41 protein-coding genes, 1 other RNA gene and 2 pseudogenes are annotated in these 53,774 nt (G+C 66.8%); 16 read left to right on the top strand and 28 right to left on the bottom strand.

Annotated features, from left to right (window positions below):
• A pseudogene (locus IMZ29_RS23365) lies at positions 1-77 on the top strand (ACT domain-containing protein); the annotation flags it as partial.
• Positions 78-403: 326 nt separating this feature from the next.
• Here IMZ29_RS23365 and mnmC2 read toward each other — a convergent pair.
• The 3 genes and pseudogenes from mnmC2 to IMZ29_RS16205 form a co-directional block, all read right to left on the bottom strand.
• A pseudogene (gene mnmC2, locus IMZ29_RS22860) lies at positions 404-1,072 on the bottom strand (tRNA (5-methylaminomethyl-2-thiouridine)(34)-methyltransferase MnmC2); the annotation flags it as partial.
• Between the two features lie 2 nt (positions 1,073-1,074).
• Positions 1,075-2,538, bottom strand: a complete 1,464-nt coding sequence (gene mgtE, locus IMZ29_RS16210; protein ID WP_216186017.1) for a magnesium transporter — start codon at positions 2,536-2,538, stop codon at positions 1,075-1,077.
• Positions 2,539-2,700: 162 nt separating this feature from the next.
• A complete protein-coding gene (locus tag IMZ29_RS16205; protein WP_216186015.1) occupies positions 2,701-3,612 on the bottom strand; it encodes a LysR family transcriptional regulator in 912 nt (303 codons plus the stop codon).
• 116 nt (positions 3,613-3,728) lie between these two features.
• Between IMZ29_RS16205 and IMZ29_RS16200 the strand changes: the two genes are divergently transcribed.
• Positions 3,729-4,772 (top strand): YeiH family protein, encoded by a 1,044-nt coding sequence (locus tag IMZ29_RS16200; RefSeq protein ID WP_216186013.1) that lies wholly within the window; start codon positions 3,729-3,731, stop codon positions 4,770-4,772.
• Between the two features lie 18 nt (positions 4,773-4,790).
• Here the strand turns inward: IMZ29_RS16200 and IMZ29_RS16195 are convergent, their stop codons facing one another.
• Positions 4,791-5,999, bottom strand: coding sequence for a M20 aminoacylase family protein (locus IMZ29_RS16195; protein WP_216186011.1), 1,209 nt, complete (start codon positions 5,997-5,999; stop codon positions 4,791-4,793).
• 224 nt (positions 6,000-6,223) lie between these two features.
• On the opposite strand from IMZ29_RS16195, the gene IMZ29_RS16190 reads away from it, so the two are divergent.
• Positions 6,224-7,921: a long-chain-fatty-acid--CoA ligase gene (locus IMZ29_RS16190; protein ID WP_216186009.1), complete on the top strand. Its 1,698-nt coding sequence runs from the start codon at positions 6,224-6,226 to the stop codon at positions 7,919-7,921.
• A gap of 89 nt (positions 7,922-8,010) precedes the next feature.
• On the opposite strand, the gene IMZ29_RS16185 is transcribed toward IMZ29_RS16190, so the two are convergent.
• Positions 8,011-8,871 carry an inositol monophosphatase family protein gene (locus IMZ29_RS16185; protein WP_216186007.1) on the bottom strand — a complete coding sequence of 287 codons (861 nt, stop codon included), beginning with the start codon at positions 8,869-8,871 and terminating at the stop codon, positions 8,011-8,013.
• A gap of 303 nt (positions 8,872-9,174) precedes the next feature.
• Here IMZ29_RS16185 and siaA point away from each other — a divergent pair, with 303 nt between their 5' ends.
• From siaA to siaD, 4 genes are read left to right on the top strand one after another with little or no spacing between them, the layout of a single operon-like run.
• Positions 9,175-11,172 (top strand): biofilm regulation protein phosphatase SiaA, encoded by a 1,998-nt coding sequence (gene siaA, locus IMZ29_RS16180; RefSeq protein ID WP_216186005.1) that lies wholly within the window; start codon positions 9,175-9,177, stop codon positions 11,170-11,172.
• Positions 11,169-11,711, top strand: coding sequence for a biofilm regulation protein kinase SiaB (gene siaB, locus IMZ29_RS16175; protein ID WP_216186003.1), 543 nt, complete (start codon positions 11,169-11,171; stop codon positions 11,709-11,711). The genes siaA and siaB overlap by 4 nt, the downstream gene beginning before the upstream one ends.
• Positions 11,712-11,729: 18 nt before the next feature.
• Entirely contained in the window at positions 11,730-12,107 is a 378-nt protein-coding gene (siaC, locus tag IMZ29_RS16170) for a biofilm regulation phosphoprotein SiaC (RefSeq protein WP_216186001.1), read from the top strand.
• Entirely contained in the window at positions 12,104-12,886 is a 783-nt protein-coding gene (siaD, locus tag IMZ29_RS16165; protein ID WP_216185999.1) for a biofilm regulation diguanylate cyclase SiaD, read from the top strand. Before siaC ends, siaD begins: the two co-directional genes overlap by 4 nt.
• 126 nt (positions 12,887-13,012) lie before the next feature.
• Here siaD and secA read toward each other — a convergent pair whose 3' ends face one another.
• The gene (gene secA / locus IMZ29_RS16160; RefSeq protein WP_216185997.1) at positions 13,013-15,745 is read right to left on the bottom strand and encodes a preprotein translocase subunit SecA; all 2,733 of its coding nucleotides are present in this window, start codon (positions 15,743-15,745) and stop codon (positions 13,013-13,015) included.
• A gap of 84 nt (positions 15,746-15,829) precedes the next feature.
• Positions 15,830-16,870, bottom strand: coding sequence for a M23 family metallopeptidase (locus IMZ29_RS23360; RefSeq protein WP_216185995.1), 1,041 nt, complete (start codon positions 16,868-16,870; stop codon positions 15,830-15,832).
• Between the two features lie 268 nt (positions 16,871-17,138).
• Between IMZ29_RS23360 and IMZ29_RS16150 the strand changes: the two genes are divergently transcribed.
• The gene (locus tag IMZ29_RS16150; RefSeq protein ID WP_216185993.1) at positions 17,139-17,525 is read left to right on the top strand and encodes a DciA family protein; all 387 of its coding nucleotides are present in this window, start codon (positions 17,139-17,141) and stop codon (positions 17,523-17,525) included.
• Between the two features lie 14 nt (positions 17,526-17,539).
• On the opposite strand, the gene lpxC is transcribed toward IMZ29_RS16150, so the two are convergent.
• The 3 genes from lpxC to rnpB all read right to left on the bottom strand — a co-directional run bounded on the left by lpxC (position 17,540) and on the right by rnpB (position 19,509).
• Positions 17,540-18,463 (bottom strand): UDP-3-O-acyl-N-acetylglucosamine deacetylase, encoded by a 924-nt coding sequence (gene lpxC, locus IMZ29_RS16145; RefSeq protein WP_216185991.1) that lies wholly within the window; start codon positions 18,461-18,463, stop codon positions 17,540-17,542.
• Positions 18,464-18,657: 194 nt separating this feature from the next.
• Entirely contained in the window at positions 18,658-19,035 is a 378-nt protein-coding gene (gene gcvH / locus IMZ29_RS16140; RefSeq protein ID WP_216185989.1) for a glycine cleavage system protein GcvH, read from the bottom strand.
• A 48-nt stretch (positions 19,036-19,083) separates the two neighbouring features.
• Positions 19,084-19,509, bottom strand: an RNA gene (gene rnpB, locus IMZ29_RS16135) — RNase P RNA component class A.
• Positions 19,510-19,584: 75 nt separating this feature from the next.
• Between rnpB and IMZ29_RS16130 the strand changes: the two genes are divergently transcribed.
• From IMZ29_RS16130 to IMZ29_RS16120, 3 genes are all read left to right on the top strand, one after another.
• Complete coding sequence (locus IMZ29_RS16130) at positions 19,585-20,718, top strand: PQQ-dependent sugar dehydrogenase (protein ID WP_216185987.1); 1,134 nt, start codon at positions 19,585-19,587, stop codon at positions 20,716-20,718.
• Positions 20,719-20,817: 99 nt separating this feature from the next.
• On the top strand, positions 20,818-21,252 hold the full coding sequence (locus tag IMZ29_RS16125) for an SRPBCC family protein (RefSeq protein ID WP_216185985.1): 435 nt from the start codon (positions 20,818-20,820) through the stop codon (positions 21,250-21,252).
• Positions 21,249-21,401, top strand: coding sequence for a hypothetical protein (locus IMZ29_RS16120; protein ID WP_216185983.1), 153 nt, complete (start codon positions 21,249-21,251; stop codon positions 21,399-21,401). The genes IMZ29_RS16125 and IMZ29_RS16120 overlap by 4 nt, the downstream gene beginning before the upstream one ends.
• Before the next feature lie 108 nt (positions 21,402-21,509).
• Here the strand turns inward: IMZ29_RS16120 and IMZ29_RS16115 are convergent, their stop codons facing one another.
• The 6 genes from IMZ29_RS16115 to IMZ29_RS16090 all read right to left on the bottom strand — a co-directional run bounded on the left by IMZ29_RS16115 (position 21,510) and on the right by IMZ29_RS16090 (position 30,003).
• Positions 21,510-22,847, bottom strand: a complete 1,338-nt coding sequence (locus IMZ29_RS16115; protein WP_216186022.1) for an MFS transporter — start codon at positions 22,845-22,847, stop codon at positions 21,510-21,512.
• Positions 22,848-23,130: 283 nt separating this feature from the next.
• Positions 23,131-23,895 (bottom strand): enoyl-CoA hydratase-related protein, encoded by a 765-nt coding sequence (locus IMZ29_RS16110; protein WP_216185981.1) that lies wholly within the window; start codon positions 23,893-23,895, stop codon positions 23,131-23,133.
• 14 nt (positions 23,896-23,909) lie between these two features.
• Complete coding sequence (locus IMZ29_RS16105; protein ID WP_216185980.1) at positions 23,910-25,109, bottom strand: acetyl-CoA C-acyltransferase; 1,200 nt, start codon at positions 25,107-25,109, stop codon at positions 23,910-23,912.
• 17 nt (positions 25,110-25,126) lie between these two features.
• On the bottom strand, positions 25,127-27,535 hold the full coding sequence (locus IMZ29_RS16100) for a 3-hydroxyacyl-CoA dehydrogenase/enoyl-CoA hydratase family protein (RefSeq protein WP_216185978.1): 2,409 nt from the start codon (positions 27,533-27,535) through the stop codon (positions 25,127-25,129).
• A 16-nt stretch (positions 27,536-27,551) separates the two neighbouring features.
• Positions 27,552-29,336: an acyl-CoA dehydrogenase C-terminal domain-containing protein gene (locus IMZ29_RS16095; protein WP_216185977.1), complete on the bottom strand. Its 1,785-nt coding sequence runs from the start codon at positions 29,334-29,336 to the stop codon at positions 27,552-27,554.
• Between the two features lie 46 nt (positions 29,337-29,382).
• Positions 29,383-30,003 (bottom strand): TetR/AcrR family transcriptional regulator, encoded by a 621-nt coding sequence (locus IMZ29_RS16090; RefSeq protein WP_216185975.1) that lies wholly within the window; start codon positions 30,001-30,003, stop codon positions 29,383-29,385.
• Between the two features lie 213 nt (positions 30,004-30,216).
• Between IMZ29_RS16090 and IMZ29_RS16085 the strand changes: the two genes are divergently transcribed.
• Positions 30,217-31,167, top strand: coding sequence for an alpha/beta hydrolase (locus IMZ29_RS16085; protein WP_216185973.1), 951 nt, complete (start codon positions 30,217-30,219; stop codon positions 31,165-31,167).
• A gap of 78 nt (positions 31,168-31,245) precedes the next feature.
• Here the strand turns inward: IMZ29_RS16085 and IMZ29_RS16080 are convergent, their stop codons facing one another.
• The 4 genes from IMZ29_RS16080 to IMZ29_RS16065 all read right to left on the bottom strand — a co-directional run bounded on the left by IMZ29_RS16080 (position 31,246) and on the right by IMZ29_RS16065 (position 35,561).
• Complete coding sequence (locus tag IMZ29_RS16080; protein WP_253207186.1) at positions 31,246-32,106, bottom strand: proteasome-type protease; 861 nt, start codon at positions 32,104-32,106, stop codon at positions 31,246-31,248.
• Positions 32,107-32,238: 132 nt separating this feature from the next.
• Positions 32,239-33,150 (bottom strand): transglutaminase family protein, encoded by a 912-nt coding sequence (locus IMZ29_RS16075; RefSeq protein WP_216185971.1) that lies wholly within the window; start codon positions 33,148-33,150, stop codon positions 32,239-32,241.
• A gap of 11 nt (positions 33,151-33,161) precedes the next feature.
• Positions 33,162-34,115: an alpha-E domain-containing protein gene (locus tag IMZ29_RS16070; RefSeq protein ID WP_216185969.1), complete on the bottom strand. Its 954-nt coding sequence runs from the start codon at positions 34,113-34,115 to the stop codon at positions 33,162-33,164.
• An 18-nt stretch (positions 34,116-34,133) separates the two neighbouring features.
• Entirely contained in the window at positions 34,134-35,561 is a 1,428-nt protein-coding gene (locus tag IMZ29_RS16065; RefSeq protein WP_216185967.1) for a circularly permuted type 2 ATP-grasp protein, read from the bottom strand.
• Between the two features lie 271 nt (positions 35,562-35,832).
• Between IMZ29_RS16065 and IMZ29_RS16060 the strand changes: the two genes are divergently transcribed.
• Complete coding sequence (locus tag IMZ29_RS16060) at positions 35,833-37,890, top strand: TonB-dependent receptor (protein WP_216185965.1); 2,058 nt, start codon at positions 35,833-35,835, stop codon at positions 37,888-37,890.
• A 113-nt stretch (positions 37,891-38,003) separates the two neighbouring features.
• On the opposite strand, the gene IMZ29_RS16055 is transcribed toward IMZ29_RS16060, so the two are convergent.
• The 4 genes from IMZ29_RS16055 to IMZ29_RS16040 form a co-directional block, all read right to left on the bottom strand.
• Positions 38,004-39,083, bottom strand: coding sequence for a DUF4214 domain-containing protein (locus IMZ29_RS16055; protein ID WP_216185963.1), 1,080 nt, complete (start codon positions 39,081-39,083; stop codon positions 38,004-38,006).
• Positions 39,084-39,472: 389 nt separating this feature from the next.
• Positions 39,473-42,709, bottom strand: a complete 3,237-nt coding sequence (gene carB / locus IMZ29_RS16050) for a carbamoyl-phosphate synthase large subunit (protein ID WP_216185961.1) — start codon at positions 42,707-42,709, stop codon at positions 39,473-39,475.
• Positions 42,710-42,827: 118 nt separating this feature from the next.
• Positions 42,828-43,982, bottom strand: coding sequence for a glutamine-hydrolyzing carbamoyl-phosphate synthase small subunit (carA, locus tag IMZ29_RS16045; protein ID WP_216185959.1), 1,155 nt, complete (start codon positions 43,980-43,982; stop codon positions 42,828-42,830).
• 61 nt (positions 43,983-44,043) lie between these two features.
• On the bottom strand, positions 44,044-45,228 hold the full coding sequence (locus IMZ29_RS16040; RefSeq protein WP_216185957.1) for an MFS transporter: 1,185 nt from the start codon (positions 45,226-45,228) through the stop codon (positions 44,044-44,046).
• 268 nt (positions 45,229-45,496) lie between these two features.
• Here IMZ29_RS16040 and IMZ29_RS16035 point away from each other — a divergent pair, with 268 nt between their 5' ends.
• Positions 45,497-47,062 (top strand): integrase, encoded by a 1,566-nt coding sequence (locus IMZ29_RS16035; RefSeq protein WP_216185955.1) that lies wholly within the window; start codon positions 45,497-45,499, stop codon positions 47,060-47,062.
• A 40-nt stretch (positions 47,063-47,102) separates the two neighbouring features.
• Here IMZ29_RS16035 and IMZ29_RS16030 read toward each other — a convergent pair whose 3' ends face one another.
• From IMZ29_RS16030 to IMZ29_RS16015, 4 genes are all read right to left on the bottom strand, one after another.
• Complete coding sequence (locus IMZ29_RS16030) at positions 47,103-48,755, bottom strand: ABC transporter permease (protein WP_216185953.1); 1,653 nt, start codon at positions 48,753-48,755, stop codon at positions 47,103-47,105.
• Between the two features lie 6 nt (positions 48,756-48,761).
• A complete protein-coding gene (locus IMZ29_RS16025; RefSeq protein WP_216185951.1) occupies positions 48,762-49,733 on the bottom strand; it encodes an extracellular solute-binding protein in 972 nt (323 codons plus the stop codon).
• A 79-nt stretch (positions 49,734-49,812) separates the two neighbouring features.
• Positions 49,813-50,886 carry an ABC transporter ATP-binding protein gene (locus tag IMZ29_RS16020; protein WP_253207185.1) on the bottom strand — a complete coding sequence of 358 codons (1,074 nt, stop codon included), beginning with the start codon at positions 50,884-50,886 and terminating at the stop codon, positions 49,813-49,815.
• A complete protein-coding gene (locus IMZ29_RS16015; protein ID WP_216185949.1) occupies positions 50,886-51,977 on the bottom strand; it encodes a porin in 1,092 nt (363 codons plus the stop codon). The genes IMZ29_RS16020 and IMZ29_RS16015 overlap by 1 nt, the downstream gene beginning before the upstream one ends.
• A gap of 207 nt (positions 51,978-52,184) precedes the next feature.
• Here IMZ29_RS16015 and tal point away from each other — a divergent pair, with 207 nt between their 5' ends.
• Together tal and IMZ29_RS16005 are read left to right on the top strand one after the other, a co-directional pair.
• On the top strand, positions 52,185-53,132 hold the full coding sequence (gene tal, locus IMZ29_RS16010; RefSeq protein ID WP_216185947.1) for a transaldolase: 948 nt from the start codon (positions 52,185-52,187) through the stop codon (positions 53,130-53,132).
• A gap of 14 nt (positions 53,133-53,146) precedes the next feature.
• A complete protein-coding gene (locus tag IMZ29_RS16005; protein ID WP_216185945.1) occupies positions 53,147-53,659 on the top strand; it encodes a TspO/MBR family protein in 513 nt (170 codons plus the stop codon).
• Positions 53,660-53,774 lie beyond the last annotated feature (115 nt).

Here is a 53,774-nt window from a genome sequence, read left to right as displayed (position 1 = left end):
GCCTGATGTTCCAGACGCTGTCGCAGGAAGGCATCAACATCCAGATGATCAGCACGAGCGAGATCAAGACCTCCGTGGGCGCCCAGCGCCGGGCGGCAGCGAGCGCGCCGGCGCGTGCGAGTCGGGAGCGCACGCTGTCTTCGCGATCCACCTGCGGCGTGAGCGCCGCGGCCACATGGCCTGCCTCGTGCGGCGCCGCGCACGCCAGCACCCGCACCGACCAGCCAGCCTGGGCCAGCGCGTCCGCGGCGCCTGCGCCCGCGACGCCTGCACCGATCACGAGCGCGGTGCCCGGTCTGCGCGCGTGCGCGAGGACTGCCCTTCCCAGCGCGCCGCCTTCTGCATGTCGCCCGACGGTCATGTCCCGCTTGCCAGCGAAGCCCGGCACCTTGCGCACCGCAAAGCCGGCCTCGGTCAACGCCCGGCGCACTGCCCCTGCACTGGTCCAGGTGGCGGCCGTGGCACCCGGTGCGGCGTGCGCCGCCAGGGCCTGCATGAGCGCCGGGCTCCACATCTGCGGATTGCGCGCCGGCGAGAAGCCGTCCAGGAAATAGGCGTTCACGGCGGCCTGCCACTGCGGCACCATCGTCTGCGCCTGGCCCAGGCACAGGGTGAGCGACACGGCCCCACCCTCGAACACCAGCCGGTGCTGGCCCGGCAGGGGCAACGGCCAGGCGGCGATCAAGGCGTCAGCCAGCCCCTGCAAGGCGGGCGGCACGATGGCACCGAGCCAGCGCGTCAGATCGTCCTGCGTGAAGGGATAGGCCTCGACCGACAGCACATGCAGCCGGGCGCAGCGCGCCGAGTCCTCGCGCCAGGCCTGCCAGAGCGCGAGGAAGTTCAGGCCCAGCCCGAATCCCGTCTCGGCCACGGTGAAGGCATCGCGGCCGCGCCAGCGCTCAGGCAGGCCATTGCCCTGCAGGAACACGTGCTGCGCCTGCGCCAGTGCACCGATGTGGGCATGGTAGACATCGCCGAACCGCGGGCTGAACGGCACGCCCCCATGCGTGGCGGGGACAGCATCCGCGGCGGCGAGTACCGGCCCCTCGGGCGTGGGGGATGCCTCGCGCATGACTACAGTAGGAAGATGGTGGCCAGGCCGAGGAAGATGAAGAACCCCAGCGAATCCGTGGCGAAGGTGAGCAGCACCGAAGAGCCAATGGCAGGATCGCGACCGAAGCGATCCCGCAGCAGCGGCACGAGCATGCCGATGGAGGCCCCCACCAGCATGTTGGCGATCATCGCCCCCATCATCACCAGGCCCAGCGAGAGCGAGCCGGAAACGAAGTAGGCGATGGTGGCCGCCGTGAGGCTGCCCAGGATGGCCGTGAACGAGGTGACCAGGATCTCACGCTTGATAAGGCGGCGCACATTGTTCGGATTGATGCGGCCCGTGGCGAGCGCGCGGATCACCATGGTCATCGTCTGATTGCCGGAGTTGCCACCGATCCCGGCGACGATCGACATGAGGAACGCCAGGATCACGATGTGACTCACCGTGTCCTCGAAACGCGAGGCCACGAAGGAGGCGATCCCCGCGGTGCACAGGTTCACGAGCAGCCAGGGGGCGCGGTTGCGCACGGACTGGCGCACGGGAGCGAACAAGTCCTCTTCCTGCAGACCGGCCTTGGACAGGGCCTGCTCCTCGGAGGCCTCGCGGATCACGTCGAGCACTTCGTTGACGGTCACGCGGCCGATCAGTCGACCCTGGGTGTCCACCACCGGGGCGGACACGAGGTCGTAGCGCTCGAACGCGCGGGCCGCATCGTCGGCTTCGTCGTGCGGCTGCAGGGTGAGCATGTCGGAATCCATCACGTCCGACACGGCCGTCTCGGGCTCGCTTACCAGGATGCGCGTCACATAGAGCGTGCCCTGCAGCCGCTCATTGCGGTCCACGACGAAGATCTGGTCGGTGTGATCGGCGAGCTCGGGCAGACGGCGCAGGTAGCGCAGCACGACTTCGAGCGTCACGTCATGGCGCACGCGCACCATGTCGAAATCCATGATGGCGCCCACGGTGCCGTCCGGATAGCTCATGGCCGCGGACAGGCGCGCGCGCTCCTGCTCGGTCAGCCCCTGCTGGACTTCGGCCACCACGTCGGGCGGCAGATCGGGGGCGAGATCGGCGAGCTCGTCGGCATCGAGATTCTCGGCCGCGGCAAGGAGATCGTCGCGGTCCATGACCTCGACCAGCGATTCGCGCACGCGATCGCCCACCTCGAGCAGCACCTGCGCATCGTGCTCGGCCTTGACGAGATTCCAGACGTGCTGGCGCTCGTCGCGCGGGAGCGACTCGAGAATGAAGGCGATATCCGCCGGATGCAGGCCCTGCAGCAGATTCTGCAACTGCGCATCGTGCGTGCGCTGCAGCACGCTCTCGACCAGATCCGCGCGCTGATCGCCCTCTTCCTGGCGATGCACGAGCTCCTGCACCACCTGCTGGCGATGCAGCAGGCGTTGCACTTCGGAGAGCGCGATCTCCGCGTCTTCCGGATCCAGGCGACGGCCGGGCTTGAAGTTGACCGGCAAGCCGCTCATGCCATGCCTCCCGGGCGAGCCGTCCCGGCACAGGCCGCGCAGGCATGACTGTGCTGGTCGCTCATGGCGACGTCACGCGACGAAAGGCGCTGGCGGATCGGGGACATGGACTCTCCGGAATGAAGCGGTGCGTCGGGAAAACCCCGGGGGATCGCGGTCGGGCTAGGATTGTAGTCGCCCTGGGAGCCGGCAAGCGGCCAGAAATGCCAGCGCGGGCCCGCCAAGTGCATCGGCGTGGGGCACCAGCGCATGGATGTGTCGCGGCAGGCCGCGCTTGCCCAGGCGAAGGGCACGCAGCGCCGGCTCCCCACGCGGCACCGCCATCGCGGAGACGAACCCGACGCCCAGCCCCGCTCGCACCGCCTCGCGCACCCCCTCCACGCCGGCCAGTTCCAGTGATACCTGCATCGGCAGGCCGGCGCGGACGAATGCCTGACTCACCTGGTGGCGCACGCCGGAGCCGGCCTCGCGCATGACCAGCGGATGGGCGCTCAAGGCTCGCAAAGAGACCACTGGCAGGGCGTCGCCCCCGGGGGGGTGGGGCGCGAGCGGATGATCCTCACGCACGAGCGCCACGATTTCGTCGTCGGCCCAGGCATGCACCGCCAGATCGGTGGGCAACTCGGCCGGCACGTCGCCCTCGATGAACGCGACATCGAACCGAGCCAGGTCACGCACGATGGCCTCGGTGTTGCCGCTGGTGAGGGTGACGGCCACGCCAGGGTGTTCGCGGCGGAACGCGGCCACCACGTACGGCAGCAGGTAGCTCGCGGGCGTCGTGCTGGCGCCGATGGCGAGCGCGCCGCCCTGCATCCCGGCCAACGCCACGCGCAACGCCGTGGCGCGCTGAAAACTTTGCCGTAGCTGGCGGGCAACGCCGGCGAGTTGTTCGCCCGCTGCCGTCAGGCGGATGCCTCGACCCTCTCGCCGATACAGGGGCTGCCCGAAGGATTCCTGCAACAGACGCAACTGTCCCGACACTGCGGGCTGCGTGAGGTGCAGCCGCTCGGCCGCACGACCAATGGCCCCGGTTTCAGCGACCACGGCGAAGGTGAGGAGTTGCTCAGGGGTCATGGCAGCAAGGCTCGGCAACGGACGGATTCATCAGCTTGACCGATGTATTTCATCGCGAATGACGATTATAAATATATAACTCAAAGGCATAAGATGAGCGGACTTCCGGAGTCGTGATGGCTGCTCTCACCCACCCTCTTCCTCTCTCGGCCAAGCGCGCTCGCCTGGACGGCATCCTGCTGGTCACCCTGATGGCACTGGCAGCGTCCCAGATTGCCCGACTGCCCGGCGTGGCATCGCTCGGCCTGAGCCCCTTGGTCGTGGCCGTGGTGATCGGCATGCTCTACGGCAACCTGATGCCTGGCACCCAGCCTGCCGGTTGGTCTGAGGGCGTGGCGCTCGCGGCCCGGCGCCTGCTGCGCATCGCCATTGCGCTGTATGGCCTGCGCATCAGTGCCCAGGAACTCAGTCTGGTCGGCTGGCCAGGCCTGGCACTGGCCGCCACGATGATTGTCTCGACGCTGGGGCTGGGATTGATCGTGGCGCGCGTGATGCGCCTGGATCGCGAAACCGCATGGCTCACGGCAGCGGGCAGTGCCATCTGTGGCGCGGCGGCCGTACTGGCGGTGGAGGCCACCCAACGCAGCGCGGCCGAAAAGAGCACGACCGCCGTGGCGACGGTCGTCGTCTTCGGTACGCTCTCGATGGCCCTGTACCCGCTGCTCTTTCACGGGGGCTTCCTCGGCCTGGATGCCACGGCCATGGGCATCTACATCGGCGCGACGGTGCACGAAGTGGCGCAAGTGGTGGCTGCGGCCAGCGCCATCGACCCCGCCACCATCGACACGGCTACGCTGGTGAAGATGACGCGCGTGGCGCTGCTCGTGCCGGTACTGTTGGTGGTGAGCGTGGCGGCACGACGTGCCGGCGCTTCGACCGGTGCCGGCCACCGCCCGCGCATGCCGGTTCCGTTCTTCGTGTTGGCCTTCGCAGCGCTGGTGGCATTGAACTCGCTCGGCTGGGTGCCGGCGATCATCGCGGAGGGCAGCCAGCCCGTTGCCACATTCGCCATGACCATGGCCATGGTGGCGCTCGGCATGGAGACCCGCGTGGCGCGCATGCGCCAGGCCGGGCCCCGGGTGTTCGCGCTAGCGGGCGTGCTGTTCGTGTGGCTGATGGTGGGCGGCTACGGCCTTACACGCGCGATGCTGAGCTTCTGACCGGGCACCTGCGACAGATTACTTGCGCACACCCCCTGCCTTCGACCACGCCTGCACCAGCCGCACCCAGTAGCTCGAGCCTAACGGGATCATCTCGTCGTTGAAGTCGTAGCTGCCGTTGTGCAGCATGCACGGGCCCATGCCGTGGCCCTCGGCACGATGCGCGCCGTCGCCCGCGCCGGCCCAGATGTAGCAGCCCGGCACCTTCTCGAGCATGAAGGCGAAATCCTCTGCGCCCATGGACGGCACGACGTCGGCGTCCACGGCGTCCGAGCCGACCATCTCGCGCAACACCTCGGCCGCGAAGGCCGACTCGGGGGCATGGTTGATGGTGGGCGGGTAGTTGCGATGGAAGCTGAACTCGCACTGCACGTCGAACGCGGCCGCCGTGTGCTCGGCGATCTCGCGCATGCGCCGCTCGATGAGATCCAGCGGCGCGGTGGCGAAGGTGCGCACCGTGCCGCGCAGCACGGCCTCGTTGGGGATGACGTTGTCGGCACTGCCCGCATGGATCTGCGTGATGCTGAGCACGGCGGTATCCGCCGGATTCTTGTTGCGCGTGACGATGCTCTGCAGCGACTGCGCGAGCTGCACGGCGGCGATCACCGGATCCGCGCCCAGATGCGGCATGGCCGCGTGCGCGCCGCGCCCGCGCAGCACAATGGCGAACTCATTGCTTGAGCCCATGATGGCGCCAGGGGTGAGCCCGAACGTGCCCATGGGCAGGCCGGGCCAGTTGTGCATGCCGAACACGGCGGCCATCGGGAACTTCTCGAAGAGACCCTCCTGGATCATGCGGGCAGCGCCGCCACCGCCCTCTTCCGCCGGCTGGAAGATCACGTAGACGATGCCTTTGAAATCACGGTGCTGGGCAAGATAACGCGCCGCACCCAAGAGCATGGTGGTGTGGCCGTCGTGGCCGCAGGCGTGCATGCGCCCCGGATTCTGGCTCGCGTGCGCGAACGTGTTGGCCTCCTGCATGGGCAGCGCGTCCATGTCGGCGCGCAGGCCGATCGCAGGGCCCTCGCCCGCGTCGCCCTGGATGATGCCGACCACGCCGGTGCCCGCCAGACCGCGATGGATGGGGATGCCCCACGATTCGAGATTGCGCGCCACCACGTCGGACGTGCGCTGCTCTTCGAAGCCCAGTTCGGGATGCGCGTGCAGATCGCGCCGGATGGCCGTGAGCTCTGGGTGCCAGGCCAATAGAGGTTCGACGAGTTGCATGACAGGCTCCTGAGCGCGCGGGGGCCCGGCGATGCGCCGCCCCCTGTGTCGCTATCTTATCGTCATCTTCGCGACTGCGCGGGGCGCATAGTCGGGAACCGCACGCAAATCGCGGCATCTCAGGGTTTACGGCGGTACCCGGCGCAGACCTGCCTCCGCTATGATCGGCCGGACACCCGGCAGCCGCCTCGGCGCCCCATTTCCAGAGAACCGGAGATCCCCTTATGCAGCGTCCCTGGCTTGCCCAGTACCCCGAAGGCGTCCCCGCCGAGATTCCGGCCGACCGCCCGGGCTCTCTCGTCGAGCTCATCAATGACGCCTTCGCCCGCTATGCGGATCGTACGGCCTACGTCTGCCTGGGCAAGTCCATGACGTTCGCCCAGACCGCGAAGCTGTCGTCAGCGGTGGCCGTGTGGCTGCAGGGGCTCGGGCTGCCGCGCGGGGCGCGCGTGGCCATCATGATGCCCAACGTGCTGCAATACATGGTCTGCGCCACGGCCATCCTGCGCGCGGGCTACGTGGTGGTCAACGTGAATCCCCTCTACACGCCGCGCGAGCTCACACATCAGCTCGTCGACAGCGGCGCACAGGCCATCTTCATCCTGGAGAACTTCGCCACCACGCTGCAGAAGGTGCTGCCGCAGACCCAGGTCGAGCACATCGTCGTCACGAGCATGGGCGATCTGCTCGGTGGCCTGAAGGGTGCCGTGGTGAACCTGGTGGTGCGCCATGTGAAGAAGATGGTGCCGCCCTACAGCCTGCCCAAGGCGATCCCGTTCAAGCAGGTGCTGCAGGCCGGCGCAGGCAAGACGCCCACGTTGCCGGACACCCGGCCCGACGACACGGCCTTCCTCCAGTACACGGGCGGCACGACCGGGCTGGCCAAGGGGGCGATCCTCACGCACGACAACATCATCTCCAACATCCTGCAGAACGCCCTGTGGTCCGTGCCCTTGTTCGGCCAGGCGGGCACCGGCGCACAGCTCACCACCGTGAGCGCCCTGCCGCTGTATCACATCTTCGCGCTCACGGGCTGCGGCATGTACGGCATCTACGCCGGGATGCGCAACCTGCTGATCCCGAATCCGCGTGACATCCCGGCGTTCATCAAGGCCCTGCGCGAGACGCCCGTCAACATCTTCCCAGCGGTCAACACGCTCTTCAACGCCCTGGTCAACCACCCGGAGTTCAGCAAGGTCGACATGTCCGGCCTCAAGCTCTCGCTGGGCGGCGGCATGGCCATCCAGAAGGCCGTGGCAGAAAAGTGGAAGGCCGCCACGGGCTGCCACGTGCTCGAGGCGTACGGGCTGTCCGAGACGTCGCCGGGTGCCACCATCAATCCGGTCACCAGCACCGAGTACAACGGCACGATCGGTCTGCCCATCCCCTCTACCGAGGTAGCGATCCTGGGCGAGGACGATCAGCCCGTGCCCATCGGCCAGCCGGGCGAGATCGCGATCCGGGGGCCGCAGGTGATGCCGGGCTACTGGAACATGCCGGACGAGACTGCCAAGGTCATGACGCCCGACGGCTTCTTCAAGACCGGCGATATCGGCATCATGGACGAGCAGGGTTACACGCGCATCGTGGACCGCAAGAAGGACATGATCCTGGTGTCGGGCTTCAACGTGTACCCCAACGAGATCGAAGGCCTGGTCGCCCAGCACCCCGGCGTGCTGGAAGTCGCCGCCGTGGGCGTGCCGGACGAGCACTCCGGCGAAGTGGTCAAGCTCTTCGTCGTGAAGAAGGATCCAAACCTGACCGAGGCCGAGCTCAAGCAGTACTGCCACGACAACCTGACGGGCTACAAGCGACCGCGCCACATCGAATTCCGCGACGAGCTGCCCAAGACCAACGTCGGCAAGATCCTGCGCCGCGCGTTGCGCGACGAGCCGGCCAAGGAGCAACGCAAGGCCGCGTGACGACGGCGAGCGATCGCCATCACCCCTGCGCCCATCGCGCAGGGATACCGACTCGGGGCTGCGTCAGCAGCCCCGAGGCGTTTGCGGGATCAACGCATGAGGTGCGGCGTGAACCGGTCCATCATCGCCTGCGCGACGGGCTTCGAGCCCGACACGACGTTGCCCGAGATCGGCCACGGCTCACGGCCTCGCAGGTCGGTCGCCACGCCACCGGCCTCGCGCACCAGCACGACGCCTGCGGCCACGTCCCACGGCGCCAGGCCCATCTCCCAGTAGCCGTCGTAGCGGCCGCACGCCGTCCAGGCGAGGTCCAGCGCGGCCGAGCCCAGGCGGCGCACGCCGCGGGTGTTCTGCATCGCTTCGCTGAACATCGGCATGTACTCGTCCACGAACGAGAAGTCCCGGAACGGAAAACCCGTGGCCAGCACGGCATTCTCGAGCTCGGTGGTGCGCGAAGCGCGGATGCGGTGGCCGTTGAGCCAGGCGCCACCACCGGCAACGGCGGTGAATAGCTCTTCGCGATTCGGGTCGTAGACCACGCCCAGCACCGGCGTGTCTTCCTGCAGCACCTCGCCTGGCGGCAACAGCGTACCCGCCTTAGCGACGAGGGCGATGGAGACGGCGTAATGGGGGATGGCATGCAGGAAGTTCGTCGTGCCGTCCAGCGGATCGATGTACCAGCTCGCCACGCCCGAGGGGGCACCACCGGATTCCTCGGCCACGATGCCCAACCCCGGCGTGCGCTCGCGCAGCAACTCGACGATGCACGCTTCGGCCTCGCGATCGGCCTGGGAGACCAGATCGTTGCGCGCCTTCACGTCGATCACGAGCTCACTGCGGTTGCGGGCGTACGACTGCAGGATGCCGGCAGCCGAATGGGCGGCCGTGACTGCGGCATCGAGCGCTTCGGCCAGCGTGACCGGCAGCGTGGGAGAGGACGAGGAAGACATGGCAGACACCTACAAAGACAACAAACTGATACCAGGACCCAGTGTATCCCCCTTGCATGGCACCACTGTGGCGCTTGAGCCACGCCTCGGCCGAGAGGCACCGCCGAAGAGCGACAAACTGAAACACCGTGAGAGCTCTGCAGCATTTGTGTTTTATTTTGTGTCCGTTGCTTCTACACTATAGGGGCGGCATCCTGGCCCGCGGCGCCATCAGGGCGCCAGTTTCGTCTCACCAATCGCCCCCCGTATCGGCCGCGCCAGGCATGTCGGCATGGATCGGCCGCGAAGGATTCCGCTTTCCGCATGGCCCACCTGAGTCTTCGCGCCAAGTCATTGGTGGCCCTCGCCTTTGCCTGCCTCATCGTGCTGGTGCCCGCTCTCGTGCTGGGCATGAAGGGAGTCGAGCGAGTCCGCCTCTACTTCGGTCAGGCCTACGCGGAGAACCTCACGCAGCTCAACCGGCAGCGCATGCTTGCCCCGATCGCGCTCGATCTCGCGCTATCGCGCCGGCTCGCCGGCTCCCAGGTGACCCGCGCCTGGCTGCGCGACGAGTCGGATCCCGCTGCGCGCGAGCTCTTCTTCGCCGAGGCCGATGGCTATCGGCGTGACCTGCACGACGAGGCCTATTTCGCGATCAGCGCGCGCAGCGGCAATTACTACTTCAACGATGCCGCACAGCCGTTGTCGTCGGCGCCGCGCTATCAGCTCTCGCCCACCGATCCCGGCGATGCCTGGTTCTACGACACGCTGCGCACCGCAGGCGAGTACAACATCAACGTCAATCCCGACCTGAAGCTCAAGATCACGCGCGTATGGATCAACGTACTGGTGCGCGACGGTGACGAGGTGCTGGGCGTGGCGGGGGCGAGCATCGACCTGAATCGCTTTCTCGACCGGCTGCGGGAAGACGTGCAGCCGGGCGTCACCCCACTGCTCTTTGACGCCAGCGGCGCGATCCAGGCCCATCCGGACAGCGCCCGCATCGCGTACAACTCGGGCACGCGCAGTGGCGCGGACACGCAGACGATTTTCGACCTGGCGGGCAGCGCGGCCGATGCCGAGGCGCTCAAGGCCGCCGTTGCGCAGGCACGCGCCACCCCGGCTGCCACGCAGGTCGTGCAACTCGACCTGGACGGCGCCCGGCAGGTGCTGGCGTTGGCCTACATTCCGGAGCTCGACTGGTATGCCGCCACCGGCGTGGACACCCGCGCCTCGCACGTGGTGGACAGCCGCTGGCTGATTCCTGCCGCCGGCCTCCTGGTGGCCATTCTTGCCGCCTTGATGCTGTGCGCCGCGCTCGGGGTGGAGCGCCTCGTGCTGCGTCCGATCCGGCGGCTGCAGCAATCGGCCCGCGCCATTGCCAACGGGAATTACGACGCGCCCCTACCCGTGGGCGGTGACGACGAGATCGGCGACCTCTCGCGGGCCTTCGGGGAGATGACGGCCCAGGTGCGCTCGCACACCCAGGAGCTCGAGCAACGCGTGCAGGCACGCACGATCGAGCTGCAGGCCGCCAATGAGGCCATGGCCGCCGCGCAGAAGCGGCTCGGCGACTCGATCGACTACGCGAGCCTCATCCAGCGAGCCATCCTGCCGGATCGCCAGCTCACCCAGACGCTGGGTGAACAGCATTTCGTCATCTGGCGCCCGCGCGACGTCGTGGGCGGCGACTTCTACGTCTACCGTGCCGAAGGCGACAACTGCCTGCTCGGCCTCATGGACTGCGCCGGCCACGGGGTGCCGGGCGCGCTCATGACGATGCTCGTGCGCGCCGCCATGGACGTGGCGATCAACGACATCGGACTTGCCGACCCTGCGGCGCTCCTCACGCGCTGCGACACCGCGATCCGCGCCATGCTCTCGGACGCTCAGCTGCCGCCTGCGTTGGCCACCAACGCCGACGCCGGCCTGGTTTATATTGACCGCCTCACGGGACAGTTGCGCTACGCGGGCGCGCGCATTGACCTTTACGCGAGCAACGGCAGCGAGGTCGAGCTCTACCGCTCCGACAAGCGCGCCCTGGCCGACAAGCGCAAGGGTGCGTATGCCAACCAGGAGATCGCGATGAGCCCCGGCTGGACGTACTACCTCGTCACCGACGGCTTTCTCGACCAGGCAGGCGGCGAGAAGGGTTTCGGCTTTGGCGATGCCCGCTTCGAGGCCATGCTGCGCGAACACGCTGCGCGCCCGCTGCACGAGCAGGCGGACGCCTTCTCGCAGGCGCTCGCGAGCTACCAGGGCGACCGCCCGCAGCGCGACGACATCACGCTGCTTTCCTTCCGTTTCGAGTCACGTTCATGAATGCCACAGAACTCTATGCCTTGCGTAACCGTCTCCTGGAGACGGGAACGCTGCTGTGCTTCAACGGTCCCATCTCGCGCAGCCTGCTCGAGGAGTTCGGCATGGCACTCAAGCGCTACCTGGAAGTGGACCAGGCCCGGTCGGCCGAAGCGATGGACGTCTTCTCGGTGTACATCGAGATGACGCAGAACATCCGCCACTATGTCGCCGCCCGGGGCTACGATGAGCAGGCCTCGGCCGCCACGGTGGTGATATCGCGCGAGGCGAGCGGCAACTATCGGGTATCGGCCGGCAACATGGTGGCGCTTGCCCATGGACGCGCGCTCATCGAGCGCGTCGCGGCCTTCTCCCACCTGGACAAGGCTGCCCTGAAGGCTGCCTACAAGACCCAGCTGCGCAAACCTCGGGACCCCGCCAACCCGGCCTCCGCGGGTCTGGGCCTGCTCGAGATCGCCCGGCGCGCGAGCGCGCCGCTGCAGGCGACGCTGACCGAGCATGACGAGAGCGAAGGCTTCTTCAGCCTGAGCGTCGTGATTTAACTTCCGAGTATTGCCGTCATGATGGATTTGAATATCGCCGGAGGCAGGTCCTCGCCTTCGATCACCGCCAGCGTCGAGGCTGGGGTTCTCGCCATGCAGGGCGACTCCTATCCGGAGAACGCCTTTGAACTCTTCGGCCCCGTCATCCAGTGGGTCGAGACGTTCCTCGCCGAGCGCGAAGCGCCGCTCACGCTCGAACTCGAGCTGATGTATCTCAACACGAGCAGCATCAAGGCGATGATGGACATCCTTGACCTGCTCGAGGCAGCCCATCAGGACGGCCGTGCGGTCGCCGTGAACTGGTACTTCGATGCCGAGAACGGCCGGGTGGGCGAGCTCGCCGAAGAGTTCAAGGAAGACTGCACCTTCCCGTTCACGGTGGTGCGCCGCGCATGAACCGTCGCCAGCAGGAGCTCGAGCAGCGCGTGAACGCCCTTCTTGCAGACCCGGCCAACGCGGATTCGCCGCTGGGCCAGGCACTGCAGGAAGTGTGGTCGCATCTGCACGATCACCTGCGACGGCTCGAGCGCCTCACCGCGCTGTCGGATTCGTACCAGTCCTTCGCGCTGGATCGCGAACGCGGCGTGGGCGAGCGGCTGGATCGCCAGCTGCGCCGGGTCACGCGCATCGTGCGCATCTCGGACAAATACCAGACGATGCTGCGTGAAGCCAATACGCGGCTCGCGCACAGCTCGAACCGGGATCCGCTCACCGATGCGCCCAACCGGCGAGCGTTGATGGAACACCTGCGCCACGAGTCGCAGCGCGCCGCCCGTGGCGAGACGCGCTTCGTCGTGGCCATGCTGGACGTGGACTTCTTCAAAGGCGTCAATGATCGCCATGGTCACGATGCGGGCGATCGCCTACTCGTGGCGCTCACGCAGACGCTGGGCGAGGATCTAGGCAATGGTGACGTGTGCGGGCGCTGGGGCGGCGAGGAATTCCTCATCGTGCTGTCCGACACGGACCTGGCCAGCGCACGCGTCGTGCTGGAACGCAAGACGGCCGCCGCACGCGCGCTGCGCATTCCGACCGATACGGGCGACACGGGCGCCACGCTGAGCGTGGGCCTGGCCGAGCACCAGCCCGGCGAGCCCGTCGCCACCACGCTGGATCGGGCCGACGCTGCGCTCTACCAGGCCAAACGCCAAGGCCGAGACCGCATCGTTCCGTAGCCCTGCCACGGCCCACCGCCTTGCGCGATCCGCCCGGCACGCATCGCCGAACCCCATTATCGACAGCCAAGAAAAAGCCCCGATGGCTCTCGCACATCGGGGCTTTTTCTTCCTGCCTTGCCGTGATCAGCTCAGCTGGCCATGGCACTGCTTGTACTTCTTGCCGCTGCCACACGGGCAGGGATCGTTGCGGCCGACCTTGGCAAGCGCGTCGCTGCGCACCGGCTCGGCACCCGTGGGCTTGTCGTCGTTGGCGAGCGCCGTGTCGTAATCCGTGTGTTGATAGCGCACGTTGGTCATGGCGGGCGGCGTCTCGGCCTGGTGCACCTGCTCCGGCTCCTGAATGCGCACCGTCATCAGCACACGGACGACTTCGTTGCGCACGCGGTTGAGCATGTCGGAGAAGAGCTCGAAGGCCTCGCGCTTGTATTCCTGCTTCGGGTTCTTCTGGGCATAGCCGCGCAGATGAATGCCCTGGCGCAGGTGATCCAGCGAGGACAGGTGCTCGCGCCACTGCGTGTCGATCGACTGCAGCATGATCGAGCGCTCGAAGTTGCCCCAGGTCTCCTGACCCACGCGCTCGACCTTTGCGTCGTAGTTGGACGTGGCCGCCGCCAGCACGCGCGTGAGGACTTCGTCGTCCGTGAGGTTGGGCTCGGCCTTGAGCATGGCCTCCAGCGGGACGTCGATCTGCCAATCAGCGGCGAGCGTCGTCTGCAGACCGGCCAGATTCCATTGCTCTTCGACGGACTCTTCCGGCACGTGCGAGCGCACCAGATCCGTGATGGCGGCGTCGCGCAGCGAACGCACCATGTCGGAGATGTCCGCCGATTCCAGAACCTCGTTGCGCTGGGCGTAGAGCACCTTGCGCTGGTCGTTGGCGACGTCATCGTACTCGAGCAGCTGCTTGCGGATGTCGAAGTTGCGCGACTCCACCTTGCGCTGCGCGGTCTCGATGGAGCGCGTCACCATGCCCGCTTCGATCGGCTCGCCTTCAGGCAACTTCAGGCGCTCCATGATGGAGCGCACGCGGTCGCCCGCGAAGATGCGCATCAGCGGATCCTCGAGCGACATGTAGAAGCGCGAGGAGCCCGGATCGCCCTGGCGGCCGGCACGGCCACGCAGCTGGTTGTCGATCCGGCGCGATTCGTGGCGCTCGGTGCCGATGATGCGCAGGCCGCCAGCCGTCTTGACCTGTTCGTTGAGCGGACGCCACTCTTCGCGCACCTGGGCGATGCGGGCTTCGCGCTGCGCTTCGGCCAAGGCGTCGTCGGCGCGCAGCAGATCGATCTGCTTGTCGACGCTGCCGCCCAGCACGATGTCCGTGCCGCGGCCAGCCATGTTGGTGGCGATGGTGATGCGGCCCGGCTTGCCAGCCTCGGCCACGATCTCGGCCTCACGGGCGTGCTGCTTGGCGTTGAGCACCTGGTGCGGCAGCTTGGCCTTGGTGAGCAGGTCCGAGAGCAGCTCGGAATTCTCGATGCTCGTCGTGCCCACCAGCACGGGCTGGCCACGCTCGTGGCAATCCCGGATGTCGTTCAGGATGGCGTCGTACTTCTCACGGCCGGTCTTGAAGACCTGGTCGTTCTGGTCGATCCGCACCATCGGGCGGTTGGTGGGAACGATCACCGTTTCCAGGCCATAGATCTCCTGGAACTCGAAGGCTTCGGTGTCAGCCGTGCCGGTCATGCCGCCGAGCTTGCCGTACATGCGGAAGTAGTTCTGGAACGTGATCGACGCGAGCGTCTGGTTCTCGTTCTGAATTTTCACGCCTTCCTTGGCTTCGACCGCCTGGTGCAGGCCGTCGGACCAGCGGCGCCCGGCCATCAGGCGGCCCGTGAATTCGTCAACGATGACGACTTCGCCGTTCTGCACCACGTACTGTTGATCGCGGTGATACAGGGCGTGGCCACGCAGCGCGGCCATCAGGTGATGCACGAGCGAGATGTGGCGCGGCTCGTAGAGCGATTCGCCCTCGGGCAGCATGCCCAGGCGCACCAGGATGCCTTCGGACTTCTCGTGGCCGGCTTCGGAGAGATAGACCTGGCGGGCCTTCTCGTCCACCCAGTAATCGCCTTCGGGCTCCGGCTCCTGCGGCTTGGGCTCGCTCGCCATGCGCATGAGCAGCGGCGGCACCGCATTCATGGCGCGATAGAGCTCAGTGTGATCTTCGGCCTGACCGGAGATGATGAGCGGCGTGCGCGCCTCGTCGATCAGGATCGAATCGACTTCATCGACGATGGCGTAGAAGAGCCCGCGCTGGCGCTTGTCTTCCAGCCGGTACTCCATGTTGTCGCGCAGGTAGTCGAAGCCGAACTCGTTATTCGTGCCGTACGTGATGTCAGCCGCGTAGGCGGCCTTCTTGTCCTCGTTCGGCTGCTGCGAGACGATGACACCCACCTCCATGCCAAGGAAACGGTAGAGCCGCCCCATCCACTCGGCATCGCGCGAGGCGAGGTAGTCGTTCACGGTCACGACGTGCACGCCCTTGCCGGCGAGCGCGTTCAGGTACGCCGGCAGCGTCGCCATGAGGGTCTTGCCCTCGCCCGTGCGCATTTCGGCGATACGGCCGGAATGCAGCACCATGCCGCCGATCATCTGCACGTCGAAGTGCCGCATGCCCAGCGCGCGCTTGCCACCCTCGCGCACCACGGCAAAGGCTTCGGGCAGGAGAGCGTCGAGGGACTCGCCCTTGGCGATACGGGCACGGAATTCCGCGGTCTTGGCCGTCAGCTCCGCATCGGTGAGCGCGCTCATCTGCGGTTCAAGGGCATTGATGCGCGCCACCTGTCCGCGAAACTGCTTGACGAGCCGATCGTTGCGGCTACCGAAAATCTTCTTGAGGAGGTTGAATGCCATCGACGAATCGCCCCGGCAGTGCCGGGTTCCAGTGACCAAGTTTTCCAGTTTATCACCGCTGCCGCGGTGACGAGATGGCAGACATCAGGGGGTAGTGGCGGCCAGCGTCTCCGCGGAGGGCATGCTGGCGAGAAAGAGGCGCGGATCCGCGGCCTGTCCTGCCACACGCACCTCGAAATGCAGGTGCGGGCCAGTCGAGCGCCCCGTGGAACCCACGGTCGCGATCTTCTGGCCACGATAGACGAGATCACCCACCTTCACGTTGAGCGTGGAGGCGTGGGCGTACCGGGTCACGAGCTTGTTGCCGTGATCGATCTCCACCATGCGGCCGTAGCCGGCGTGGTAGTGCGAGGCGACGACCACACCGCCCGCGGCCGCGAGGATGGGCGTGCCGCGCGGCGCGGCGAAATCCAGGCCCTCGTGGAACGCGCGGCGCCCGCTGATCGGATCCACACGCGGACCGTACGAGGAGCTGTTGTACGCGTAGCCGCGGATCGGCATGGCCGATGGGGTACGCGACTGCACGGCCGTCTGGGAGGTGAGGCGTGCGTCGATCACGCTCAGGTAATCGCCGCGGTCGGCCAGCCGCTGATGCAGGTTGTTGACCTCGCGGTCGAGCTCGGGCAGCGACATCGGACGCGGCTCGACGAGTAGACCACCCTGCCCGGGCACGTGGCTGAAGTCGAAGGTTTCGGGCGCCACGCCCGCCACACCGGCCAGGCGCTCGCCGAGCGCATCGAGTTGGGTGAGGCGGGCTTCCATCTCCCCGACTTTGCGGGCCAGCACGTCAATCTGTTCGCGCAGGCGGGCTTCCTCGCTGCCGTCCCCGGCATCAGCCTTCGCCGGCTCGGCCGGCGGCGGCAGGCTGCGCGCCACGCTCACCGGAGCCTGCGCAGACGCCGGTACGCCACCGGTGCGGTCGATCCAGGCCTGGGTTGCCTGCGCGAGCCAGTTGCCATCGGCGCCGGCCTCGGCCGCCTCCGTGGGGCCAAAGCCCTCGGGCACGGGGTTTGCGAACGGTTCGAGCGGGACCGAACCCGGTTCCATCTGGGCCGACAACGCGGCCGATTGAATCTGCTGGGCGGTATCTGGGGACAGGGAGGCGGCGGGCACCGGCGTCGGCACGGTCTGCTGCAATAGCCACAAGCTCCCACCGGCGACCAGCACCAGCTTCAGGAGGGAGACCGCGTGTCGGGCGCGAAGCTCCCATGACCGCTCTCGTCCCTGCCGTGTATGCTGTTTGATGATGATGTGCACGCGGTAGATTGCCTTGGAAAAATTTGTGAGTCGCGCCCGGGGGACAGCCCCAGGCAAAAAAAACCGGTCACCCCGGCGCGCGGGCGCGCCGGATGCGTTGTCCTGGCTGAATCAGAGCAGTGGTGGCGCCAGTGTGATGGCGACCGCCCACCGCCTGCTCGACATGCAGCGGCATCTGCAGTCTGTGCTGCCGCCACCTTTGAATGCCGCCTGCCAGGTAATGCGCAGTCAGGACGACACATTGACGCTGAGCGTGCCGACACCGGCGCACTCAGCAAAACTTCGGCAGATCCTGCCTCGCCTGGCTGCATCTTTGCAGGCCGGCGGGTGGCAGGTTAACGAAATCCGGGTCCGGGTTCAAGCTGGACCATTGACGTTTCCGCGGCCCCAGTCGATTCATGACGGGGTGCGTCCGGAAATTGCTGACACCGGCGTAGCGGCCTTTGCCGAGCTACGCGAGACCCTCGCAGAAGGCCCGTTGGCGGACGCCCTGGCCCGCCTGCTCGCACGCCGCATGGGCTGAGTGCACAAGGCGCTTCAGGCGAGCGCCCACTCCTGACGCACGCCAGCCGGCGCCGCATCCGGGGAATCGAACGTCACGGATTCCCACGCGTGCTCGGCCGCGAGAAGCGCCCGGGCAAGCTTGTTGTTCAAACCATGTCCCGACTTGTGCGCCACATAGCGGGCGATCAGCGGCCGTCCCAGGAGATACAGATCGCCAATGGCGTCCAGGATCTTGTGCTTGACGAACTCATCGTCGTAACGCAAGCCGTCACTGTTCAGCACGCGATACTCGTCCATCACGATGGCATTGTCGAAACTACCACCTCGCGCCAGGCCCATCGCCCGCAGTGCCTCGACATCATTCACGAACCCGAAGGTGCGCGCTCGCGCAATATTGCGGCTGTAGGATTCGGTGGCGAAATCGACTTCAGCGAACCCGGCCGTCGCGTTGATGGCGGGATGGTGAAAGTCGATCGAGAAGGCGACGGCGAAGCCGTCATGCGGCTCCAGACGTGCCCACTTGGCATCCGCGCCCTCACCTTCACGCACCTCGATCGGCTGCGTGACGCGGATAAAACGCTTGGGGGCACCCTGCTCTTCCAGGCCGGCAGAGCGCAGCAGATACACGAAGGTATTGGCGCTGCCGTCCATGATCGGCACTTCTTCGGCCGTGAGATCCACGTGCAGATTGTCGATGCCCAGGCCGGCGCAGGCCGACATCAGATGCTCGACGGTGGACACCCGTACATCACCCTGCTGCAGCACGGACGCCATGCGCGTGTCGCCCACCTGGGTCGCATCCGCGGGCAGATCCACCACCTGCGGCAGATCCACACGGTGGAACACGATACCGCTGTCCGGCGCTGCGGGGCGCAGCGTGATCTCGACCCGCCGGCCGGAGTGAACGCCGACGCCGGTGGTGCGGACCAGACTCTTGATAGTGCGTTGACGAAACATGGGCAGCCTACCGAGACAATGAGACGCAATCTCAGCATCGCGAGGGCGTCATGGAATACCCTAGCATTCTACCTGACACACGGCTGACACATGGGGTGTGTCGTAACGAGATCGGACAAAACTCCACTGACCCGCCACATGGCTGCAACAGCAGATACAAGTTGCGGGTCTGGCGCCACACGCTGACGCCGCGCTCAGGCGGCGTCCACGACCCCGCGGTAGCCATCGGCGGAGAGCAGTCCGTCGAGCGCGGCCGGATCTACCGGACGCACCTTGAAGAGCCACGTGCCATACGGATCGCTGTTGAGCAGGCCCGGGTCATCGCCCACCGCGGCATTGAACGCCACGATCTCGCCAGCCACCGGCGCATGCACGTCCGAGGCGGCCTTGACCGACTCGACGTTGCCTGCGACGTCGCCCGCCTGGACGACGGCACCGACCGAGACTTCAGCGAAGACCACGTCACCCAGCATGTCCTGCGCGGGATCCGAGATCCCGACCACGACCAGACCATCCTCGAGCCGGGCCCACTCATGCGTGGCGGCGTACTTCAGATCGGCAGGCAGATTCATGATGGGTGGGCTCCAGCGGTGGCGCGCCGTGAGGGCGCAATGAATTCGATGCAAGGCGGATCGATAGGCCGGATTTTGTAGACGCGCCACCCGTGAAGGCGGCACGCCGGCAATCATTCCTCTACGCCGACCATTGCTGGCCGGCTCTAGCCATCTACCCGCATGCTCGGGCGGGCCGCCCTTTCCGGCCGAAGCCGTGCACATGCCTATTTGATGTTGCTCCGGATGGAGGTTACCGCGTTTCACCCTGACACGCCGGCCGGGGCTCGCCCCGACCACCTGACGGAAGTCGCCGTCAGGGTGCGGCACTTTCGCGCCGCCCGCTTGTCAGTCTCGTCTCTGTGGCCCTGTTCCTCGGCTTGCGCAGCACACAAGGCGCTGCGCATGGCCGGACGGCCGTTAGCCGTCATCCTGCCCTGTGGAGTCCGGACCTTCCTCGCCGTGCAAGCACGCCGCGATTGCCTGATCCCCCTTGCGAGGCGCATTCTACCTGAGGCAGGGTCAACCTTCGTAACACCCCCGCAATTCCCTCGACGATAGAATGGTTTTATGAAACTCACTGCCCTTGCTACCTTTGCCAGTCTCGCTGTGTTGACCGCGCCCTCCCTGGCCTCTGTCCAGACCTATCCGTCCGAGCGGGGCCAGGTGCGTGTGACCGAGATCGCGGGTGATCTCAGCAACCCATGGGCGCTCGCCTTCCTGCCCGATGGCAGCATGCTCGTCACCGAACGCACGGGTGCGCTGCTGCGTATCGACGCGCAAGGCGCCAAGAGTGCTCCCCTCAAGGGCGTGCCGAAGGTGCATGCGCAGGGCCAGGGCGGTCTGCTCGACGTCGCACTCTCGCCGGATTTCGCGAATGATCGCCTGGTCTACCTGGGCTTCGCCGAGGCGGGCGACGGCGCTTCAGGCACCGCCGTGGGCCGAGGCCGCCTGAATGCGGCCGCCGATGGTCTGGAGGACTTCACCGTCATCTTCCGGCAGCAGCCCAAGCTCTCGCGGGGACAGCACTACGGCGTGCGTCTGGTCTTCGACCGCGCGGGCGACCTCTTCATCGCGCTGGGCGACAACAACGAGCGCCCCGCCGCCCAGGATCTGGACAAGCTGCAGGGCAAGCTCGTGCGCATCCGCCCCGACGGCAGCATCCCGCCCGACAATCCGTTCGTGAAGCAGGCCGACGCCAACGACGCGATCTGGTCCTATGGCCATCGCAACCAGCAAGGCGCGGCGCTGCACCCGCAGACCGGCGTGCTCTGGACGCACGAGCACGGCCCTCGCGGCGGCGACGAGATCAACCTGCCCGAGGCCGGCAAGAACTACGGCTGGCCCATCGCCACGCACGGCATCAACTACTCGGGCCTGCCGATTCCGGAAGCCAAGGGCAAGACGATTGACGGCATGGAGGCGCCGCATCACGTCTGGGAGCAGTCGCCAGGCATCAGCGGCATGGCGTTCTATCCGGGCGACGCGGCCGGCGCCTGGCAAGGCAACCTCTTCATCGGTGCGCTCGCCACGCGCGAGCTGATCCGACTGGAGCTCGACGGGGATCGCATCACCCACGAAGAGCGCCTGCTCGATGGCATGAACGCACGCATCCGTGACGTGCGTACAGGCCCCGACGGGCATCTGTATCTGTTGACGGACGCCCGCGAGGGCCAGTTGCTGCGCGTGGAATTGCAGCCATGAGCTGATCCGGCACCGGACGGCATGGCACCCGTCCGGCACGGCACGTGCAATGACCCTAGAGGGCGAGGCTTTGGCTGAGAACCCAGGAAGGAGACGATCATGCACTTGACCGACACACAGTGGGTGCCCACGGCACTCGAGCAGACTTGGCAGGCCCTGCGCGACCCTGCCGTCCTGCAACGCTGTCTCACCGGCTGCGATACGGTGCAGCAGATTGGCGAGCGGGAATACACCGTCACGCTGCATGCCCGCCTGGGGGGCGCGCGACGCGACTTCAACGGGCGGATCCTGATCACGGATGAGTCTGCGCCCCGCCACTGCCATATTGCCTTCGAGGGCATGGAGGCCCATGAGGGTCTCGCGCTGGGGGACGCTCACGTCACCCTGGAGCCCGCAAGCCACGGCGGCACACGCATCCACTACGCCCTGCACGGCGCCACCGGTGCCCCTTGGCCACCCTACCCGCGAGCACGATCGAGAGCGTGGGCCGGCGGCTGGTGGATCATTTCTTCACGGCGTTTGCCGACCAGATGACGCAGGTGGCCGCCCGCACGCCCGCACCAGCCCTGGCAACGGCCGGTGCCAGCGGCGAGACGGGTGGCGATGGGCGCAACGCACTGTCGTGGCTGGGCCTGGCAGGCGCGATCGTGGTGATCGCCGCGTACTACATGTTCCTGCGTTAAGCGTACGGGCGTCGCGCAGCTGAGAGCACGCGACCCCTGCCTAGCCAGGCTGGATGCGACGTCTTGGCCCAAACGGGCCGAGACGGGCGCATGCGACCTGCTCGCCCTTCAGCGCAGATTGCGCATGCGCACCCGGCTTGCCAGGATGCCCACCACCACGCAGCAGCCAATCGAGAACATCATCCCGGCGCGCACGCCCGTCAGCACCGAGGTATGCGAGATCATGACCCCCACCGCAGCGATGCCGGCCGCACTGCCCACGGCGCGCGTCGTCTGAACGAGCGCGGAGGCCACCCCCACGTCGCGCCGCTCGGCGATGACCTGCATGAAGAGCGTGAGATTCGGCAGCACAAAGCCCAGGCCGAGCCCGGCCAGCGCAAAGGGCAACAGTGCCCAGTTGGGCGACATGCCGCTATCGAGCAACATGGCCCCCGCACAGCCGGCCGCGAGCAAGGTCGCGCCCAGCACCATCAGCCGCTGCGGCTGGGTCTGCCGCGGAAACAGATAGCCGTTCAGGATGCTGGCCGTCGGGATGGACATGACCAGCGGCGTCATGAGAAGGCCCGCAGCCGCGGGCGTGACGTTGAGCACCCGCTGCAACAGGAGCGGGCCATAGAACATCATGATGAACATGACGGCGCCCACCAGCAATGCGGCGAGATTCAGCAGACGCGCATCGCGCGAGGCCAGCACGCGCAGCGGCAGCATAGGTACGCTCACCCGGCGTTCGTACGGAATCAGGATCGCGAGGGCGACGAGACCCAGGCCCAGCAGCAACGCGCCCTCGAGATAATGCCCCTCGCCCGAGAATCCGTACTGCAAGGCGCCGAGCGGCGCACCGAGTGCGACCACCAGAAGCAGTCCGCCCAGCCAGTCGATGCGTCGGCCTGCCATGCCCTGGCTCGGCCGCAGATCCGGGAAGTAGCGCAGCAGCACGTACAACGTGGGCAGCGCCGCCAGCGGTGCGACCATGAACGCCATGCGCCAGCCGAACCATTCGGTGATCGTCCCGCCCAGGATCGGGCCCACCCCGCTCGCGACCGCGAACGAGGCGGACAGCAGCGCCATCCAGCGCACCCGTTGCCGCGGATCGGGCAGCAGATCCGCTGGCGCAGCAAAAGCCGTGGCGATCATCATCCCGCCGCCCACGCCCTGGAGCGTGCGGAAGATCACGAGCTGAAGCATGCTCTGCGCCAAGCCACAGGCGATCGAACAGAGCGCCACCACGACCACCGAGGCGAGCATCAGGCGCTTGCGACCGAAGAGATCACCCAGTCTGCCGAACACGGGGATCGTCACCGCAGTGGCCAACAGGTAGCCCGAGCCGACCCAGGCGTACAAGGCCATGCCGTTCAAGGCCTCGGCCACGCGTGGCAGGGTTGTACTGACGATGGTCGCGTCGAAGGCCACGATGATGGCCACCGTGGCCACGCCCAGCATGGCCATCAGGATGTCACGGCGATTGTCGAGCGGGGAACTGAGATCAGGGCCATCCGGCGGCATGTCGACCGGCGGCATCTGCGCGCTGCGCTCCATGCCTGCGCCATCGGCGAAGACTTCGTCGTGATCGTCAGGCGGCGGGGGGTGTGCGGCGGAAGGCGTGAGAGGGACTGCGGGTGGCGCCGCGGTGCCGGCGCCCTTCTCGGGCGTCTCGCGGGCGGATGCGGACTCTGAGCTCATCCCACATAGGATACCCCAATTGACAAGCCCGACCCGCCCGGAATTCCCGTCAAGTCTTGCTGAAGTCTGGTGCGCGGCGCTCCAGGAATGCGGCGAACGCCTCTTTGGCCTCGGCGCTGCCCAGACGCTCCTGAAAGGCCTTCAACTCGACCTCGATGTGCGCGGCGAGCGCCGGCGCGCCCGGGGCGCGCATGAGCCGCTTGGAAGTCTGCACGGCCTGTGGCGGCAGCTTGGCCAGGCGCTCGGCCTGCGCGCGTGCGAAGGCCAGCACCTCGTCGGCCGGCAGCACCCGCGTGGCGATGCCCATGGCCACGGCTTCGTCCGGCGCGATGGCCTCGCCCAGCAACAGCTTTTCCGCCGCGCGGGCATGCCCGGCCACGGCCGGCAGCACCAGGCTGGAGCCGAACTCCGGGCACAGGCCCAGATTGACGAAGGGCATCTTGAGCACGGCGTCGTCCGCCAGGTAGATGAGATCGCAATGCAGGAGCAGCGTGGTGCCGATGCCGATGGCCGCGCCATTGACCGCGGCCACGACGGGCTTGGCAGCGCCCGTGAGCGCCACCATGAAGGCCTTGGCGGGCGAGGCGCCCGCACTGATGTCGCTGCGCTGCGCGAAATCCTGGATGTCGTTGCCCGAGGTGAAGATGCTGCGGTCACCGTGCAGCAGGATGGCACGCACGTCCTCATCCGCCTCGGCGGCGCGAAACGCCTGGGCAAGCTCGCCATACATGGCGCCGGACAAGGCGTTCTTCTTTTCCGGGCGCGCAATGGCAATGTGGGCGACGCCGTTCTCGGTGCGGGTCTGAATGCTCATGATGTCTCCTGGGTCTACACCCGTTGCAATATACCGGCTGCGCCCATGCCGGTGCCCACGCACATGGTGATCATGCCGTAGTCGAGCTGGTGCCGGCGCAGGGCATGCACCACGGTGGCGGCGCGGATGGCACCGGTCGCACCCAACGGGTGACCCAGGGCGATCGCGCCGCCCATCGGGTTGGTGCGGGACGGGTCCAGGCCGAGCTCGCGGATCACCGCCAGGGATTGCGCGGCGAAGGCTTCGTTGAGCTCGATCCAGCCGAGGTCGTCCTGATGGATGCCGGCCGCCTTCAAGGCTGCGGGAATCGCCTCCTTTGGACCGATGCCCATGATCTCCGGCGGCACGCCGCGCACCGCGAAAGACACGAAGCGCGCGAGCGGCGTGAGGTTGTATTCCTTCAGGATGCGCTCGGACACGACGACCAGGGCGCCTGCGCCGTCCGAGGTCTGCGAGCTGTTGCCGGCCGTGACGCTGCCACGGGCGGCGAACACGGGCTTCAGGCGCGCGAGCGCTTCGGGGCTCGTATCGGCACGCGGGCCCTCGTCGCGCGTCACGCTCACGCGGGATTCGCGAATTTCGCCGCTGGCGAGATCCGGTGTGCGCGTGACGGCCTCGACCGCGATGGTCTCGCCGTTGAACTCGCCCTTTTGCTGCGCGGCGATGGCGCGCTGGTGCGACTGGTACGCGAACGCGTCCTGGTCCTCGCGCGACACCTTCCAGCGTTCGGCCACCTTCTCGGCCGTGAGGCCCATGCCGTAGGCGATGCCCACATGCTCGTCATGCTCGAACACGGCCGGGTTGATCGAGGGCAGCAGCTTGTTCATGGGCACCTGGCTCATGGATTCGGTGCCGGCCGCGATGATGACTTCGGATTCGCCCACGCGGATGCGATCCGCCGCCATCGCCAGGGCCGACAGGCCCGAGGCGCAGAAGCGGTTCACGGTGACCCCGCCCACGGTATTGGGCAGGCCGGCCAGCAGCGCGCCGATGCGCGCCACGTTCATGCCTTGCGGGCCTTCCGGGATCGCGCAGCCGGCGATCACGTCCTCGATCCGGGACGGATCCAGCCCGGGCACCTGCGCGAGCGCCCCCTGGATGGCGTTGACCAGCAGCGTATCCGGCCGCGTATGGCGAAACACCCCGCGCGGCGCCCGGCCAATCGGCGTGCGCGCCGCGGCGACGATGTAGGCTTCCTGAATTTGTCGGCTCATTCTGTTCTTCCTCGCAATCAGTTTCTTACGGGCTTGCCGGTCTGCATCATGCCCATCACGCGTTCCTGCGTCTTCGGGTGATCCAGGAGACTCACGAAGACGCGGCGCTCCAGGGCCATGATCCAGGCCTCGTCCACGACCGAACCCGGATCGACGTCGCCGCCGCACATCACCTCGGCGATGCTGCGGCCCAGGTGGAAGTCATGTGCCGAGATGAAGCCGCCGTCGCGCATGTTGACGAGCTGGGCGCTGATGGTGGCCAGCCCGTCCCGTCCCGCCACGGCAAAGCGCGCGCGGCGCGGCGGGCGGTAGCCCGCATCGGCCATGGCCTGGGCCTGGCCCAGCGCCACGTGCAGCAGCTCGGCCGGGTGAAAGACCACCACATCGCCCGGCTGCAGATACCCCATGGCCTGGGCCTCGATGGCCGACTTGGACACCTGCGCGGTAGCCGCCTGCAGCACGTAGGACTTGAGGAACTGCAGCAGGTCCGTGTCGGGCGCCGCCGCGTGCAGCTCGGCGGCACGACGGGCACCGAAGGTCAGGCCGCCAGCGCCGGGCACCAAGCCCACGCCCACTTCGACCAGACCCATGTAGCTTTCCAGCGAGGCCACGCGGCGCGCGCTGTACATGGCCAACTCGCAGCCACCGCCCAGCGCGAGGCCGGCCACGGCCGCCACCACCGGCACGGTGGCGTAGCGCAGGCGCAGCATCGCCTCCTGCAGCTTGCGCTCTTCGGGCTCGATGGCCTTGGCGCCGCCGCTCATGAACACCGGCAGCATGGATTGCAGATCGGCACCGGCCGAGAACGGCCCGTCCGTCTGCCAGATCACCAGACCCTGGTAATCGCGCTCGGCCAGTTCGACTGCCTTGACCAGACCGGCCACGATGGGCTGGCCGATGACGTGCATCTTGGTCTTGAAGGAGGCGATGAGCACGTCGTCGCGACCCGGATCAGCGAGCGTCCACAGGCGAATGGATTCGTCCTCGAACACCGTGTTGCCTGCCGTGGCCGGCACGGCCGAGCCGTCGCCCGCCACCGGCTCGGGGAACACCTGGCGGCCGTATACCGGCAGGTTGGAGCGCTCCTCGAAACGCTGTTCGCGGGCATTCCACGAGCCTTCGGGCGTGTGCACCCCGCCCTTCTCGGCCACCGGGCCGCTCGTGACCCAGGCGGGGAGCGGCGCATCCGACAGCGTCTTGCCGGCGGCGATGTCTTCCTGGATCCAGCCCGCCACACGCGCCCAGCCGGCCTGCTGCCACAGCTCGAAGGGGCCCTGCTGCTGGCCGAAGCCCCAGCGCAATGCGAAGTCCACGTCGCGCGCGGTATCGGCCACGTCCGCCAGATGCACGGCGATGTACTGGAAGACGTCGCGCAGGATGGCCCAGACGAACTGCGCCTGCGGGTTGGACGATTCGCGCAGCTTCTGCAGGCGCTCGCCAGGGTCCTTGATCTTCAGGATGCGCGCGACGAGGTCATCGGCCTTGCCCGTGGCCGGCACGTACTCGCCCTTGGCTGGATCCAGGCGCAGGATGTTCTTGCCATCCTTGCGGAAGAAGCCCGCGCCCGTCTTCTGGCCCAGCGCCTTCTTCTCGAGCAGCGCGGCCAGCACGGGCGGCGTGGCGAAGTGCTTCGCAAACGGGTCGTCGGGCAGGTTGTCCTGCATGGTCTTGATGACGTGGGCCATGGTGTCCAGGCCCACCACGTCCGCCGTGCGGAAGGTGCCGGACTTGGCGCGGCCCATCTTGGCGCCCGTCAAATCATCCACCACCTCGTAGGTCAGTCCAAACTTCGCTGCCTCGGCCATGGTGGCGAGGATGCTGAAGATGCCCACGCGGTTGCCGACGAAATTCGGCGTGTCCTTCGCGCGCACCACGCTCTTGCCCAGGGTGGTGGTGAGGAAGGTTTCGAGATCGTCGAGAATCTCCGGCTGCGTGTCCGCCGTGGGGATCAGCTCGACCAGCGACATGTAGCGCGGCGGGTTGAAGAAGTGCACACCGCAGAAGCGGGCGCGCAGGGCCTCGTCCATGCCGTCCGAGAGCTTGGTGATCGAGAGCCCCGAGGTGTTGGTCGCGAAGATCGCATGCTCGGCCACCACGGGCGCCACCGTGCGATACAGATCATGCTTCCAGTCCATGCGCTCAGCGATGGCCTCGATGATCAGATCACACTCGGTGATGCGCTCGATGTGGTCTTCGTAATTGGCGGGCTCGATGACATCGGCCAGGGCCGGGGTGCCCAGCGGGGCCGGGTTGAGCTTCTTCAGGTTGGCGATCGCCCGATCCACGATGCCGTTGCGGTTGCCTTCCTTGGCGGGCAGATCGAAGAGGATCACCGGCACGCCGGCGTTGGCGCAGTGGGCAGCGATCTGCGCGCCCATGACGCCCGCGCCCAGCACGGCGACCTTGCGAATGACGAATCTCGACATGTTTTCTCCTTGAAGTTCAGAACCAGGCCAGGTCCATGCCATCAATGCTCTTGGCGCCAGCGCGCAGCGCGCGCATGTGGGCCGTGGCCTCGGGCAGCAGCCGGGCGAAGTAGAAGCGGGCGGTGGCAAGCTTGGCCGCGTAGAACGGGTCGTCCTGCTTGTCCAGCGCCAGGCGCGCCATGCGCGCCCACAGGTACGCGAACACCAGATGGCCAGCCACTCGCAGGTAATCCGTGGCGGCGGCGCCCACCTCGTCGGCGTTGCCCATGGCCTTCATGCCCAGCTCCATGGTCATCTTGGTGAACTTGTCACCCAGGTCCGCGAGGGGGGTGACGAATTCGTTCATCGCCTCGCTCGTGCCCTCGGCTTCCACGAAAGCCTGGATCTGGGCGCCGAAGGCACGCAAGGCCGCGCCGTTGTCACGCAACACCTTGCGGCCCAGCAGGTCCAGTGCCTGGATGCCGTTGGTGCCCTCATAGATCATGTTGATGCGCGCATCGCGCACGTACTGCTCGACGCCCGTCTCGTGGATGAAGCCGTGGCCGCCGAAGACCTGCTGGCCTTCGACAGCAGCACGAAAGCCATTGTCCGTGAGAAAGGCCTTCACGATGGGGGTGAGCAGGCCCACCTGCGCCAGGGCCTCGCGGCGCTTGGCTTCATCGGGATGCGAGCGGGCCACGTCCAGTTGCAGACCCGTCCAGTAGCCCAGGGCACGACCGCCCTCGGCGTAGGCGCGCGCGGTGAGCAGCATGCGCCGCACGTCGGGATGCACGAGGATCGAATCGGCAGGCTTGTCCGGCTCGGCCGCCCCCTTCAACGCCCGGCCCTGCACGCGATCCTTCGCGTAGGCCACGGCGTTCTGGTAGGCCACTTCCGTGAGCCCCAGGCCCTGCATGCCCACGCCCAGGCGAGCGCCATTCATCATGACGAACATGGCGTTCAAGCCCTTGTTGGGCTCGGACACCAGGTAGCCGACGGCATCCTCCATGATCATCTGGCAGGTGCTGTTGCCGTGGATGCCCATCTTGTGCTCGATGCCGCCGCAGAAGATGCCGTTGCGCGCGCCCACGCTGCCGTCGGCCTGGGGCACGAACTTGGGCACGATGAAGAGCGAGATGCCCCGCGAGCCCTCCGGCGCATCCGGCAGCTTGGCCAGCACCAGGTGGATGATGTTGTCGGCCAGGTCATGTTCACCGGCCGAGATGAAGATCTTGGTGCCGGTGATGGCATAGCTGCCATCGTCGCGCGGCACAGCGCGCGTCTTGATGAGGCCCAGATCCGTGCCGCAATGGGGCTCGGTGAGACACATCGTCCCTGTCCACTCGCCCGACACCAGCTTGGGCAGATACAGCGCCTTCTGCTCGGGCGTGCCGTGCTCGTGCAGGCACTCATAGGCGCCCGTGGACAGCCCCGGGTACATGGCCCAGGCCTGGTTGGCGCTGTTCTGCATCTCACCCACGGCGGTCTGCATGAGCGCGGGCAGCCCTTGACCGCCGTATGCCGTATCCGCACCCAGGCCGTTCCAGCCCGCCTCGCGGTACTGCCCCCAGGCGGCCTTGAAGCCCGTCGGCGTGCGCACCTCATGGTTGGCCTTGTCGTAATGGCACCCTTCGGCATCGCCCACCGCGTTCAGCGGGAACAAGACTTCCGCGCAGAAGCGGCCCGATTCCTCCAGCACCTGGTTGATGGTGTCCGCATCGACCTCGGCGTAGGCCGGAATATCCCGATAATGTGCCGTGGCATCGAGCAACTCGTGGATGACGAACTGCTGGTCGCGCAAGGGGGAACGATATACGGGCATGGCGTCTCCTGACAGGATATAGAAGGTATGAGACCGGCAAGAACGGTCAGTTCCAGGCCGGGGCTTGCCATTCGGCAATGCGATGTGACAGGGCGCGAACCGTGCGCGCGAGCGCATCCGGCCGTTGCAGAAAGCGGGCATCGAAATTCAGGGCCAGCACGAGCCCCATCAGCTCGAAGACGAGTTGCTCGGGATCGGTCTCCGGGCGCATGTGCCCGGCCTCCACGGCCTGGCGGCACGCGCGTTCCAGCGCTTCGCGCCAGACCGAGATCGAGGCCATGAGCGCATCGCGCACGGCACCCGGCCGCCCGTCGTACTCGAACGCGCCGCTGATGTAGATGCAGCCGTGCTGAATCTCGTGCGTGACCACGCCGATCCACTGATCGAAGAGGCCCTTCAGGCGCGGCAGCCCGCGCGGCAGGGCCATCACCGGATCGAAGACGTCGCGCTGAAAGCGGCGGTGATACTCGTGCACGACCGCCACCTGCAGCTCTTCGCGCGATCCGAAATGCGCAAAGACGCCGCTCTTGCTCATGCCAGCCTCTTCGGCCAGCGTACCGATGGTAAGCGCTTCGATGCCGGTGGCGCTCGCCAGCCGCAGGGCGGTGTCAAGGATGGCGGCGCGGGTGGCTTCCCCTTTGCGGGGACGAACGAGAGTATCGGGCATGGAAAAAATAAAACGAACGATCGTGCTATTTTTTGCGAAGACGGGACGCGTGTCAATCGGGGGAGATGCGAACCGCGCAAGAGCGAGTCGAGAATCATTACACTGACGAGGTCTCTTCTGCCGTGTCGCATGCTGCGCCGCGGCTGTCCTGCCGGCGCGCGCTGCCGTGTCCATGGCTGCTGCCCCCGCCGGCGTCTTCTCGGTGCACGTCCCGTGTCTCCTGCTGCTCCCGCGCTCTGCCGTCCCCTCCCCCGTCACCGCCTTGCCCGGCGCCCTTCCCGTGCCCTCGCCTGCACGCTGGCCGCGCTCATACTGGCAGTGCCCGCCCTCACGCGGGCGGGCGAGGCCACCCCGCCCCCCTATGACGCCACCGCCGCGCGGGCAGCCGAAGTGGCGTCGATCCATGCGCGGGTCGCCGCCCCCGTCACGTGGATCGTGCCGCGCGACGATGGTTGGCGTGACTGGAAGATTTTCCTGAGCGTGCCGTCCGGCGAGCCGCCGCCTCAAGGGTGGCCGGTGCTCTATGTGCTCGACGGCAATGCCGTGTTCGACGTGCTGACCCCGCCGGGGCCCGGCGAGACGGCCGCGCCGCTCGTGGTGGTGGGGATCGGCTACGACATCGACGACACCCTGGATGGCGTCACCCGCACCTATGACTACCTGCCCACGCCCAGCGGCCAGGCAGAACCCGACACGCGCAGCCCCGACGCACGCAACGGCGGCGCGGATGCCTTTCTGGAGGCCATCCGCACGCGCATCCAGCCGCAGGTGGCTGCCCGCGTGCGCATCGACCCGCAGCGCCAGACGCTCATGGGGCACTCCTACGGCGGCGTCTTCTCACTGCATGCGCTGCTGACCGGCACGGATGCGTTCCAGCGCTACGTCGTCGCCAGCCCCTCGTTCTGGTACCGCTCGCCCTGGCTACCCGAGCGCGTGGCGACGTTCCTTGCGGGATCGCCCACACCGCATCCCGTGCATTTCACCGTAGGCAGCGAAGAACGCAGCCGGCGCGCCCCGCCCGGCCTGCCCGGCGTGCGCGAGGCCGCCGCGGCGTTCGCGGCACAGTGGCCGCAGGTGCACCTGACGGTGTTCGAAGGATTGGGGCATGGCGCTGCCATGCCGGCGGCGATCGATCCGGCCATCGCGCTGGCCACGGCCCCCTGAGCGGTCAGCGCCTGCGCCCGCCGGGCGTCATGGGAGAGCGGCGTCGATACGCGATCTGGATGGCGTTGGCCGGACCGCTCAGCTCGGCGGGCGCTGCTCGTCGCCCTCGGCGAGCGTCTGGATCGTGCCGCCCGCATCCAGGCCAGCAGCATCGGCTGGCACCATGCCATCCGCGGGTGCATGGATGGGCGTGATGGGCGTCGAACTCTCGGACACCTGCTTCCACGCCGGATCCGGCATGGCGCGGAACGCGTCGCGCAGGCGCTCGCTCCAGGAGCGGCTCAGCATCCGGAAATACTGACTGTTCTCGTCGAGCGATGCGAAGTGCGTCACGCGCAACGTGTCGGTCTCGTAGACGAGCAGGTCCAGGGGCAGGCCGACCGAGATGTTCGAGCGCAGCGTGGAATCCATCGACACGAGCGCGCACTTGGCGGCAGCATCCAGAGAGATGTGGCGGTCGAGCACCCGATCCAGGATCGGCTTGCCGTACTTGGCTTCGCCGATCTGGAAGTACACCGTCTCGTCCGTGGCTTCGATGAAATTGCCTGCTGAGTACACCTGGAAGAGTCGGCAACGTTCGCCGCGGATCTGCCCGCCCAGGAGCAGGCTGATGTTGAAGTGGACGTCGTGCGCGCGCAGGGCCGGGGCCTCGCGCTGGAACACGGTTCGCACGGCGTCGCCCACGCGCTGGGCCGCCTGCGCCATGCTGGTCACCGACCACAGGCCCTGGCCGTCGGCGCTGGCCTCGGCCAATTCGTTCAGCACTGCCTGGCTCAACGCCAGATTGCCTGCCGTCATGAGCACGAGCACCCGTTCGCCCGGCCGCTCATAGACGGTCATCTTGCGAAAGGTGCTGATGTGATCGACCCCCGCGTTGGTGCGGGAATCCGAGAGGAAGACGAGCCCGGCATCCGGGCGGACTGCGACACAGTAAGTCATGGCAACGGCGGCGGTTGGACCGCAGGCACGGGATACGGCAATGCCGAGGATTGTAGCGTCCGGCCACCGCCGGGCGAATCCAGGGACGCAGGCCCGATGCCCGGGAATCGCCAGCCAGCCCCTGTGACTCGACTATTGCTGCTGCTGGCGTTGCTGCGGTTGCAATGGCGCATGCAGCGGTGCCTGCTGCTGCACAAGGGGGCGAACCCCGCCACCCTGATGCTGCTGTTGACTCTGTTGCAGCTGCGCAGGCTCATCGGGCTCCACCACGACGCCCACCTCCATGTCCTCTTCGCCGCCACCCCGGCGCACGCCGCGCACCGGCGAGGCCGAGTCGTAGTCGCGCGCCACAGCCAGGCGGCAGTGGTTCTCACCCGCGTACTGCCGATTGGTCACGTCGATGCTCACCCAGCCCGTCTGGGCGAACCACACGTCCACCCAGGCATGGCTCGCCATGTACTCGGCATCGGTATGCAGATAGCCACTCACGTAGCGCGCCGGCACCTGCAACCCGCGGGCGCATGCCAGGAAGAGATGCGCATGATCCTGGCAGACGCCGTGCCCGAGGGTGAGCACGGATTCCGCATCGGTGGTCACGTCCGTGACGCCCGGCACGTACTCCACCTGGGCATGGATGGCCTCGGCGAGCCGCATGGCATCTTCCGGCCCGAGCATGCCCTGCGGCAGCACGTCGTGCGCGAACTCCGCGACGCGGCCTGAGTGGCGCGTCAGCGGCGTCTGCACGCTGTAGATCTGCACGGGGAGCGTATCGGTATCCTCGAGCCGGCCTTCGTGCAGCGCATCGACCTGCACGGTGCCGCTCGCCACGAGCTCGATGGCGTCGTGCTGCCGGTTCAGCGACATGATGTGCGTGGCGTTGCCGTAGGCATCGATGCTGCCATGCAGGATGCCCGGCGCGGCGATGTGCCAGGTCAGCACGTGCTGGTGCGGCTCGCGGCGCGGCGTGAGCCGCAGCAGCTGCGTGGCGTGAGTGACCGGGGCGGTATAGCGATACGTGGTGGCGTGACGGATGCGGTATTGCATGATGGCCAGCCTTATTCAGAAAGAGGAACCAGGAAATCCCGGCTGATGCGGTTGCCGAGTTCGGCGACCCGGTCCAGGAACACGGCGAGGAAATCGTGCAGGCCACGATCGAAAAGGCCTTGCACACTGCCCGCGTCGAGATACGCACGCAAGCTGCGGGCCAGACGCAAAGTCTCCAGCGAACGCTCGGTGGCGACGTCCTCGAGCGAGCGGATCACGTCGTCCACGGCACAGCGCAACGAACGCGGCATGGCCGGGTTGAACACCATCAGTTCCACCACGCGCGAGGGCGTGAGCACGTCGCGGTACACCTTGCGATAGGTCTCGAAGCCCGATACGGAATGCAGCAGCGCCGACCAGCGATAGAAGGCGAGGCTCGCATCGCCGGCTTCGCCATCGCTCTCGTCCGTCGCCTCCACGAACGCCACGTCGAGCAGACGCGCGGTGTTGTCCGCGCGTTCCAGATGGGCGCCCAGCGCCAGGAACGACGAGGTCTCATCGCGCAGCATCGTGCCCGCTACCACCCCGCGCGAGAGGTGCGAGCGGAATTTCACCCACTCGAAGAAGTCGCGCGGATCGGCATGCAGGGCGAGGCCGGGCAGCCGACGCTGCAGCTCGAGCCAGGTGGTGTTGCAGGTCTCCCAGACCTCCGTGGTGAGACTGCCGCGCACTGCCCGGGCGGCCTCGCGGGCCGCGCGCAGGCAGGCGTAGATGGAAGCCGGGTTGTCCGCGTCGCGCGTCATGAACTCGATGACGTCACGACCGGTGAGCGTGTCGTGCGACGCGTCGAACTGCTGGCGCAGCTCAGAGATCGCCAGCACGGAATGCCAGCCCTGGCTGCGCAGGCGCGGGCTCTGGGGCAGCAACGACACCTGGAAGGTGACGTCCAGCATGCGGGCGGTGTTCTCGGCGCGCTCGATGTAGCGCGACATCCAGAAGAGCGAATCGGCGGTGCGGCTGAGCATGATGTGGCCTTGTGCGAGTCAGTCTTCCAGGACCCAGGTGTCCTTGGTCCCGCCGCCCTGGCTGCTGTTGACCACCAGCGAGCCTTCGGTCAATGCGACCCGGCACAGCCCGCCCGCAGGCAGCGTCACGTCACGCCCGCTCAATACGTAAGGCCGCAGATCGACGTGGCGCGGCGCGATGCCGGACTCGACATAGGTGGGCACCGTGGAGAGCGCGAGCGTGGGCTGCGCGATGTAATTGCCGGGGTTGGCCACGAGTTGCGCGCGAAACGCCTCGATCTGCGCGCGCGAGGCAGCCGGGCCCACCAGCATGCCGTAGCCACCCGCCCCGTGCACTTCCTTGACCACCAGCTCGTGCAGGTGCGCGAGCACGTAGGAGAGCTCGTCCGGGCGGCTGCACCGCCAGCATGGCACGTTGGCCAACAGCGGCTCCTCGCCCAGATAGAACCGGATCATGTCCGGCACGTAAATGTAGGTGGATTTGTCGTCGGCCAGGCCCGTGCCGATGGCGTTGGCGATCACGACCCGGCCCGCGCGATACACCGACAGCAGACCCGGCACACCCAGCACCGAATCCGAGCGAAAGGCGAGCGGATCGAGGAAGTCGTCATCGATGCGGCGATACAGCACGTCCACGCGCCGAGGGCCGCGCGTGGTGCGCATGTACAGCGTGTTCGCATCCACGAAGAGATCCTGGCCCTCGACGAGCTCCACGCCCATCTGTTGTGCGAGGAACGCGTGTTCGAAGTACGCCGAGTTGTACATGCCGGGCGTGAGCACGGCCACGACCGGCGCGTTGCGATCGTCCGGCGCCACCGCGCGCAGGCTGTCCAGGAGCAGATCCGGATAGTGCTCCACCGGTGCCACGCGAATGCGCGAGAAGAGCTCTGGGAAGAGCCGCATCATCATCTTGCGGTTCTCGAGCATGTAGGACACGCCGGACGGCACGCGCAGATTGTCCTCCAGCACGTAGAACTCGCCCTGACCTGCCCGCACCACGTCGATGCCGGCGACGTGGCAATACATGTCGCCCGGCACCTGGATGCCCTGCATTTCAGGGCGGTACTGCGGGTTCATGAACACCTGCTCGGGCGGGATGATGCCGGCTTTCACGATCTCGTGGTCGTGATAGATGTCGTGGATGAAACGGTTGAGCGCGCGCACCCGCTGGCGCAGCCCGGCCTGCAGCAGACGCCAGTCGGCCGCAGGAATGATCCGGGGGATGAGATCGAAGGGAATCAGACGCTCGGTGCCCGCCTCATCGCCGTAGACGGCGAAGGTGATGCCGACGCGGCGAAAGCTCAGATCGGCTTCGGCCCGCTTGGTGACGATCGCCTCCGGCGGCTGCTCCTGCAGCCACTGCGCAAAAGCCTGGTAATGCGGCCGGACGCGGCCGTCCGCATCGAACATCTCGTCGTAAGGCTGGGGGGCGGCAGTGTCGCGCATAAGGTGTCCCTGAAGATGCAACTTTTTCAAGCAAGGAACGTACCAGCGCCCCACCACTATGCATGAGCACCACAAGCGCGCATGACGCGCCGTCACTGTGGCACCGTTGCGTCATCGGGCATGCGCTGCGGCACAGGTGCAGTGCACGCATGTAACACAAGGTGATAATATGGCCGCTCTTTGAAATGATAATTATTTTTGTTTTCATAATCTCTCGCGTTTAGAGTCTACTCACGGCTTCGGTGGCGCGATCTTCTTTCTCTTGAACACCATGTTCGCAAGACTCCCTCTCGCGGCCGCCCTCCTGGCCATGGCCGGCCCTGTTGCGGCCGCTGACGTTCCATCGCTCGCCGGCATCACCGTCATCGGCACTGCCCCGGACCCTGAAGACACCCGCCCTCCCACCGTCTCCACCGCCACGCGCACGCCGCTGGCCGTGCGCGACGTACCGCAGACGATCGATACCGTGAACGTGGACCGGGCGCGAGAATTCGGCATCACCGATCTGGGCACCATGCTCGAGGGGGTGCCGGGCGTGACCGCCACCCCCGACGCACGTGCCGACGAGATCGACATCCGCGGCTTCAGTGCGAGCTACAACGACATCTATGTCGATGGCCTGCGCAGCAGCGGCCAGATCGTGCGCGGCACGGCCAACATCGAACGCATCGAAGTGTTGAAGGGCCCGGCGTCGGTGCTGTATGGACGGGGCAGCGGCGGGGGCATGATCAATCTGGTGAGCAAGCAGGCGAACTTCACCTCGCGCAGCAGCGTCGAGGGGCGCGTGGGCTCCTGGGACACCGTGGGCGGCACTGTGGACCTGAACCGTGTTGTCCACGACAACGTGGCGGTGCGGCTGACCGCCGATGCGCAGAATGCGCACAGCTTTCGCCACGGCATCCAGAGCCGCAACCGCATGGTCTCGCCCAGCATCGTCTACGACAACCATCAAGGCTTCAACTGGTTGCTGCAATACACCTATGAGGAGATCTGGCGCGTGCCGGATCGTCCGGTGTCGCGCGAGACGCTGCCTGCCGACGTGCCGATCCGCAACGCCATGGCCCATCCGGACGACTACATGGTCGACACGCAGCACTACGCGCGCTCGGTGATGTCCTACGCCTTCAACCCGGACTGGTCGGTGAAGTGGACGGTCGGCCACCGCAACGCCGAGCAGGATTTCGACCACCTGTATGGCGGCACCTATCGCCCCGCCACCGGACTCATCACGGGCCGCATGCGTGCCTGGCAGGAGACCGAGAACACCACCACGTCCACCCAATTCGACCTCACCGGCAAGGCCACCACGTTCGGCCTGCAGCATGACCTGCTGGTGGGCCTGGAAGCCTCGCGCGAACGGCGCCTGCCGCGCCTGGCCACGATCAGCGGCGAAGCCCCGAACATCAATCCCTATGACCCCTCCGTCTGGTACGCCAAGACGCCATGGGGCAATCCTACGCAGTACAACGACCATCGCTCGCGCTCGGTGTCCCTGGCACTGCAGGATCTCGTCACCTTCTCGCCGCAATGGAAGGCGCTGGTGGGCGCACGCCTCGAACGCTATCGCTTTCAGTCAACCAACCGCCTCACTGGCGCGAGCCGCAGTTATGACGGCACGAGCGTGAGCCCGCGCGCCGGCATCCTCTGGAATCCGCTGCCCGACCAGACCTTGTACGCCTCGTACAGCAAGAGCTTCTCGCCGTACGGCGGGCGCGGCCTCATGAGCATCGACACGAATGCCAACGCCGTCTATGACGACCAGCCGCAGACTAACCGCCAGTGGGAATTCGGCCTGAAAAGCGACTGGCTCGACGGGCGCCTCTCCACGCAGGTGGCCTACTATGACCTCTCGCGCAACAACATCCGCGTGCAGGACGAGAACGACCCCTTCGTCTGGTATGTGGTTGGTCTGGAGCGCAGCCGGGGCGTGGAATTCAGCATGGATGGCCGCATCGCCCCCAACTGGTATGTGCGTGGCGGAGCGGCGTTCCAGAGCCCGAAGGTCGAGGAAGACCACCGCCCGGGCCGCGCAGGCATGTACAAGACCGGCGTGGCCCGGCGCAACGGCAACCTCTTCGTGCGCTATGCGCCCGAGCGCGGCCTCTTTGCCGAGACCGGCGTGACCTACGTCGGCACGCGCTATCTGGACGTGGCCAATACGCAGAAGCTCGACGCCTATGTGCGCTGGGACGCCCTGGCCGGCTGGCGTGAACGCGACTGGAGCGTGACGGCATCCGTGCTCAATGTGGCGGACAAGACCTACTGGCGATCGACGAGCCTGCCGGGTGCGCCACGCACCTTCCTGCTGTCGGCGAGCTATCAGTTCTGATTCGGTAGACAACGAACCCGGTAGACAACGAAAAAGGCCCGCGCATCGCTGCGCGGGCCTTTCGTCTTGGAGGCTCGAAAGCCGGGGCCGGCAATTGCCCGGCCCCGTGACGCTTACACCAGGCCGTCCAGGATCTGGACGGTGACGATCACGTCGGCAGCTTCGGCCGATGCGACGATGGCGATGGCCACTTCCGCACGGTTGTAGCCGCCGTTCTCCAGGTCATCGACCCAGTAGGCCAGGCCATCGGCCTCGGCTTCGCGACCCAGTGCGTGCTGGTACAGCATCTGCACGTAGGCTTCGTCGGACAGCTCGCCACGATCCTGGAACTCTTGCGAGGCCAGGAACGAGGCCGCCACCTGATGCGTGGAGCCGCCGTCCTTGTTGACGTCGCCCACCCAGTACTCGGCGCCTTCGCGATCGGCCGTGCGGCCGAGCAGTGCCTGGTACAGACGCAGCGCGGTGGCTTCGTCTTCGGTCGCCACCACCGAGATGGCCGCATCGGCCAGCTGGATGAATTCGACGTTCTTGGCGGTGATCGAGTTGTCGGCAGCGGGGATCGTGCTGGTCAGCACGATGTAGCCGTCCTTGATCTCGATGGACCACGTGTCGATGCTGCCCGCGGCCTGGACGATGTCGAAGCCCGTGCCGCCATCAATGGTGTCGTTGCCGATACCGGAGATGATGGTGTCGTTGCCCGCACCGCTGCTGATGCTGTCGTTGCCGTGGCCACCGATGATCAGATCGTTGCCACCGGAGGTGATCAGCGTGTCGTTGCCGTCGCCGCCGTCGAGCGTTGTGTTCTTGTCGCCGCCAACGGTGACCAAGTCATTGCCGTTGCCCATGACAATGACGCGTTCAACGGTGTTGAAGTTGACTTCGATATCGGCGTCGGTGTTGAAGTTGTACACGCGGGCCGAACGGAGGATCTCGTCCGGGATGTTGACCTTCACTTGCGTGCCGGCCGGGGCATTGGCCACATCCACGAGGACGACGTCGAGGGGGGTGTCTTGCGGCCCGACCACCGTGCCGCCATCCTCGCCCGGCGTGAACAGGCCCACGCCGAGGTCACGCTCAGGCGCAACGGAGGCCAGGATATCGTTGATGGCCGAGAACATGGCTGGGCTGATGCCAGCGTCGTTCTTGAGCGCTTCGATCATGCCGCCGAGGCGAATGGGGAAATCGTACTGCATGAGAGGTAACTCCAAGAGGCGCGGGATACGCGCACAAAGGTGGGATGCGGCGGCGACATGCGCGGCGCGCCGAATCCATGGGCGGCAAGCGTGGGGATTCAGGTGACCGCGCGGCGAGGAAACCCGCCTTCAGCCCGGCATTACGCCGGGCCCCATACCCACCGGTGTCGGGAGAGACCCCAGTAACCAGCTCGGTACGACAGCCACGGGCGCGCCAAATCCGCCCGCAGTGTGTCGCGATATTACTCGATGCAAAATCTTCTGTGGAGTCGTTTTCAGACGCTGCATGATGTAACAATTGCAACGATTGCGGGATGCGGCCCACACGCAACACGGGCGGCACCCGCCGAAGCCGGTGCCGCCCGTAGCGACCCTCAAAACGCGATGCTTCAGCCGAGCTTGGCGTGCAACTCCTGCAGCGAATACACCTGCAGGCCGCCGCCTTCACGCAGGTACTGCATGCCTTCCACGGCGGCGCGCGCGCCGGCGATGGTGGTGTAGTAGGTGACGCGGGCATTCAGCGCCGAGGTGCGAATGGCGCGCGAATCGGTGATCGCGTTGCGACGCTCTTCGACCGTGTTGATGACCAACGAAATGTCGTTGTTCTTCAGCATGTCCACGATGTGCGGGCGGCCTTCGGTCACCTTGTTGACCACCGTGACCGGAATGCCGGCCTCGCTGATCGCGGCGGCGGTGCCGCGCGTGGCCACGAGCTTGAAGCCCAGGGCGTCGAGCCCACGCGCCACTTCCACGGCACGCGGCTTGTCCTGGTTCTTCACGCTGATGAAGGCCACGCCCTTCTCGGGCAGACGCACGCTCGCGGCAAGCTGCGACTTGACGAAGGCTTCGCCGAAGCTCGTGCCCACGCCCATCACTTCGCCGGTCGACTTCATTTCCGGGCCGAGGATGGTGTCCACGCCCGGGAATTTCACGAACGGGAACACGGCTTCCTTCACGGCGTAGTAAGGCGGCACCACTTCGTCGCCCAGCTTCTGCGTGTCGAACGTGATGCCGGCCATGGCGCGAGCAGCCACCTTGGCCAGTTGGATGCCCGTCGCCTTGGACACGTAGGGCACGGTGCGCGAGGCGCGCGGGTTCACTTCCAGCACGTAGACTTCGCCGTCCTGGATGGCGAACTGCACGTTCATCAGGCCGACCACGTTCAGCGCGCGGGCCATCAGACCCGTCTGGCGCTTGAGTTCGGCAATGGTGTCGGCCGACAGCGAGTACGGCGGCAGGCAGCAGGCGGAGTCGCCCGAGTGCACGCCAGCCTGCTCGATGTGCTCCATCACGCCGCCGATGTAGATGCGCTGACCATCGGACAGGCAGTCCACGTCCACTTCCACGGCGTTGGAAAGGAAGCGATCCAGCAGCACGGGCGAATCGTTGCTGACCTTCACGGCTTCGCGCATGTAGCGCTCGAGATCCGCCGGCTCATGGACGATTTCCATGGCGCGGCCACCCAGCACGTAGCTCGGGCGCACCACCAGCGGGTAGCCGATCTCGGTGGCATGGGCCATGGCTTCGGCTTCGGTGCGCGCGGTGCGGTTGGGCGGCTGGCGCAGGTCGAGCTTCATGAGCAGCTTCTGGAAGCGCTCGCGGTCTTCGGCGATGTCGATGGATTCGGGGCTGGTACCGATGATCGGCACGCCGTTGGCTTCGAGGGCCTTGGCGAGCTTCAGCGGGGTCTGGCCGCCGTACTGCACGATCATGCCGACCGGCTTTTCCTTGTGCACGATCTCGAGCACGTCCTCGAGCGTGAGGGGCTCGAAGTACAGGCGATCGGACGTGTCGTAGTCGGTGGACACCGTCTCGGGGTTGCAGTTGACCATGATGGTTTCATAACCATCTTCCTTCAGGGCCAACGCCGCGTGCACGCAGCAGTAGTCGAATTCGATACCCTGGCCGATGCGGTTCGGACCACCGCCCAGCACGATGATCTTCTTCTTGTCCGTCGGGTTGGACTCGCACTCTTCCTCGTAGGTCGAGTACATGTAGGCCGTGTCGGTCGAGAACTCGGCCGCGCAGGTGTCCACGCGCTTGTAGACCGGGCGCACGTCGTACTGGTGACGCAGCTTGCGCACTTCGTTCTCGGTGGTGTCGAGCAACCAGGCCAGGCGACGATCCGAGAAGCCACGGCGCTTCAGATGCCACAGCGTGTCGCGATCCAGGTCGGCCAGCGTGTGCTTTTCGAGCGCGAGCTCGATGTCGACGATTTCCTTGATCTGCGCGAGGAACCAGCGATCGATGTGCGTGAGCGCGTGCACTTCCTCGATCGACCAGCCTTGCGCAAAAGCGTCGCCCACGTACCAGATGCGTTCCGGGCCGGGTTCGCCCAGCTCGACTTCCAGCTTCTCGCGGTCGGTCGTCTTCTGGTTCAGGCCGTCGACGCCCACTTCCAGGCCGCGCAAGGCCTTCTGGAAGGACTCCTGGAAGGTGCGGCCGATGGCCATCACCTCACCTACGGACTTCATCTGCGTCGTCAGACGCGAATCGGCCGTGGGGAATTTCTCGAAGGCGAAACGCGGCACCTTGGTGACGACGTAGTCGATCGTGGGCTCGAAGGACGCCGGCGTGGCGCCGCCCGTGATGTCGTTGCGCAGCTCGTCGAGCGTGTAGCCGATCGCGAGCTTGGCGGCGATCTTGGCGATCGGGAACCCGGTGGCCTTGGAGGCGAGCGCGGACGAACGCGACACGCGCGGGTTCATCTCGATCACGATCATGCGGCCGTTCTGCGGATTGATCGCGAACTGCACATTCGAGCCGCCCGTGTCCACGCCGATCTCGCGCAGCACGGCGATCGAGGCGTTGCGCATCAGCTGGTATTCCTTGTCGGTCAGCGTCTGCGCGGGGGCCACGGTGATCGAGTCACCGGTGTGCACGCCCATCGGATCCAGGTTCTCGATAGAGCACACGATGATGCAGTTGTCGGCGCGATCGCGCACGACTTCCATCTCGTATTCCTTCCAGCCGACCAAGGACTCTTCGATGAGGAGTTCATTGGTAGGCGAGGCTTCGATGCCGCGGCGGCAGATGGTCTCGAACTCTTCGGCGTTGTAGGCGATGCCACCGCCCGTGCCACCCAGCGTGAAGCTTGGGCGGATCACGACCGGAAAGCCCGACAGGCCGGTGATCTCGGCGATCCGGCGCTGCACGTCCCAGGCTTCGTCCATGGTGTGGGCGACGCCGGACTGTGCGGATTCCAGGCCGATGTCGCTCATCGCCGTCTTGAACTTCAGGCGGTCCTCCGCCTTCTGGATGGCGGCGGCGTTGGCGCCGATCAGCTCCACGCCGTACTTGGCGAGCACGCCGTGCTTGTCCAGATCCAGGGCGCAGTTGAGTGCGGTCTGGCCGCCCATGGTGGGCAGCACCGCATCGGGGCGCTCGCGCTCGATGATCTTTTCGACGACCTGCCAGGTGATGGGCTCGACGTAGGTCACGTCAGCCGTTTCCGGGTCGGTCATGATGGTGGCCGGGTTGCTGTTGACCAGCACCACCTTGTAGCCCTCTTCCTTCAGTGCCTTGCAGGCCTGGGCGCCGGAGTAGTCGAACTCGCAGGCCTGGCCGATGACGATGGGGCCGGCACCGATGATGAGGATGGTCTTGATGTCTGTACGCTTGGGCATGGAACGAAGCTCTAGGTGTGGGCGCGGGCAGCGGGCTGGGGCGGCGAGCCGGCTGCCGCGTCGGCAGGATGGGGCGAGACGGAGAGCGGCGGCGCAGCGCGCGCGCACCGCCGGCGGATCACGCCTTCTTGTCCATCATCCCGACGAAACGGTCGAACAGCACCAGAATGTCGTGCGGGCCCGGGCTGGCTTCGGGGTGACCCTGGAAGCAGAAGGCCGGACGGTCCGTCAGCTCGAAACCTTGCAGCGAGCCGTCGAACAGCGACTTGTGGGTGATGCGCGCCGTGGCCGGCAGCGTCGAGGCATCCACCTCGAAGCCGTGGTTCTGGCTGGTGATGAAGACACGACCGCTGTCGACGTCCTGCACGGGGTGGTTCGCGCCGTGATGGCCAAACTTCATCTTGGCGGTGCGGGCACCCACGGCCAGGCCGAGGATCTGGTGACCGAGGCAGATGCCGAAGAGCGGCAGCTTGCGTTGCAGGAACTCACGTGCGGCGGACACGGCGTAGTCGCAAGGCTCGGGATCGCCGGGGCCGTTGGCAAGGAAGACGCCATCCGGATTCATGGCGAGCACGGCCTCGGCAGGCGTCTGGGCCGGCACGACGGTGATGCGGCAGCCGCGCTCGGTCAAGAGGCGCAGGATGTTGTGCTTCACGCCGAAGTCGTAGGCCACGACGTGGAACTTGCCGTCTTCCTGCTGGCTGTAGCCGGCACCCAGCTGCCACACGCTCTGACGCCAGTCGGCCTGCTGGTCCGTGGTGACGGTGCGCGCCAGATCCTGACCAGCCATGCCGGGGAACGCGCGCGCCTTGGCGAGGGCCGCCTCGACGTCGTCGCCCGTGGTGATGCAGCCGCCCTGCGCGCCCTTCTCGCGAAGGATGCGGGTGAGCTTGCGGGTGTCGATGCCGGCGATGGCAACGATGCCTTCGTCGCGCAGGTAGGCGGACAGATTGCGCTGGGCGCGGAAATTCGACGCGACGGGCGGCACGTCGCGCACGACGAGGCCGGCGGCGAACACGCGGCGGGCTTCGACGTCTTCGTCGTTCGCACCGGTGTTGCCGATGTGGGGGTAGGTCAGGGTGACGATCTGGCCGGCGTAGCTGGGATCCGTGAGGATCTCCTGATAGCCCGTGATCGAGGTGTTGAAGACGACTTCGGCGACGGCGCTACCATTCGCACCTACCGACACGCCGCGAAACACGGTGCCATCCGCCAGAGCCAGGACCGCGGGAGTGAGAGGATGGGCCCCTTCGGGAAAAATGGATGGCAGCAAAATCGACCCCAGTGATTGCAAAATCAGGAATTAAACCCTCCGATTATAGCCTGAGCCGGGGTCACTGCGGACGCGACCGGCGGATGCGCTGCACCAGCAGCACGCTCAATCCGGCGTTCATTAAGGCAAGCAGGGCGAGCACCCAGAGGGTGACGCCCGGCCCCCACTGACTCAGCACGAACCCGCCCGCAAGCGGGGTCAGCGCCTGGCAAAAGAGCGACGAGCGGGCGAGCTTGCCCATCAGCAAGGCATAGGACGACGCGGGCACCATGACCAGCGGCAACGTGCCACGCACCAGTGCGCGCAGCCCGTTGCCGAGCCCGTAGGCGACGATACCCACCATGGCTGCGGCCGGCGCCACGCTGATGACGAGAAGACCAATTGCCACGGCGGCCGTCGAGGCCACGGCCATCCGCACGGCATCCAGATCCCCGAGCGCCAGATTCAACAGACGCATGGCCACCATGCTCGGGCCGATGAGCGCGGCCAGGGCAATCGCCGACGTGAGATCGTGCCCTACGCCCTGAAGCAGCACCACGATCTGGACGGAGACCGCCGTCATCAGGATGGCCGCCAGCGAGAACACCACGGTCAGTAGCCAATAGACGGCAGGCTCGAGGCCCAGGTCGGCCGGGCGCACGGCAGGCCGGGTGGCAGGCGACGATTCGCTCACCGGCGCGCTCGCGGGCTTTGCCGGTGGCGGCAGCGCGCGCCAATAGAGCGGCCCGATGGCCGCCGCCAGCACGGCGCCAGAGACGACGCAGGTCAGGCGCCAGCCGAGCTGATGCTCCAGCCAGGCGAGGATAGGCCATGTGATGGTCGTGGCAAAGCCCGCGATGAGGGTGACGGCGAGGATCGCCCGCCTCGCCTGCCCCCCTAGCTGGGTGCCCAGCGTGGCGAACAGCGGGTCGTACAGGCCGCCCGCCATGCCCACCCCGATCACGACCCAGCCGAGCAGGAACACACCGAAGTTGGGCGCCGCCGCCAGCATCGCCAGCCCGATCGAAACCAGCCAGGCCGACACCACCAGGACCCGGCGCCCGTGACCGCGGGCGATGTACACACTGGCCTGCGGCGAGAGCACGGCAGAGACCAGCACCCCGAGCGTCAGCGCGCCGTAGATACCCGTGAGCGACCACCCTGTGTCCGCATGGATGGGGGCGGCCAGCACGGACAGGAGGAAGAACGAGCCGCCCCAGATCAGGACCTGGGCAAAGCCCAGCAGGGCGCTGGCGAAGAACGTCATCGAACGCGGGATGGTGGTCGTGGCAGAACCGGCATTCTGGCACGGCACTAAAGACCGGAACCTCCTGCAGCTAAACCCTTACAGAGTCATTGCGGTGCCACGACGCAAAAAAAAATGGCCCCGCCAATTCGGCGAGGCCAATCCTGTAAGTGGGGGCGCGAGCTGGTCAGTCTGCGTGGAGTGCTCCACGTATTCCTTCCAGGTCGGGCCCCGCATAGACTGTAGGCCAACAAACTGTTTACACGACCTTGATGTATGTTACCCCCATATGCTGACCAGTGTCCATTCGCAGGATCAAACCGCTGCCGTTCGCTTGGTGGAACTCCTTTCTGACCGTTCGGCCTGGCACCGGTCACTTTGGGGAATCGGCACCGTCCTCGCCATGGCAGAAATGGTCGAAGCCTGCGCAGCCATGCGGCAAGGGCACCTGAGCGAGGCCGCACTGAAGCGTATGGGCTCGACGCTTCAGAAGCGCAGCGGTCAGCATCCAGCTTTTTCGGATGATGAGAAACATTTTCTACGCCAGCAACTGCAACAGGTTCCTCGCCCAGACAGTGCTGCCCATTACGGTATTCGAGAACTTGGGGAGCGCCTTTCGTCAGATTACCTGCAGCGATGGGGCCGCGTGGTAGCCCTAGGCAGTCATGGCGCAGAGCACTTTGCCAGGAGCGTGGCTTCACATCTTCTAGATGCAGGCTTCACACAGCATCACGTGCGCGCGCTGGTGAAGCAGCAGCTGGATGCGGACCAGCCAATCTCTCTTGCCGATCTGTGCGAGATTCTCCACGCGGAGGCATGTAACAGTCCGCTCCGTGACTTCGATGTGCTTGTCGCCTTTTCTGCACCCCCACTGTTTCGCAACGCCGCGCCGCCTGGGTGGCTGCAAGGAGTCGCCGTGATGGAGTGGCTGAAAGAGCACCATTTCGACACCGGTGGTGTACGAGCGCCCGCAGCCGTACTTCTGAAGGTCAGGGCGAGGGACACCATGGGGGCGGCGCAAGCGGCGCGTGAGGAGTCGGATCGATACGCTGCGCGCATGCTCCTGGCAACCAGCCGACCACTGCGTCGCCTGCCCTCGCTTTGGATCAAAGGTGCCGATGCCCCCATCCCCTTGGAAGACGCCTCACGCGGCGTTCTAGTCAAGGAGCTTTATCGCGAAGACCGTGTTTTCCGCGGTGACGCCAACCCGAGTGTCGAGGCTGCATTGGAGCTCCTCGCTCATTTGGAAGGTAGCTCTGCTCCCGCCGCAGTGGCGGGCGGGTGGGGAGCGATCGAAGGTCTGCTCGCCGACCCTTCTGACCGCGCTTCAGCCGCAGACAATCTCGCCACGCTCGTCACCTGCTCCTATCCCAGGGCGGAGCTGACCCGCCTCAGCTATCGCGTTCAACCCGAATTGATGCAGGCGTGGGACCGCTTCGACGGTCCGCACGCCAATCGACTAAGGTGTCGGGAACTCGCGAGACATATCGCCGATGACACGCTCGCTGAGCCGCTGTCTCTCACAGACCGTGCGGCAGTGATCCGCATGCAAAAGGTACTCAACGATCCCCGTCCCCAGCTGCAGGTTGTCCGCGACGCCATCGGAGATTCATTGCATCGACTGTACCGTCAGCGCAACCTCATTCTGCACGGCGCACGTCTTGACAGCGTCGCTCTGTCGGCCAGCCTGCGGACCGTATCCAAACTAGTCGGTGCAGGCATGGACCGCATCACACACGGACAATACGTCCAGAACGTAAAGCCGCTCGAACTCGTTGCAAAGGCGAATCTCGCCTTGGCGTTGATCAACCGGGACTCCGCGTTGGGGTGCGTGGACCTTCTCGAATCCGCGTAGCGCGTCGCTTTGCAGACATCCCTCTGCCCCGCGACATGTACTACCCCCGCCGCTGCAGCCAGACCGTCGCCGCCACCATCAGCGTGGTGGTCACGGCGATCGTGACGAGACTCATCGCCATGCCCTGCCCCAGACTGCCCTGCTCGAACTGCCGCCAGATGAACACCGACACCGTCTGCGTGCCGGTAGACGCGAGCAGCAGCGAGGCCACCAGCTCGCGCGAGGCCACCGCGAAGACCAGCAACATCGAGGCAATGAGACTGGGGGCGATGACGGGCAGCAGCACGCGCCACAGGGCCACGGCCGCGCGCGCACCGTGCACCCGCGCCGCCGCCTCCAGGCTCGGCCCCACCTGGCGCAAGGCCGCATTGGCATAGCGCACCGGATACGGCAGCAGCAGGCAGCAATAGGCGAGCAACAGGATCGCCCAGGTGTTGTAGGGCGTGACGGCCAGCGCGGGCTGGTTCCAGGCGAGGATGAGGCCGACCGCCACCACCACGCCGGGCATGGTATTGGGCAGCAGCGACATCGCGTCCAGCAGCCCGCGCCCGCGAGCGCGCGACATCACCACCAGGTAGGACACCAGCGCGCCGAGCACGCCGGTGACGAGCGCCGCCCCCAGCCCCAGGGAAAGGCTCGTCCCCAGCGCCCGGCCGGCCTCGCTGCCACTGGCGGCAATGGCGGAGAAGTGCGTGAGCGAGAGATTGTCAGCGACCAGCCCGCCAGACAGCGTGCGGCTGAACGCCGTGGCGGCGATGGCAAAGAGCGGCGCCACCACGCTCACGAGCACCGTCGCGCCGAAAAGACCGAGCACGGGCCAACGCCACCGGCCGAGCTCACGCGGGGCCGACTCGGCCGGCTTGCCCGTGGCCGTCTCGAAGCTGCGCGTGGCAAGCAGCCAGCGCTGGCCGAAGAACGCGGCCATGGCCAGCGTGACGAGAATGAGCGAGAGGATGGCCGCGCCGGGCAGATCGATGGGCCATTCGGAGAAGCGGCGTTCGATGCCGGTGACCAGCACGAAGAAGCCCGCATTCGAGGCGAGCGCGGCGGGCGTGCCGTACTCCTCGATCGCCATGGCAAAGACCAGCAGCAGGCTCGCGGCGATGCCGGGCGCGGCGAGCGGCAGCGTGATGCGCACGAAGCACTGCCAGGCACTGCCCCCGCACACGCGGCCGACTTCCGCGAGGCGCGCCGCCGCAGCCGACGTGCCGCGCGAGACGGCGAAGTACACCACCGGGAAGACGTTGAGCGTCATCACGAACGCCACGCCGGGAAAGGAGAAGAGGAGGCGCCCAAAGTTCACGCCCACGAGTTGCTGCAGGTAGCCATTGGGCTGCAGCAGCATGATCCAGCCCATCGCCGCGATGTACGGCGGGATCATGAAGGGCACGAGCATGAGGAGATCCCACACGGGCGCGCCCGGCAGCCGATACAGGCCGCGCAGCATGCCCAGCGGAATGCCGATCAGCGCAGCCAGCAGAACCACCGTAGCGCCCAGGCGCAGCGTGTTCACGGTGAGCTCGACGAGCACCGGATCCGAAAGCGTCGGCACGACCGCGCCGAAGGGGTTGGCCAAACTGCCCTGCGCGAGCGTCGGAAAGACGGCCTGCAAGGCGACGAAGCACAGCGGCACGCCCACCAGCAGCCCGAGGGCCGTGAGGGTCGTGCCGGACAGCCAGCGATTGGCGAGCATCGCGGATCAGCGGCGGCCGAAGACGTCGCCGAAGCGGCCAAGCACCGCCTGGCGCGTGGCTTCCGTGGGCGCATCCGCCGTGGGCAGCAGCGGGATCTGGGCGATGCCCGGGCGCTTGGCCGCCACGTCGGTGCGAGCAGGCAGCAGGAAGGTGTCGGCCACCAGCGCCTGACCCGCATCGGACAGCACGAAGTCCACGAAACGACGTGCATCGTCGGCCGCGCGGCTGGACTTCAGGATCATCATGGGACGCGGCGCGATCACCGTGCCGCTCTTGGGGAAGATCACCTCGATGGCTTCGCCCTTGGCCTGGCTGCCCAGCGCCACGTAGTCCACCGCGCCGAACACCGCGGCCTTGGCGCCTTGCAGCACCGGGTTGAGCGCCTGGGCGTTCGCACCCGCCACGGCAGCACCGTTGGCCCGCAGGGCCTGCATGAGGGCCCACGCCTTCGTCTGATCGGCCGATTGCAGCCCCAGCAGCAGCTCCAAAGCCGTGCCGGATTGCGCCGGATCCGGCAGGTTCACCTTGTCCTTGAAGGCGGGGGCGGACAGATCGCTCCAGTCCGCGGGGCGCGGGGTGCCGCTCTTGCTGTTCCACGCGATGCCCAGTGCAGACATGCCCTGGGCGACGTAGTTGGCGTGCTTGTAGGCATCCGGCACCTGTGCTGCGTTGGCGGCACCGTGCGGCTGCAGCCAGCCGCGCTTGTCCAGATCCTGGGCGCTGTCCCAGGAGGCCGAGATGACGACGTCAGCGCGCGGGTTGGCCGATTCGGCCTCCAGGCGGGCCATCACCTTGCCGGTGTCCGCCTGGAACACCTCCACGGCGACGCCCGTCTCCTTCGTGAAGGCATCCGCCAGGCTCTTGGCAAGACCGCCGGGGCCGGCGGTGTACACCGTCAGGCCGTGGGCCGGCGCGGCGCCGAGGGCGACGAGGCAGGTGGCGGCCGCAGCGGCCGCACGCAGGGAACGCAGGAACATGATGGGTAACTCGATTCAGGAAGTCAGAGGAAACGACATGCCGCCGCATCGTCGACGTGGCGGCACCGAAAGATCAGGCTCAGGCCGCCTCGGGCAGCCAGCGCGCACGTTGCCAGTCCAGGTCCAGGCCGATGTGTTCACCGGGAATGAGCGGCTGGGGTGTGAGCACGTCCACGGTGGCCGAGCCGGCACCACTCAACGCCACGGTCACGGCGTACTGGCCCGCGCGATAGCGGCGGGTCAGTACCTGGCCGCGCAGCAGCGAGGCATGGCTTGGCGCGAGCGCGGAATGCGGGACGAACAGGTGGCCGCGTCCCGGCGGTGCCACGGCCGCAGGTCCGCTGCCGAGGGCGATCCCGCCGTCCAGCGCGAGCGTCTCGCCCGTCCAGTGCCCCGCCAGCAGATTGCCCTGCTTCAGGAAGTCCGCCACGGCCACGTTGAGCGGCTCGTTGATGAGCGTGTCGGGCTGCGCGAGCTGACGGATGCGTCCGCCACCCATGACGGCGACCTGGTCGGCCAGCGTGAAGGCCTCCTCGTGATCGTGTGTGACGTATACAGCCGTGGTGCCCAGCCGGCGCAGCAACAGGCCGATCTCGCCACACAGGGTCTCGCGCAGATCGCGATCGAGGTTGGACAAGGGCTCGTCAAAGAGCAGCAGCGACGGACGTGCGACCACGGCGCGCGCGAGCGCGACCCGTTGCTGCTGTCCACCCGACAGGCTCTGCGGACGGCGCTCGGCGTAGCCCGCCAGGCCGACCAGCGACAAGGCCTCATCCACGCGCCGGGCGACGTCTGCCACCGGCGTGCGGCGCATGCGCAACGGAAAGGCGATGTTGCCGCCCACGCTCATGTGGGGCCACAGCGCGTAGTCCTGGAACACCATGCCGAGGCCGCGCTGTTCGGGCGGCAAGCACACGCGCGCGTCAGCCGCCACGCGTCCATCGAGAAGAATGCGTCCCTCGTCCGGGCGCGACAAGCCTGCCAGCAACTTCAACAGGGTGGTCTTGCCGCAGCCGGAGGGACCGAGCAGCGCGAGCACCTGGCCGGCGGCCAGGTGCAGGTCTACGCGATCGAGCACCCGATGCGGCCCGAACTGCTGGGAGACGCCCGCCAGCTCGACGCTGGCGGCCGGTTGCCCGTTCGCGTGCATCATCAGAAGTTGTGACGCAGGCCCACGCCGAACTGCGTGGTGCTGGCATCGCGTGCAAACGTATACAGATTGCCGTCCTGGTAGCTCACCAGGCCGTACAGGCTGGTGCGCTTGGACAGCTTGTAGTTGTAGCCGAGGTTGTAGACCTTGACGTCTTCGCCACCCGGGAACGCGCTGTCACCCGGCTTCACGAAGTGGAACGAGGCAAGGATCTCGCTTGCACCAAACGGCACGGAAGCGCCGACGAGGTAGGCGTTGACCTTGCCGTTGAAGTAGGCCGAAGCACCCAGGTTGTTGTTGGTGGCGGCAGAAGCCCCTTCGGCGCTCTTCACCCAGCCGTCCTTCTGCTGCGACCAGCCGGCAGACAGCGTGACCATCGGCAGCTTGTAGCTTGCGCCCAGTTGGAAGGCTTGGGGATTGCGGCCCTGGGCGTTCGGGTCGATGTCGCTCGGGTTCAGGCGATCGTACGTGGCGGACACGTACAGCGCGCCCGTCTCGAAGCGGCCGGCCACGTGCCAGGCACTCGTGCGGTCATCGCTCGAAGCGGCACCGCCGCGCGTGTTGAACGAGTAGCCGCCGGCGATCTGGGCGCCACCGAACTTGGGTGAGATGTAGATGATCGAGTTGTCAAAGCGCGGGGTGTCCGACGCCCGAAAGCCGCTCTTGCCGATGGCCGCGTTGCTCCAGCTCGTGCCGAAGGGGCTGATCTGGCCGAAGTACACGGAGGTCATCGTGGCCTGGCGGCCCAGGCGCACTTCACCGAAGGCGCCAGACAGACCACCCCAGGCCGCACGGCCGAAGAGGCGACCGTTGTTGCCTTGCGTGCCGTTGTTGATGTTGAAGCCGCTTTCCAGCTGGAAGTTCGCCTTCAGGCCACCGCCCAGATCTTCCGTGCCGCGCAGGCCCCAGCGCGAACCGGCCTGGCCGCCACTGGTCATGCCGGTGGTGCGGGTGGTCTCGCCGTTGACCTTGACGCGATCCTGGAAGATGCCGACGTCGGCAATACCGTACAACGTCACCGAGCTCGACTGAGCCTGGGCCACACCGCCCGCGCAGGCGATCATCACGCCGCCCACCGCAATCTTACGAAGCATTCCTGACATCCTGAGAAGGGCCGCATCCATGTCTGGATGCAACCCTGGGTTACGAGAGGTGCGCATTTCATCAGGCCCAGATGACGGGCTGATGACGTCTCGGGAACATTTCGTGCAGCCCACAGGTGCCCAAGCCCCGATGCCTGATCGCGTAATATCGAATGGCTCACGGCCGCGTCCGCGGCCTCTTTTCACAGAACGCGCCTCATGCCCACCCTTCTCGATTCCCTGCGCCAGCACACGACCGTCGTCGCCGACACGGGCGACTTCGACGCCATCCGCGCCCACCGTCCGACAGACGCCACGACCAATCCCACGCTGATCCTCAAGGCGGCGCAGGGCGCGGCTGGCAAGCCCCTGATCGACGAGGTGCTGCGTTCGCACCGCGATGCGAGCGACGACGAAAAGCTCGACCGCCTGCTGGTGGCCTTCGGCCGCGAGATCCTCAACCTGATCCCCGGACGCGTCTCCACCGAAGTCGATGCGCGCCTGTCCTTCGACACCGACGCCACGGTCGCCCGTGGCCGTCGCCTCATCGCGCTGTACGAAGCGGCCGGCGTGTCGCGCGAGCGGGTGCTGATCAAGATCGCCTCCACCTGGGAAGGCATCGCTGCCGCCCGCGTGCTGCAGGCCGAGGGCATTCGCTGCAACATGACGCTGCTCTTTTGCCTGGCCCAGGCCGTGGCGTGCGCCGATGCGCGCGTGCAGCTGATCTCGCCCTTCGTGGGCCGCATCTACGACTGGCACCGCAAGTCGCAGGGCAACGACTGGGTCGACGCCGACAACGCGGGCGCAAACGACCCGGGCGTGAAGTCCGTCGCGTCGATCTACCGCTACTACCGTCACTTCGGCATCGACACGGAAGTCATGGGCGCAAGCTTTCGGAACACCGGGCAGATCCTGGCCCTGGCCGGTTGCGATCTCATGACGATCAGCCCGCAGTTGCTGCAGGAGCTCTCGGACGCTCAGGGCGACGTGCCGCGCGTGCTGAGCCCGCAGGACAGCGGTGATGCGCCGGCAAAAGTGCTTGTGGACGAGGCCTCGTTCCGCTTCGCCCTCAACGAGGATGCGATGGCCACGGAAAAGCTCGCCGAAGGCATTCGCGTCTTTTCCGCCGACGCCCGCAAGCTCGACGCCATCATCGCGCAGGCCTGATCGACGAGGCAGCCATGTCCGCCACGCACACCCCCACCTCATCCGCGGGACACGGCACGCCGCCGCGCGGACACTGGCTGGCCCTGGTCGGCTGGATCCTGCTGCCGGTGGCGGTGGGGCTGGTCGGCGCCATGTTCCAGCCGGGCGAATGGTACGCCGGGCTGCAGAAGCCGCCCTGGAATCCGCCGAACAGCGTGTTCGGTCCGGTCTGGACGGCGTTGTACATCGCCATGGGCGTAGCGGCGTGGCGCGTGTGGCGTCACGGCGGCTGGGCGCGTCAGCGGCAGGCGCTCACGCTGTTCCTGGCGCAGCTGGCGGCCAACGCGATCTGGACACCCCTCTTCTTTGGCGCGCAGGCACTCGGCTGGGCGCTTGCCGACCTGGTGCTCATCATCGTGCTGGCCACGCTCACCGCGCGCCGCTTCTGGGCCGTGGACCGCATCGCCGGGGGGATCTTCGTGCCCTACCTGGCGTGGCTGTTGTATGCCTCATCGCTGAATGCCGCGATTCTCTGGCTCAACCGTTGACCCTGGCATGACGTGACGGCCTCGCGGCCTCGCCGCATTCTGGCGGCGCGGGCCGCCCGAGGAGGGCCGTCGTCACCACCGGCCCGTGGCACCGCCGCCGCCGCTGCGGCCACCG

The organism is Verticiella alkaliphila (assembly GCF_018904615.1).
Lineage (GTDB): Bacteria > Pseudomonadota > Gammaproteobacteria > Burkholderiales > Burkholderiaceae_B > Verticiella > Verticiella alkaliphila.
The sequence above is the reverse complement of the archived record's forward strand: the minus strand, read 5'-3'. Positions and strand labels throughout refer to the sequence as shown.

Coding starts and splice junctions, on each gene's coding strand:
- mgtE (WP_216186017.1), bottom strand. CDS start 2,538: ATGAGCGGCTTGCCGGTCAACTTCAAGCCCGGCCGTCGCCTGGATCCG.
- IMZ29_RS16205 (WP_216186015.1), bottom strand. CDS start 3,612: ATGACCCCTGAGCAACTCCTCACCTTCGCCGTGGTCGCTGAAACCGGG.
- IMZ29_RS16200 (WP_216186013.1), top strand. CDS start 3,729: ATGGCTGCTCTCACCCACCCTCTTCCTCTCTCGGCCAAGCGCGCTCGC.
- IMZ29_RS16195 (WP_216186011.1), bottom strand. CDS start 5,999: ATGCAACTCGTCGAACCTCTATTGGCCTGGCACCCAGAGCTCACGGCC.
- IMZ29_RS16190 (WP_216186009.1), top strand. CDS start 6,224: ATGCAGCGTCCCTGGCTTGCCCAGTACCCCGAAGGCGTCCCCGCCGAG.
- IMZ29_RS16185 (WP_216186007.1), bottom strand. CDS start 8,871: ATGTCTTCCTCGTCCTCTCCCACGCTGCCGGTCACGCTGGCCGAAGCG.
- siaA (WP_216186005.1), top strand. CDS start 9,175: ATGGCCCACCTGAGTCTTCGCGCCAAGTCATTGGTGGCCCTCGCCTTT.
- siaB (WP_216186003.1), top strand. CDS start 11,169: ATGAATGCCACAGAACTCTATGCCTTGCGTAACCGTCTCCTGGAGACG.
- siaC (WP_216186001.1), top strand. CDS start 11,730: ATGATGGATTTGAATATCGCCGGAGGCAGGTCCTCGCCTTCGATCACC.
- siaD (WP_216185999.1), top strand. CDS start 12,104: ATGAACCGTCGCCAGCAGGAGCTCGAGCAGCGCGTGAACGCCCTTCTT.
- secA (WP_216185997.1), bottom strand. CDS start 15,745: ATGGCATTCAACCTCCTCAAGAAGATTTTCGGTAGCCGCAACGATCGG.
- IMZ29_RS16150 (WP_216185993.1), top strand. CDS start 17,139: ATGGCGACCGCCCACCGCCTGCTCGACATGCAGCGGCATCTGCAGTCT.
- lpxC (WP_216185991.1), bottom strand. CDS start 18,463: ATGTTTCGTCAACGCACTATCAAGAGTCTGGTCCGCACCACCGGCGTC.
- gcvH (WP_216185989.1), bottom strand. CDS start 19,035: ATGAATCTGCCTGCCGATCTGAAGTACGCCGCCACGCATGAGTGGGCC.
- IMZ29_RS16130 (WP_216185987.1), top strand. CDS start 19,585: ATGAAACTCACTGCCCTTGCTACCTTTGCCAGTCTCGCTGTGTTGACC.
- IMZ29_RS16125 (WP_216185985.1), top strand. CDS start 20,818: ATGCACTTGACCGACACACAGTGGGTGCCCACGGCACTCGAGCAGACT.
- IMZ29_RS16120 (WP_216185983.1), top strand. CDS start 21,249: ATGACGCAGGTGGCCGCCCGCACGCCCGCACCAGCCCTGGCAACGGCC.
- IMZ29_RS16115 (WP_216186022.1), bottom strand. CDS start 22,847: ATGGCCATGCTGGGCGTGGCCACGGTGGCCATCATCGTGGCCTTCGAC.
- IMZ29_RS16110 (WP_216185981.1), bottom strand. CDS start 23,895: ATGAGCATTCAGACCCGCACCGAGAACGGCGTCGCCCACATTGCCATT.
- IMZ29_RS16105 (WP_216185980.1), bottom strand. CDS start 25,109: ATGAGCCGACAAATTCAGGAAGCCTACATCGTCGCCGCGGCGCGCACG.
- IMZ29_RS16100 (WP_216185978.1), bottom strand. CDS start 27,535: ATGTCGAGATTCGTCATTCGCAAGGTCGCCGTGCTGGGCGCGGGCGTC.
- IMZ29_RS16095 (WP_216185977.1), bottom strand. CDS start 29,336: ATGCCCGTATATCGTTCCCCCTTGCGCGACCAGCAGTTCGTCATCCAC.
- IMZ29_RS16090 (WP_216185975.1), bottom strand. CDS start 30,003: ATGCCCGATACTCTCGTTCGTCCCCGCAAAGGGGAAGCCACCCGCGCC.
- IMZ29_RS16080 (WP_253207186.1), bottom strand. CDS start 32,106: ATGACTTACTGTGTCGCAGTCCGCCCGGATGCCGGGCTCGTCTTCCTC.
- IMZ29_RS16075 (WP_216185971.1), bottom strand. CDS start 33,150: ATGCAATACCGCATCCGTCACGCCACCACGTATCGCTATACCGCCCCG.
- IMZ29_RS16070 (WP_216185969.1), bottom strand. CDS start 34,115: ATGCTCAGCCGCACCGCCGATTCGCTCTTCTGGATGTCGCGCTACATC.
- IMZ29_RS16065 (WP_216185967.1), bottom strand. CDS start 35,561: ATGCGCGACACTGCCGCCCCCCAGCCTTACGACGAGATGTTCGATGCG.
- IMZ29_RS16060 (WP_216185965.1), top strand. CDS start 35,833: ATGTTCGCAAGACTCCCTCTCGCGGCCGCCCTCCTGGCCATGGCCGGC.
- IMZ29_RS16055 (WP_216185963.1), bottom strand. CDS start 39,083: ATGCAGTACGATTTCCCCATTCGCCTCGGCGGCATGATCGAAGCGCTC.
- carB (WP_216185961.1), bottom strand. CDS start 42,709: ATGCCCAAGCGTACAGACATCAAGACCATCCTCATCATCGGTGCCGGC.
- IMZ29_RS16040 (WP_216185957.1), bottom strand. CDS start 45,228: ATGACGTTCTTCGCCAGCGCCCTGCTGGGCTTTGCCCAGGTCCTGATC.
- IMZ29_RS16035 (WP_216185955.1), top strand. CDS start 45,497: ATGCTGACCAGTGTCCATTCGCAGGATCAAACCGCTGCCGTTCGCTTG.
- IMZ29_RS16030 (WP_216185953.1), bottom strand. CDS start 48,755: ATGCTCGCCAATCGCTGGCTGTCCGGCACGACCCTCACGGCCCTCGGG.
- IMZ29_RS16025 (WP_216185951.1), bottom strand. CDS start 49,733: ATGTTCCTGCGTTCCCTGCGTGCGGCCGCTGCGGCCGCCACCTGCCTC.
- IMZ29_RS16020 (WP_253207185.1), bottom strand. CDS start 50,886: ATGATGCACGCGAACGGGCAACCGGCCGCCAGCGTCGAGCTGGCGGGC.
- IMZ29_RS16015 (WP_216185949.1), bottom strand. CDS start 51,977: ATGCTTCGTAAGATTGCGGTGGGCGGCGTGATGATCGCCTGCGCGGGC.
- tal (WP_216185947.1), top strand. CDS start 52,185: ATGCCCACCCTTCTCGATTCCCTGCGCCAGCACACGACCGTCGTCGCC.
- IMZ29_RS16005 (WP_216185945.1), top strand. CDS start 53,147: ATGTCCGCCACGCACACCCCCACCTCATCCGCGGGACACGGCACGCCG.